52 protein-coding genes and 1 tRNA gene (2 of these 53 cut by a window edge) are annotated in these 55,330 nt (G+C 66.2%); 18 read left to right on the top strand and 35 right to left on the bottom strand.

The features are described from left to right. Both ACRARE_RS11420 and trxB read right to left on the bottom strand, forming a co-directional pair. Positions 1-41, bottom strand: the 5' portion of a protein-coding gene (locus ACRARE_RS11420; RefSeq protein WP_432656566.1) for a ribonuclease E inhibitor RraB. 292 nt of this gene lie to the left of the window's left edge; 41 of the gene's 333 nt are visible here — the first part of the coding sequence; its start codon is at positions 39-41; its stop codon lies off the left edge, out of view. Between the two features lie 5 nt (positions 42-46). Beyond that, complete coding sequence (gene trxB / locus ACRARE_RS11425) at positions 47-988, bottom strand: thioredoxin-disulfide reductase (RefSeq protein ID WP_432656567.1); 942 nt, start codon at positions 986-988, stop codon at positions 47-49. A gap of 200 nt (positions 989-1,188) precedes the next feature. Here trxB and ACRARE_RS11430 point away from each other — a divergent pair, with 200 nt between their 5' ends. Continuing rightward, positions 1,189-1,689, top strand: a complete 501-nt coding sequence (locus tag ACRARE_RS11430; RefSeq protein WP_432656568.1) for an Lrp/AsnC family transcriptional regulator — start codon at positions 1,189-1,191, stop codon at positions 1,687-1,689. Between the two features lie 115 nt (positions 1,690-1,804). Here ACRARE_RS11430 and ACRARE_RS11435 read toward each other — a convergent pair whose 3' ends face one another. The 4 genes from ACRARE_RS11435 to lgt form a co-directional block, all read right to left on the bottom strand. Beyond that, positions 1,805-1,960, bottom strand: coding sequence for a hypothetical protein (locus ACRARE_RS11435; RefSeq protein ID WP_432656569.1), 156 nt, complete (start codon positions 1,958-1,960; stop codon positions 1,805-1,807). A 167-nt stretch (positions 1,961-2,127) separates the two neighbouring features. After that, positions 2,128-2,883 carry a peptidoglycan editing factor PgeF gene (pgeF, locus tag ACRARE_RS11440; RefSeq protein WP_432656570.1) on the bottom strand — a complete coding sequence of 252 codons (756 nt, stop codon included), beginning with the start codon at positions 2,881-2,883 and terminating at the stop codon, positions 2,128-2,130. Positions 2,884-2,946: 63 nt separating this feature from the next. Continuing rightward, positions 2,947-4,029: a class I SAM-dependent methyltransferase gene (locus ACRARE_RS11445; RefSeq protein WP_432656769.1), complete on the bottom strand. Its 1,083-nt coding sequence runs from the start codon at positions 4,027-4,029 to the stop codon at positions 2,947-2,949. Positions 4,030-4,034: 5 nt separating this feature from the next. Further along, on the bottom strand, positions 4,035-4,934 hold the full coding sequence (gene lgt / locus ACRARE_RS11450) for a prolipoprotein diacylglyceryl transferase (RefSeq protein WP_432656571.1): 900 nt from the start codon (positions 4,932-4,934) through the stop codon (positions 4,035-4,037). Between the two features lie 173 nt (positions 4,935-5,107). Here lgt and ACRARE_RS11455 point away from each other — a divergent pair, with 173 nt between their 5' ends. After that, positions 5,108-5,365, top strand: a complete 258-nt coding sequence (locus ACRARE_RS11455) for an accessory factor UbiK family protein (protein WP_432656572.1) — start codon at positions 5,108-5,110, stop codon at positions 5,363-5,365. A 93-nt stretch (positions 5,366-5,458) separates the two neighbouring features. Here ACRARE_RS11455 and ACRARE_RS11460 read toward each other — a convergent pair whose 3' ends face one another. The 8 genes from ACRARE_RS11460 to ACRARE_RS11495 all read right to left on the bottom strand — a co-directional run bounded on the left by ACRARE_RS11460 (position 5,459) and on the right by ACRARE_RS11495 (position 13,985). Continuing rightward, complete coding sequence (locus tag ACRARE_RS11460) at positions 5,459-6,052, bottom strand: DUF4136 domain-containing protein (protein WP_432656573.1); 594 nt, start codon at positions 6,050-6,052, stop codon at positions 5,459-5,461. Positions 6,053-6,190: 138 nt separating this feature from the next. Beyond that, entirely contained in the window at positions 6,191-7,336 is a 1,146-nt protein-coding gene (locus tag ACRARE_RS11465) for an iron-containing alcohol dehydrogenase (protein ID WP_432656574.1), read from the bottom strand. A gap of 11 nt (positions 7,337-7,347) precedes the next feature. Beyond that, positions 7,348-8,721, bottom strand: a complete 1,374-nt coding sequence (locus tag ACRARE_RS11470; RefSeq protein WP_432656575.1) for an aldehyde dehydrogenase family protein — start codon at positions 8,719-8,721, stop codon at positions 7,348-7,350. Positions 8,722-8,723: 2 nt separating this feature from the next. Then, on the bottom strand, positions 8,724-10,085 hold the full coding sequence (locus ACRARE_RS11475; protein WP_432656576.1) for a glutamine synthetase family protein: 1,362 nt from the start codon (positions 10,083-10,085) through the stop codon (positions 8,724-8,726). 71 nt (positions 10,086-10,156) lie between these two features. Next, on the bottom strand, positions 10,157-11,194 hold the full coding sequence (locus ACRARE_RS11480; protein ID WP_432656577.1) for a TRAP transporter substrate-binding protein: 1,038 nt from the start codon (positions 11,192-11,194) through the stop codon (positions 10,157-10,159). Between the two features lie 58 nt (positions 11,195-11,252). Further along, positions 11,253-12,578, bottom strand: coding sequence for a TRAP transporter large permease (locus tag ACRARE_RS11485; RefSeq protein ID WP_432656578.1), 1,326 nt, complete (start codon positions 12,576-12,578; stop codon positions 11,253-11,255). A 1-nt stretch (position 12,579) separates the two neighbouring features. Further along, positions 12,580-13,173: a TRAP transporter small permease subunit gene (locus ACRARE_RS11490; protein ID WP_432656579.1), complete on the bottom strand. Its 594-nt coding sequence runs from the start codon at positions 13,171-13,173 to the stop codon at positions 12,580-12,582. Further along, positions 13,170-13,985 carry an N-formylglutamate amidohydrolase gene (locus ACRARE_RS11495; protein WP_432656580.1) on the bottom strand — a complete coding sequence of 272 codons (816 nt, stop codon included), beginning with the start codon at positions 13,983-13,985 and terminating at the stop codon, positions 13,170-13,172. Before ACRARE_RS11495 ends, ACRARE_RS11490 begins: the two co-directional genes overlap by 4 nt. 105 nt (positions 13,986-14,090) lie before the next feature. Between ACRARE_RS11495 and ACRARE_RS11500 the strand changes: the two genes are divergently transcribed. Then, complete coding sequence (locus ACRARE_RS11500) at positions 14,091-15,020, top strand: MurR/RpiR family transcriptional regulator (RefSeq protein WP_432656581.1); 930 nt, start codon at positions 14,091-14,093, stop codon at positions 15,018-15,020. 85 nt (positions 15,021-15,105) lie between these two features. Here the strand turns inward: ACRARE_RS11500 and aroQ are convergent, their stop codons facing one another. Beyond that, entirely contained in the window at positions 15,106-15,546 is a 441-nt protein-coding gene (gene aroQ, locus ACRARE_RS11505; RefSeq protein ID WP_432656582.1) for a type II 3-dehydroquinate dehydratase, read from the bottom strand. A 287-nt stretch (positions 15,547-15,833) separates the two neighbouring features. On the opposite strand from aroQ, the gene ACRARE_RS11510 reads away from it, so the two are divergent. Next, positions 15,834-16,739, top strand: coding sequence for a Hint domain-containing protein (locus ACRARE_RS11510; protein WP_432656583.1), 906 nt, complete (start codon positions 15,834-15,836; stop codon positions 16,737-16,739). A gap of 39 nt (positions 16,740-16,778) precedes the next feature. Here ACRARE_RS11510 and ACRARE_RS11515 read toward each other — a convergent pair whose 3' ends face one another. The 9 genes from ACRARE_RS11515 to ACRARE_RS11555 all read right to left on the bottom strand — a co-directional run bounded on the left by ACRARE_RS11515 (position 16,779) and on the right by ACRARE_RS11555 (position 26,456). Then, positions 16,779-18,779 (bottom strand): sulfotransferase, encoded by a 2,001-nt coding sequence (locus tag ACRARE_RS11515; protein ID WP_432656584.1) that lies wholly within the window; start codon positions 18,777-18,779, stop codon positions 16,779-16,781. Further along, entirely contained in the window at positions 18,776-19,546 is a 771-nt protein-coding gene (locus tag ACRARE_RS11520; protein WP_432656585.1) for a hypothetical protein, read from the bottom strand. Before ACRARE_RS11520 ends, ACRARE_RS11515 begins: the two co-directional genes overlap by 4 nt. Before the next feature lie 116 nt (positions 19,547-19,662). Next, the gene (locus ACRARE_RS11525; protein ID WP_432656586.1) at positions 19,663-20,595 is read right to left on the bottom strand and encodes an AEC family transporter; all 933 of its coding nucleotides are present in this window, start codon (positions 20,593-20,595) and stop codon (positions 19,663-19,665) included. Between the two features lie 33 nt (positions 20,596-20,628). After that, positions 20,629-21,426: an MBL fold metallo-hydrolase gene (locus ACRARE_RS11530; RefSeq protein WP_432656587.1), complete on the bottom strand. Its 798-nt coding sequence runs from the start codon at positions 21,424-21,426 to the stop codon at positions 20,629-20,631. Next, positions 21,426-22,235 (bottom strand): TatD family hydrolase, encoded by an 810-nt coding sequence (locus ACRARE_RS11535; RefSeq protein WP_432656588.1) that lies wholly within the window; start codon positions 22,233-22,235, stop codon positions 21,426-21,428. The genes ACRARE_RS11530 and ACRARE_RS11535 overlap by 1 nt, the downstream gene beginning before the upstream one ends. A 60-nt stretch (positions 22,236-22,295) precedes the next feature. Then, positions 22,296-23,432, bottom strand: coding sequence for a DNA polymerase III subunit delta' (locus ACRARE_RS11540; protein WP_432656589.1), 1,137 nt, complete (start codon positions 23,430-23,432; stop codon positions 22,296-22,298). Then, on the bottom strand, positions 23,429-24,067 hold the full coding sequence (gene tmk, locus ACRARE_RS11545) for a dTMP kinase (RefSeq protein ID WP_432656590.1): 639 nt from the start codon (positions 24,065-24,067) through the stop codon (positions 23,429-23,431). Before tmk ends, ACRARE_RS11540 begins: the two co-directional genes overlap by 4 nt. Then, positions 24,064-25,293, bottom strand: a complete 1,230-nt coding sequence (locus ACRARE_RS11550) for a D-alanyl-D-alanine carboxypeptidase family protein (RefSeq protein WP_432656591.1) — start codon at positions 25,291-25,293, stop codon at positions 24,064-24,066. Before ACRARE_RS11550 ends, tmk begins: the two co-directional genes overlap by 4 nt. Before the next feature lie 92 nt (positions 25,294-25,385). Further along, on the bottom strand, positions 25,386-26,456 hold the full coding sequence (locus ACRARE_RS11555) for an SPOR domain-containing protein (protein ID WP_432656592.1): 1,071 nt from the start codon (positions 26,454-26,456) through the stop codon (positions 25,386-25,388). A 225-nt stretch (positions 26,457-26,681) separates the two neighbouring features. Between ACRARE_RS11555 and ACRARE_RS11560 the strand changes: the two genes are divergently transcribed. Then, a tRNA-Ser gene (locus ACRARE_RS11560) sits at positions 26,682-26,771 on the top strand. Positions 26,772-26,872: 101 nt separating this feature from the next. Here the strand turns inward: ACRARE_RS11560 and ACRARE_RS11565 are convergent. From ACRARE_RS11565 to ACRARE_RS11585, 5 genes are all read right to left on the bottom strand, one after another. Then, entirely contained in the window at positions 26,873-27,916 is a 1,044-nt protein-coding gene (locus ACRARE_RS11565; RefSeq protein WP_432656593.1) for a tyrosine-type recombinase/integrase, read from the bottom strand. 104 nt (positions 27,917-28,020) lie between these two features. Next, on the bottom strand, positions 28,021-28,434 hold the full coding sequence (locus ACRARE_RS11570; protein WP_432656594.1) for a helix-turn-helix domain-containing protein: 414 nt from the start codon (positions 28,432-28,434) through the stop codon (positions 28,021-28,023). 7 nt (positions 28,435-28,441) lie between these two features. Further along, positions 28,442-28,657, bottom strand: a complete 216-nt coding sequence (locus tag ACRARE_RS11575) for a helix-turn-helix domain-containing protein (protein WP_432656595.1) — start codon at positions 28,655-28,657, stop codon at positions 28,442-28,444. Positions 28,658-28,738: 81 nt separating this feature from the next. Further along, positions 28,739-29,557, bottom strand: coding sequence for a hypothetical protein (locus ACRARE_RS11580; RefSeq protein WP_432656596.1), 819 nt, complete (start codon positions 29,555-29,557; stop codon positions 28,739-28,741). Continuing rightward, positions 29,554-30,774 carry a hypothetical protein gene (locus ACRARE_RS11585; protein WP_432656597.1) on the bottom strand — a complete coding sequence of 407 codons (1,221 nt, stop codon included), beginning with the start codon at positions 30,772-30,774 and terminating at the stop codon, positions 29,554-29,556. Before ACRARE_RS11585 ends, ACRARE_RS11580 begins: the two co-directional genes overlap by 4 nt. 168 nt (positions 30,775-30,942) lie before the next feature. Here ACRARE_RS11585 and ACRARE_RS11590 point away from each other — a divergent pair, with 168 nt between their 5' ends. From ACRARE_RS11590 to ACRARE_RS11605, 4 genes are read left to right on the top strand one after another with little or no spacing between them, the layout of a single operon-like run. Then, entirely contained in the window at positions 30,943-32,505 is a 1,563-nt protein-coding gene (locus ACRARE_RS11590) for a class I SAM-dependent DNA methyltransferase (RefSeq protein ID WP_432656598.1), read from the top strand. Further along, on the top strand, positions 32,498-33,745 hold the full coding sequence (locus ACRARE_RS11595) for a restriction endonuclease subunit S (protein ID WP_432656599.1): 1,248 nt from the start codon (positions 32,498-32,500) through the stop codon (positions 33,743-33,745). Before ACRARE_RS11590 ends, ACRARE_RS11595 begins: the two co-directional genes overlap by 8 nt. Then, positions 33,742-34,731, top strand: coding sequence for a DUF4268 domain-containing protein (locus tag ACRARE_RS11600; RefSeq protein WP_432656600.1), 990 nt, complete (start codon positions 33,742-33,744; stop codon positions 34,729-34,731). The genes ACRARE_RS11595 and ACRARE_RS11600 overlap by 4 nt, the downstream gene beginning before the upstream one ends. After that, positions 34,724-37,864 (top strand): type I restriction endonuclease subunit R, encoded by a 3,141-nt coding sequence (locus ACRARE_RS11605; RefSeq protein WP_432656601.1) that lies wholly within the window; start codon positions 34,724-34,726, stop codon positions 37,862-37,864. Before ACRARE_RS11600 ends, ACRARE_RS11605 begins: the two co-directional genes overlap by 8 nt. On the opposite strand, the gene ACRARE_RS11610 is transcribed toward ACRARE_RS11605, so the two are convergent. After that, positions 37,861-39,063, bottom strand: a complete 1,203-nt coding sequence (locus ACRARE_RS11610; protein WP_432656602.1) for a tyrosine-type recombinase/integrase — start codon at positions 39,061-39,063, stop codon at positions 37,861-37,863. The two genes, ACRARE_RS11605 and ACRARE_RS11610, sit on opposite strands and share 4 nt — an antisense overlap. A gap of 591 nt (positions 39,064-39,654) precedes the next feature. On the opposite strand from ACRARE_RS11610, the gene ACRARE_RS11615 reads away from it, so the two are divergent. The 3 genes from ACRARE_RS11615 (at position 39,655) to ACRARE_RS11625 (ending at position 42,429) form a co-directional block, all read left to right on the top strand. After that, positions 39,655-40,302 carry an SGNH/GDSL hydrolase family protein gene (locus ACRARE_RS11615; protein WP_432656603.1) on the top strand — a complete coding sequence of 216 codons (648 nt, stop codon included), beginning with the start codon at positions 39,655-39,657 and terminating at the stop codon, positions 40,300-40,302. Positions 40,303-40,375: 73 nt separating this feature from the next. Then, positions 40,376-41,107, top strand: coding sequence for a FadR/GntR family transcriptional regulator (locus ACRARE_RS11620; RefSeq protein WP_222478199.1), 732 nt, complete (start codon positions 40,376-40,378; stop codon positions 41,105-41,107). Positions 41,108-41,265: 158 nt separating this feature from the next. Continuing rightward, a complete protein-coding gene (locus tag ACRARE_RS11625) occupies positions 41,266-42,429 on the top strand; it encodes a mandelate racemase/muconate lactonizing enzyme family protein (RefSeq protein WP_432656604.1) in 1,164 nt (387 codons plus the stop codon). On the opposite strand, the gene ACRARE_RS11630 is transcribed toward ACRARE_RS11625, so the two are convergent. Then, positions 42,414-43,184 carry a FadR/GntR family transcriptional regulator gene (locus tag ACRARE_RS11630; RefSeq protein ID WP_432656605.1) on the bottom strand — a complete coding sequence of 257 codons (771 nt, stop codon included), beginning with the start codon at positions 43,182-43,184 and terminating at the stop codon, positions 42,414-42,416. The genes ACRARE_RS11625 and ACRARE_RS11630 overlap by 16 nt on opposite strands. 287 nt (positions 43,185-43,471) lie before the next feature. Between ACRARE_RS11630 and ACRARE_RS11635 the strand changes: the two genes are divergently transcribed. The 6 genes from ACRARE_RS11635 (at position 43,472) to ACRARE_RS11660 (ending at position 50,792) form a co-directional block, all read left to right on the top strand. Beyond that, entirely contained in the window at positions 43,472-44,410 is a 939-nt protein-coding gene (locus ACRARE_RS11635; protein ID WP_432656606.1) for a tripartite tricarboxylate transporter substrate binding protein, read from the top strand. A 63-nt stretch (positions 44,411-44,473) separates the two neighbouring features. After that, the gene (locus ACRARE_RS11640; RefSeq protein WP_432656607.1) at positions 44,474-44,995 is read left to right on the top strand and encodes a tripartite tricarboxylate transporter TctB family protein; all 522 of its coding nucleotides are present in this window, start codon (positions 44,474-44,476) and stop codon (positions 44,993-44,995) included. An 18-nt stretch (positions 44,996-45,013) separates the two neighbouring features. Then, the gene (locus ACRARE_RS11645) at positions 45,014-46,507 is read left to right on the top strand and encodes a tripartite tricarboxylate transporter permease (RefSeq protein ID WP_432656608.1); all 1,494 of its coding nucleotides are present in this window, start codon (positions 45,014-45,016) and stop codon (positions 46,505-46,507) included. A gap of 67 nt (positions 46,508-46,574) precedes the next feature. Continuing rightward, positions 46,575-48,314 (top strand): L-arabinonate dehydratase, encoded by a 1,740-nt coding sequence (araD, locus tag ACRARE_RS11650; protein ID WP_432656609.1) that lies wholly within the window; start codon positions 46,575-46,577, stop codon positions 48,312-48,314. Positions 48,315-48,326: 12 nt separating this feature from the next. Next, on the top strand, positions 48,327-49,226 hold the full coding sequence (locus ACRARE_RS11655; protein WP_432656610.1) for a dihydrodipicolinate synthase family protein: 900 nt from the start codon (positions 48,327-48,329) through the stop codon (positions 49,224-49,226). A gap of 36 nt (positions 49,227-49,262) precedes the next feature. Further along, positions 49,263-50,792, top strand: coding sequence for an aldehyde dehydrogenase (NADP(+)) (locus ACRARE_RS11660; RefSeq protein WP_432656611.1), 1,530 nt, complete (start codon positions 49,263-49,265; stop codon positions 50,790-50,792). 222 nt (positions 50,793-51,014) lie between these two features. On the opposite strand, the gene ACRARE_RS11665 is transcribed toward ACRARE_RS11660, so the two are convergent. The 4 genes in view from ACRARE_RS11665 to ACRARE_RS11680 are tightly spaced (each overlapping or abutting the next) and all read right to left on the bottom strand, a layout consistent with a single transcriptional unit that may run on beyond the window. Then, positions 51,015-51,815, bottom strand: a complete 801-nt coding sequence (locus ACRARE_RS11665) for an alpha/beta fold hydrolase (protein ID WP_432656612.1) — start codon at positions 51,813-51,815, stop codon at positions 51,015-51,017. Continuing rightward, positions 51,808-52,752: a proline iminopeptidase-family hydrolase gene (locus ACRARE_RS11670; protein WP_432656613.1), complete on the bottom strand. Its 945-nt coding sequence runs from the start codon at positions 52,750-52,752 to the stop codon at positions 51,808-51,810. The genes ACRARE_RS11665 and ACRARE_RS11670 overlap by 8 nt, the downstream gene beginning before the upstream one ends. Beyond that, complete coding sequence (locus ACRARE_RS11675; protein WP_432656614.1) at positions 52,749-54,476, bottom strand: dipeptide ABC transporter ATP-binding protein; 1,728 nt, start codon at positions 54,474-54,476, stop codon at positions 52,749-52,751. The genes ACRARE_RS11670 and ACRARE_RS11675 overlap by 4 nt, the downstream gene beginning before the upstream one ends. Then, a protein-coding gene (locus ACRARE_RS11680; RefSeq protein ID WP_432656615.1) for an ABC transporter permease crosses the window boundary here: on the bottom strand, positions 54,476-55,330 show its 3' portion. The gene runs 27 nt beyond the window's last position; the window shows 855 of its 882 coding nt (coding positions 28-882); its start codon lies off the right edge, out of view — the gene reads right to left on this strand; its stop codon occupies positions 54,476-54,478. Before ACRARE_RS11680 ends, ACRARE_RS11675 begins: the two co-directional genes overlap by 1 nt.

Below are 55,330 nucleotides of genomic sequence, written 5' to 3' on the forward strand. Positions count from 1 at the left end.
GTCAGGGTCTCGGCCTTCTGGGCGGCGAAATCATGGGCCATGGGGGTCACTCTTGGGCCGCGAGGAAGTGCTCGGCGTCCAGGGCGGCCATGCAGCCCATGCCGGCCGAGGTCACCGCCTGGCGGTACTTGTGGTCGGTCAGGTCACCGGCGGCGAAGACGCCCGGGATCGAGGTCTCGGTCGAACCCGGCTTGACCTTCACGTAGCCGCCGTTGTGCAGCTCCAGCTGATCCTTGACCAGTTCCGAGGCGGGGGCATGGCCGATGGCCACGAAGACGCCCTTGCAGGGGATCTCGGTCACTTCGCCGGTCTCGACGTGCTTCACCTTCACGGCCTCGACGCCCTTGGGGTTGTCCTCGCCCACGACCTCTTCCAGCGTGTGATGCCACAGCGGTTCGATCTTGGGGTTCTTCATCAGCCGGTCGATCAGGATCTTCTCGGCGCGCAGCTCGTCCCGGCGGTGGATCAGGGTCACCTTGGAGGCGAAGTTGGTGAGGAACAGCGCCTCTTCCACGGCGGTGTTGCCGCCGCCGATCACCACGATTTCCTGTCCGCGATAGAAGAAGCCGTCACAGGTGGCGCAGGCCGAGACGCCGAAGCCCTTGAAGGCCTCTTCGCTGTCCAGTCCCAGCCATTTGGCGCGGGCGCCGGTGGCCAGGATCACCGCCTCGGCCACGTATTCCGTGCCGCTGTCGCCACGGGCCACGAAGGGCCGTTTCGACAGGTCCAGATCGGTGATGATGTCGCCCACGATCTCGGTGCCCATGGCGCGGGCGTGGGCCTCCATGTTGACCATCAGGTCGGGGCCCTGGATCTCGGTATGGCCGGGCCAGTTCTCCACCTCGGTGGTGGTGGTCAGCTGGCCGCCGGGTTCGATCCCCTGCACCAGGATGGGTTCCAGCATGGCGCGGCTGGCATAGACACCGGCGGTGTAACCCGCCGGGCCGGAGCCGATGATCAGAACCTTGGTCTTGCGCGTCTCGGACATCGTCGGGTGTCCCCTTTGAAAGAAAGCTTGTGCCTATCTAAGTCCGCGCCGCGACCCTTGCAAGCAAGGCGCGGCGCGGGACGCCGCCCGGGAAAGCGCCAGGTTCGTCAGTGGTTGCGACCTATTGTTGCGCGGTTGTGAAACTTTATTGCGCGCGCCTCTGGGGGTGTTATAAGAATCGCAAATTTCGGGAGAATATGATGCCTGGAACCAGACTGGATCCGATCGACAGGAAAATCCTGGCCGAATTGCAGGCCGATGGTCGCATGACCAATGTCGAGCTGGCCAAACGGGTGGGCATATCCGCGCCGCCCTGCCTGCGCCGGGTGCGGACGCTGGAAGAGCAGGGCTATATACGCGGCTATCACGCCGAGGTCGACAGCCGCGAGCTGGGCTTCGAGGTGCAGGTCTTTGCCATGGTCGGGCTGCAAAGCCAGGCCGAGACCGATCTGGTCGCCTTCGAAGAGCGCTGCCGCGACTGGCCGCTGGTCCGCGAATGCCACATGCTGAACGGCGAGGTGGATTTCATCCTGAAATGCGTCGCCCCCGATCTGTCGACCTTCCAAAGCTTCCTGACCGGGCAGCTGACGGCGGCCGAGAACGTGGCCAGCGTGAAGACCTCGCTGGTCATCCGCGGCGCCAAAGATGAACCCGGCGTGCCCTTCGAGGTGCTGGAAGAGCGGCTGAGCCGCGACGCCTGAGGGCGACATCTCCCAGAGCTGAGACAGAGATGAAAAAGCCCCGCTGCGGCGGGGCTTCGTCGGTTCCCTGGCGGTCTCCCTCCTCAAAGGGGGCAGGGAACGGCAGGGGAGGCGATCAGGCGGCGCTGCGGGCCTTGGCAGTCTTGGCGGCCTGGGCGCGCTGGTCTTCGGCGCGGGGCGCGCGGGCGTCGCGGGCATAGGGCAGCGAGACCTCGGCCTTGCGGGCGGTCTCGATCACCGATTTCATCCAACGCTTGGGCTGTGCACGCATCGCGGTCCCCTTTCCTGGCAGGTCGCCGCGCCGCCAATGGCACCGGCTGACTTGGGCTTTGGTTAACCATCGCCTGACAATGCGGCCAGCATGGGGTGAATTGTGACCATTTCGTGGAAATTGTCCCGATCGGCGGAAGGCGGCCCAGGGGCGGGCCTGCCCCGCGATCAGAGGCAGATCACCGAGATCAGCCGCCCGTAATCCACCTCGCCCGCATGGGTGGCGCGGCGATAGGAAAAGAAGCGTTCGGGATCGGAATAGGTGCAATGGCGGGTCCATTCCGCCTCGCCCACCCCGGCGCTGCGCAGCCGGTGCAGCCCATAGGCGGGCAGGTCGAACTGCATCCGGTCGCCCGCGCCGCCGGCGAAGAAGCGGCTGTTGTCGGGATCCTCGATCAGGAAATCGTCCAGGAACTCGGGGCCGACCTCATAGGCGCGCTGGCTGATCGTCGGGCCGATGGCGGCGCGGATGCCCTCGCGGGTGGCGCCCAGTTCGACCATGGCCTCGACCGTGGCATCCAGCACGCCATCCAGCGCCCCGCGCCAGCCCGCATGGGCCGCGCCGATCACCCCGGCCTCGGCATCGGCCAGCAGCACCGGCTGGCAATCGGCGGTCAGCACCGCCAGGGCCACGCCCGGCGTGGCGGTGACCAGCGCGTCGGCCTCGGGTTCGGGCTGCGGCGCCTCGGTCACGGTGACCGCGCGGGCCGAATGCACCTGCCGCGCCATGGCCAGCTCGGCCGGGGTCACCTCCATCGCGGCGGCCACCCGGGCGCGGTTGATCGCCACGATCTCGGCCTGGTCAGAGGATCCGGTGCCGCAGTTCAGCCCCGAGAAGATCCCCGAAGAGGCGCCGCCCCGGCGGGTGAAGAACCCGTGCCGGACGGGCCGCAGGATCGGGGAGGTGATGATTTCCAGGGTCATGAGACGGGCTTTTGATCTTGGGGTTGGGGCGGCGTCCGGCGATGGGCCGGGCGCGGTCGGGGATCAGGGGCGCAGGCCGGGTTCCAGCCCCGGCGGCGGGCGCTGGCCCGGGGGCGTCAGCGCCAGAATCTTGAAGAGCGTCCCCATTTCCTCGGGGTGGGTCAAGCGGCGATGTGCGGCCACATGGGCGTCAAGCGCAGCGCCGCTCAGCCCCTTGGCCAGGGCCTGGGCGCGGGCGGTGATGCCCAGCCGTTCCAGAAAGACGCCCTGGGTCTCCAGCCGGGTGGTGGCGGCGGGCAGGGCGGCGCGGGCCAGCTCGCCAAAGTCCACATGGGCCGTCAGGTCGGCCTGGCCCGGCGCGGCGAAGGGATCGGCGAACCCATGGTGTCGCAGCGCCTGGAAGGTATCCCCGAAGGACCGCGCATCGCCGTAATCGAGGATCAGCGCCGCCCCCCCCTGGCGGGTGATCTGCTGGCCAAGCGCCGCCGCCCAGCCCTGCGCCTCGGGGGACAGCTCGACCACGTCGCCCGGCGTGGTATCGCCCAGCCGGTAGTCCAGCGCGGCCAGCGGATGCGGCGCGGCCCAGTCGGGCGCCAGGCCGCCGTCCTCGGTTGCCGTGACCACCCGTTCCTGCCAGGTCTCGCCCTCCGCGCGGCGGAACTGGCGGATCGGCAGGGCGTCGAAGAACTCGTTCGCCACGGCGAACAGGGGCAGGGGGGGCAGGTCCGACAGATCCTCGGCCCAGCGGGGTGCATGGCCCGCCAGCTGGGCGCGCTGCGCCTCGCGCAGGCGGGGCGAGGCCTCGATCAGCAGGATCTGGGCGGCGGCGTGAAAGCCCGGCACGGCGCGGGTGGCACGCAGGATGTCGGCCATCAACGTGCCGCGCCCGGGGCCCAGTTCCGCCAGCAGGAAGGCGGCGGGGCGCCCCTGGTCCAGCCAGCATTGCGCCAGAGCCAGGCCCAGCATCTCGCCGAACATCTGGCTGATTTCGGGGGCCGTGGTGAAATCCCCCGCCGCCCCGATGCTGGTCTGGGTGGTGTAATAGCCATGCGCCGGGTCCAGCAGGCAGGCCTGCATGTAGGCGTCCAGGGGCAGGGGCCCGTCATGGGCGATACGGGCGCGCAGGATCTCGGTCAGCGGCGACAGGGGGGTCATGGGTCCAGCGGCCGCTTGCGGAAGGACAGCGCGATCACCGACAGGCCGATGACCACCATCGGCAGCGACAGCAGCTGGCCCATGGTCAGCCCCAGGGTCTCGGTCAGGCGCAGGACGTGGCCATGGGGGTTGTCCGGCGTGATGAACTGCGCATCGGCCAGGCGGTAGAACTCGACCGTGAAACGCGCCAGGCCATAGCCGGTCAGGAAGACGCCGGTCAGCCGCCAGGGTGCGCGCAGGGTGCGGGTGCCGAAGGCCAGGGCGATCAGCAGCAGGCCCAGCACCAGCCCCTCCAGCCCGGCCTCGTAAAGCTGCGAGGGATGGCGGGCGCAAAGCCCCTCGACGCCTGGGCAGTTCTGCGCCGCCGGGCCGGGGAAGGCCACGCCCCAAGGCGCCTCGGTCGGGCGGCCCCAAAGCTCGGCATTGATGAAATTGGCGATCCGGCCCAGCATCAGCCCCGGGGGTGCGGCCAGGGCCAGCATGTCGGCGGTCGACCCCAGCGGGATGGCATTGCGGCGGCAGAAGATCAGCGTGGCCACACAGACCCCCAGAAAGCCGCCGTGAAAGGCCATGCCGCCCTGCCAGATGCGCAGGATCTCCATCGGGTGGGCCAGGTAGTAGGCGGGCTCGTAGAACAGCACGAAGCCAAGGCGCCCGCCCAGGATGATGCCAAGGATCATCCAGGTCAGCAGGTCGTCCAGCTGCTCCTTGCGCATCGGCGCCTGCATCGCGGGCCACAGCCGGTCGCGGCCCAGGGCGGCGCGGCACAGGGCATAGCCGATGCCGATCCCCACCAGATAGGCCATGGCATACCAGCGCAGGGCAAATTCGGTGCCGAACAGGGTGATAGAGACGATCTCGGGGGACAGGTCGGGGAAGGGGATCATGGCGCGCATTCCCGCTATCTGCCCGGCCCCGGCTTTGACTGTCAAGCAGGCCCCGGCGGGGGTTGCTGAAACTGGCGTGACCGGGCCGGGGCGGGGCCGTTCCTGGGCTGGCATGGGTTGAGACCGGACGCGTTGCGGCCCATATTGCAGGGAAACGTAACACGCAGATGCGAGAGACCCCCATGCAGACCCGCAACAAGTTCTTCGACGATATGTCGCAGCTGATGACCAATGCCATGGGTGTGGCCCAGGGCGCCAAGGAAGAGGCCGAAACCGCCTTCAACTCGATGGTCGACCGCTGGCTGGCCGACCGCGATTTCGTCACCCGTGAGGAGTTCGACGCCGTGCGCACCATGGCCCAGAAGGCGCGCGAAGAGAACGCCGTGCTGAAGGCCCGCCTGGACGCGCTGGAAGCCGCCGGGAAATCCTCGGACGCGTGATCCGGCCCGCAGGGCCTCGCCCCGGGCGGGGCACAGATGCAGAAAGGCCCGCCGGTTTGGCGGGCCTTTTTGGTGTTGGGGCAGGTGGGCGACCTAGCAGGCGGTGTCGTTGCTGACCGTCACGCTGCCTTCGCGGGCGGCGGGAAAGTCCTTGGCCAGGGCCTCGGTCAGCAGGCGGATCACGTTGGCGCTGTTCTTGCAGGCGCTTTCGCTATGGGCCGTGCCTTCATAGACCTTCTGGCCCGTGGCCCGTTCGACCACGTCCAGGCGCACGATGCGCGGGAAGACCACGGTTTCGCTTTCCACCGTGCGATAGCCCGACAGGCGCCGCTCGCTAGAAATCTTGCCGTCGCGGCCTTCGGTGAAATGGCTTTCGAAAACCGGCTCGCGGCGGGTGGTGACGCGCATCACCGGCTCGTGGGTTTCAAAGGAATAGGTGGCGACCAGGGGCGCGCGGCCATCGCCGGGGGTGTAGCCCTTGGCGGCCAGCAGGCCCGCCAGTTCCGAGGCGCGCTGCTGGAAGGCCAGGCTGCGGCCGTCCATCCAGTCGGCGGCGGTGATCTGCACCGGGCGGGGCGGGCTGTCGGCGGTCAGGGTGGAATAGGCTTCGACATTGGGCGAGATCACGGTGCAGGCGCTGGCCAGGGCCAGCAGCGCACCGAGGGCGAGAAGCTTCAGACGTTTCATGGGACTGTTCCGGTAGTGGTGTCCCTTCACAGGTAATCACTTTGCCCGAAATGGCAAACGCCCGCCGAGGGCGGGCGTTCGACCGGCCAAACCTGGCCGATGGGGTCCGGGGCGCGCGCGGGGCGCCCCGGACAGGCCTTAGATGCAGGCCTCGACCACGGGCTTGAGGTTTTCCGCCGTCAGCTGCACCGGGTTGCCGCCGCAGGACGGATCTTCAAGCGCCATGGCGACGATGTCGTCGATCCGCGCCGCGTCCACGCCAAGCGCCGACAGCTTGCGCGGGATGCCAAGTCGGTCGTTCAGCCCCTGCACATAGTCGCAGAAACCGTCGAAACCGCCGTCGATGCCCAGATAGGGCGCCGCCTCGTCAAAGCGGGTGCGGATCTTGTCGGCGTTCAGTTGCAGAACGGCGGGCATACAGACGGCATTGGTGGTGCCGTGGTGGGTGTTGAAGATCGCGCCCACGGGGTGGCTGATCGCGTGGATCGCGCCCAGGCCCTTCTGGAAGGCCGTGGCGCCCATCATGGCGGCCGACATCATCTGCGCGCGCGCCTCGATATCGGTGCCGTCCTCATAGGCGCGGGGCAGATAGTCGACGACCAGCCGCATCCCTTCCAGCGCGATGCCCTGGGACATCGGGTGGTAGTGCGGGCTGCTGAAGGCCTCGACGCAATGGGCGAAGGCGTCCAGGCCGGTGCCTGCCGTGATGAACTTCGGCATCCCGACGGTCAGCTCGGGGTCGCAGATGACGACCGAGGGCAGGACCTTGGGGTGGAAGATGATCTTCTTCACATGGGTTTCGGAGTTGGTGATGACGCTGGCGCGCCCCACTTCCGAGCCGGTGCCCGCGGTGGTGGGCACGGCCACGATGGGCGCGATGCCCGCCGGGTCGGCGCGGGTCCACCAGTCGCCGATATCCTCGAAGTCCCAGACCGGGCGGGTCTGGCCGGCCATGAAGGCCACCATCTTGGCCAGGTCCAGGCCAGAGCCGCCGCCGAAGGCGATCACGCCGTCATGGCCGCCCTCGCGATAAACTTTCAGGCCTTCTTCCAGGTTCTTTTCGGTCGGGTTGGCATCCACGCCAGAGAACATGGCGCGGCCCAGACCGCCCGCGACCATCAGGTCGAGGGTCTTCTGGGTGATCTCCATCTCGGCCAGGCCCCGGTCGGTGACCAGCAGGGGCTTGCGGATATTGGCCGCAGCGCAGGCCTCGGCGATCTCTGCGATACGCCCGGCGCCGAAGCGGATTGCGGTCGGGTAGGACCAGTTTGCGGTGAGGGTCATGGCAGGGTTCCTCAGGCTTTGCGGTAATGGTGCGACTTGGGACGGGTCAGCGCCTGGTAGCCCAGGATCGACAGGCCCGCGCCGTGGCCGGTGTTCTTGCACCCCGTCCAGCACAGCGCCGGGTCGAGGTAATCGCAACGGTTCATGAAGACCGTGCCGGTCTCCAGACGGGGCGCGATGGCGTTCATCGCCTCGACGTCCTTGGTGAAGACCGCCGCCGTCAGCCCGTATTGGCAATCGTTCATCAGGGCGATGGCCTCTTCGTCGTCCTTGACCGGCATGATGCCGACCACGGGGCCGAAGCTTTCCTCGCGCATGACTTCCATGTCGTGGGTCACGCCGGTCAGGATCTGCGGCGTCAGGTAGGCGGCGCCGTCATCGGCGGCCATCGGTTCGATCAGGGCCGTGGCGCCTGCGGCGACGGCATCGGCGATCTGGGCGCGCACGGTGGCGGCGAAACGGGCGTTGGCCATCGGGCCCACGGTCGTTTCCTGCTCCAGCGGGTTGCCCAGGGTCTGGCCCTGGACCCAGGCCACGGCCTTTTCGACAAAGGCGTCATAGAGGCTTTCGTGCACGTAGATCCGTTCGATCCCGCAGCAGCACTGGCCCGAGTTGAACATGGCGCCATCCATCAGGCCGTCGACAGCCGCGTCGAGGTCGGCATCGGCGCGGACATAGCCCGGATCCTTGCCGCCCAGTTCCGTCGCCACCGGCACGAAGGTGCCCGCCGCGTCGCGTTCCACCGCGCGGCCGCCCGCGACCGAACCGGTGAAGTTGATGAAGTCGAAGGCGCGGTCGGCCAGCAGGGCCGAGCTGACGTCATGGCTCAGCACGACGTTCTGGAAGACGTCCTCGGGCACGCCCGCGGCGTGCAGCGCCTCGGCCAGGTGATCGCCCACCTTCAGGGTCTGACCGGCGTGTTTCAGTACCACGGTATTGCCCGCGATCAGGGCGGGGGCCACGGTGTTGATCGCGGTCATGTAGGGATAGTTCCAGGGCGCGATCACATAGACCACGCCGTGGGGTTCGCGGGTGATCTTGCGGGTGAAGGCGTCGCTTTCCTCGATCACCAGCGGCGCCAGGGCGTCCTCGGCGATCTCGGCCATGTAGCTGGCGCGCTCGTTGAAGCCGCCGAACTCGCCGCCGAAACGCACGGGGCGGCCCATCTGATGGGCCAGTTCCTGCGCCATGCGGTCGGTCTGTTCCCCGATGATGGCCACGGCCTTCATCACCAGCTCGATCCGTTCGGCCAGGGGGCGGGCAGCCCAGGCGGGCTGCGCCGCACGGGCCGCCTCGACGGCGGCACGGGCGGCCGCCTCGCTCAGGTACTCGCGCGACAGGTACACCGACCCGTCGACAGGAGAGATCAGATCAACTTTGCTCATCTTTACGCTCTTTCGAATCCGCGTTGAATTTCCCAGTCGGTGACGACCGCGTCGAAGGCTTCCTGCTCCCAGTCGGCGGCATGGACGTAGTGATCGACCACCCCGTCGCCGAAGGCCTCGCGCAGGAGGGCCGAATTTGCCAGGGTCTCGCGCGCCGCGCGCAGGGTCGAGGGGATCTCGACGACCTTGCCCTGTTCATAGACATCGCCCGTGGCGGGCGGGGCCAGTTCCAGCCCCTCTTCGATGCCCTTGATCCCGGCGGCCAGCTGCACCGCCATCGCCAGATAGGGGTTCACGTCCGAGCCGGGAATGCGGCATTCCATCCGCACCGCCTTGGTGCCCGCGCCGCACAGGCGGAAGCCTGCGGTGCGGTTGTCCACCGACCAGACGGCCTTGGTGGGGGCAAAGCTGCCCGCCTGGAAGCGTTTGTAGCTGTTGATGTTCTGGGCCAGGAAGAAGGTATACTCGGGCGCATATTTGATCAGGCCCGCGCAATAGCTTTTCATCAGGTTCGACATGCCCAGGCTGTCGGCGGGATCATAGAAGGCACTGTCGCCGTCTTTCCACAGCGACTGGTGGACGTGGGCGGAACTGCCGACCTTGTCGCGGTGCCACTTGGGGATGAAGCTGGCCGCATGGCCCTTCATCAGGGCGACGTCCTTGACCACATGCTTGCCCAGCACGTGGTAGTCGGCCGCCAGCAGCGCCGCGTCGTACTTGATGTTCAGCTCTTCCTGGCCGGTCTCGGCCTCGCCCTTGGTGCATTCCACCGGGATGCCCATGGCGTAAAGGGCGTTGCGCACCGGGCGCAACACGACCTCGTCGCGCAGCGACAGTTGCAGCGCGTAATCCTCGTTATAGGGGGTCAGGGTGTCCAGATCCTTGAAGCCCGACTTGCGGATCTCGTCAAAGCTCTTCTCGAACAGGAAGAATTCCAGCTCGGTGGCCATCTTGGCGGACAGGCCCATGGCCTCCAGCCGGGCGATCTGCCCTTGCAGCATGGCGCGCGGGCTGTGCGGCACCGGCTTGTGGTGGTGGTGATCCAGCACGTCGCACAGCACGATCGCCGTGCCCTCCAGCCATGGGGCGGGGCGCAGCGTCGACAGGTCCGGCTTCATCACGTAGTCGCCATAGCCGCCGGCCCAGCTGGTCGCGGCGTAGCCCTCGACCGTGTACATCTCCAGGTCGGTGGCCAGCAGGTAGTTGCAGCAATGGCTTTCTTCCCAGGCGCTGTCGACGAAATGCGCCGCGTGAAAGCGTTTGCCCATCAGGCGGCCCTGCATGTCCACGATACAGGCCAGGACCGTGTCGATCTCGCCCGCGGCCACCTGTTCCTTCAGTTTGTCGAACGTCAGTGCTGCCATCTCTCATTCCTCCTAACCTGCGGAGGGCGGCCCAGACAGGGCCGCCCCGTTGTCTCGTTTCGGTGCGGCGATCAGCCGAAGGTGTAGGGCGGGCCCGCTTTCGAGGTCACGTCCTTGTAGTCGCGGAAGATCTGCACCAGCTTGGCGGCCACTTCGCCCTGCTCGGCCATCTCGTCCCAGAAGGTGACGGCGGCGTCTTCCACCACTTTCCACTCTTCCTGCGGGATCGAGCGCAGTTGCAGCTTGTCGCCCTGGGCGCGCAGACGCGCCTCGCCGCCCCAGTACCACTGGTTGCGGTAGGTGTGGCTGGCCTCGATGGCCGAGCTGACGATCTGCTTCAGGTGCTCGGGCAGGTCGGCCCAGCGTTTCTGGTTGACGAAGAACGACCCGATCCAGGCGCCCGAGATGTTGTTGGTCAGGAAGTAGTCGGTCACATCGGCCCAGCCCACGGTGTAGTCTTCCGTGATGCCCGACCAGGCCATGCCGTCCAGCTCGCCGGTCTGCACGGCGACCTGCGCATCCTCGTAGGGGATGTTCATCGGCACGACGCCGAATTGGCTCAGGAACTCACCTGCGGTCGGGAAGGTGTAAAGGCGCAGCCCTTCCAGGTCGGCCAGCGAGGTGACCTCTTTCTTGGTGTTGAAGTTACACGGGTCCTGACCCGCGGCCGACAGCCACTTCACGCCGACCTTGGCGTATTCCTCTTCCCAGATCTGGGCCAGGCCGTACTGCTGGAACAGCACCGGCACGTCCAGCGCGTGCTTGGTGGCCAGCGGGAAATACCCGCCGAACTGACGCAGCGGGGTCGGGGACGCCATGGAGTCGTCGTCCGAATGCACGCCGTCGATGGTGCCGCGTTGCAGCGCCTGGAACAGCTCGCCCGTGGGCACGATCTGGTCGGCGTAATACAGCTCGATCTCAAGCTCGCCCTGGGCGGCGGCGTTGATCGCGTCGATGGCGGGCTTGGTCACTTCCTGACCCAGCGCCGAACCGGCATAGGTCTGGAAGCGCCACTTGATGGCTTCCTGGGCACGCAGGACAGAGGGCGCGGCCAGGGCTGCGGGGGCGGCCATTGCGGCGCCGCGCAGGAAGGAACGTCTGTTGGTCATTTTCGGGTACTCCCTTTGAGGTTGGACGGGTGCCCCGCTTGCCCGCGGGGTCTGGTGGTTATTGGTAGACATAGTTCGGCAGCCAGGTGGCGATCGAGGGGAAGGCCATGACGATGGCCAGGGCGATCACCATCACCGTGACGAAGGGCGCGATAGAGCCATAGATGTCCTTCAGCGTGATCTCGGGCGGAGCCATGGCGCGCATCAGGAACAGGTTATAGCCGAAGGGCGGGGTCATGTAGGCGATCTGGCAGGTGATGGTGTAAAGGACACCGTACCACACCAGGTCAAAGCCCAGCTCGCCGACCAGCGGCACGTAAAGAGGGGCGACGATGACCAGCATCGCCGTGTCATCCAGGAAGCTGCCCATCACCAAGAAGCTCAGCTGCATCAGGATCAAGATCATCCAGGGGCTCAGGCCCAGCTGTTCGGTGAAGAGGAAGCTGATCGCCTTCACCGCGCCCAACCCGTCGAATACCGCACCGAAGGCCAGGGCCGCCAGGATGATCCACATGAACATGCAGGAGATGCCCAGGGTGTTGCGGGTGGCGGTCTCGAAGACCTTCCAGGACATCCGGCCCTTCAGCACGGCGGCCAGGAAGGCCGCGATGGCGCCGATGGCCGAGGCCTCGACCAACGAGGTCCAGCCCTTGACGAAGGGGATCATCATCACCGCGAAGATGCCCACGGGCAGCAGGCCCGCGCGCAGCAGGCGCAGCTTCTCGGCCCAGGTCACCTCGGCCCGTTCTTCCGCCGACAGGGCAGGGCCCAGGTCCGGGTTCGCGCGGCAGCGGATGACGATGTAAAGGATGAACAGCGCGGCCATCATCAGACCCGGCAGGATGCCCGCCAGCCACAGCTGGCCCACGGGCTGCCGCGCGATCATGGCGTAAAGCACCAGCACCACCGAGGGCGGCACCAGGATACCAAGCGAACTGCCCGCCTGGATCACGCCGGTGACCATCTTCTTGTCATAGCCGCGTTTCAGCAGCTCGGGCAGCGCGATGGTCGAGCCGATGGCCATCCCCGCCACGCTCAGGCCGTTCATCGCCGAGACCAGCACCATCAGTCCGATGGTGCCGATGGCCAGCCCGCCCTTCACCCCGCCCATCCAGACGTGGAACATGCGGTACAGGTCGTCGGCGATCTTCGATTCCGACAGCACGTAGCCCATGAAGACGAACATGGGGAGCGTCAGCATGGGATACCATTTCATCAGCTTCATCAGGGCGCCATAGCCCAGATCATAGCCGCCCCGGTCCCCCCAGAGCAGCAGCGCTGCCACCACGGCGACAAAGCCGATGGCGCCGAAGACCCGCTGGCCGGTCAGCAGCATCAGCATCATGGTGCTGAACATCAGCAGGGCGATCAGTTCATAGGACATCTCAGTATTCCTCCCCGCGCAGGCGCAGGATGTCCTTGAAGAACTCCGACAGGACCTGAAGCAGCATCAGGAACAGCCCGATGCAGGTAATCAACTTGATCGGCCACATGACCGGCTTCCACGAGGTGGGCGACTGCTCCAGATAGCCGATATGTTCGGAGGCGCCCGCGATGCCGCCGGTGAAGAAGGCGCCGATCAGCCCGCCGAACCAGGTCAGCGGCGGATCCATGAAATTGCCCAGGGAATAGGCCAGAGAGGCCAGGCCGCCATAGATCATCACGCCCAGGTAGAAGAGCAGGAAGAAGACGGTGAAGGCATCCAGCCAGGCCTTCTTGCGGTCGTTCAGCTCGGCATAGATCAGGTCCATGCGGACGTTCGAGCCAAGCTGGATCGAATAGGGCCCGCCCAGGATGTAATAGGCCACCATGGCGAACTGCGCCATTTCCAGCGTCCACATCGAGGGCAGGAAAAAGGTCTTCGAGATCGAGGACCACAGCAGGATGCCCATCAGGATGAAAAGACCGAACATGGTGACCCGGCCGATCCACCAGTTCATCCCGTCGATCCAGCGGATATAGCCGCGCATCACCCTCATGCGCCCTCCCCCGTGGGCAGGATGGCGGGGCCGCGGTCGCAGATCTCTTCGCCCTCGGTCGCCAGGGCGGCCAACGACAGGCTCAGCGCGCCGCACAGCTGTTCGGCGGCCAGGGCGACCTTTTCGGCATCGGCCAGCAGGTCGTTGCGCACCTCGATCATCACGTTCAGACGGCCGCGCGGCAGGGCGTGTTCGGCCAGGGTGTGGGTGACGCCGTCGGTGGCGGAATAGGGGGCGTTCAGCTCGGCCTTCAGCGGGCCGGACCAGTTGTCCATCATCGCCAGGGCCAGGCGGTTGTCGCTGTCGTGCAGCAGGCCGATCTCGGTCGGGCGCGGCTGGCCGTGCCAAAGGGGCGTGAAGGAATGCACCGTCACCAGGGCGCCGCCGTGGCGGTCCAGCACAGCCGACAGGGCGGCCTGGAAGGGGCGGTAGACCTCGCGCACCCGGGCGGCGCGCTGTTCGTCGTTCAGGCCCTGATTGCCCGGCACCTCGACCACCTCGGACCGTTCCGGCATGGCGCCCGGAGAACTGGGCGGGCGGTTGCAGTCATAGACCAGGCGCGACACGCGGCTGGCCACCAGGGGCGCGCCCATACGTTCGGAAATCGCCTGCGCCAGGGCCAGGGCGCCCGGATCCCAGACCGCATGGCTGAGGCGGTCGGCCTCGGCCAGGCCCAGCCCGTCGAGGGCGGCGGGAATGGCCGCGCTGGCGTGTTCACAGCACAGGACCACCGGTCCGGTGCCGCCGGGATGGATCACCTCGGCGGCGGGTCGCTCGCCGGGTGCCAGAATCTGAGAGTCATTGCCCACCATGGGCGCAGAGAAACCGGCCCCGGGCCCGGGTGTCAATTCATTTCTGTAGACATGACTACAGGGCATCTCTACTTTGTAGATATTGTTACAGCGGAAGGCGCGGCAGTGGCGAAGGCACGGGGCGGTGCAGAGGCAGAGGCAGCGGGGCAGGGCCCGGCGGATGGCCGGCGCGGCGCAGACCCCGCCGGGGCCGTGCGCGCCCGGATCGAGGCCGAAGACACCCGCCTGACCGCCGCCGAGAAACGCGTCGGCGAGGTGATCCTGAAGGACTACCCCATGGCCGGGATGCAATCGGTCACCAAGCTGGCCGATCTGGCCTGTGTCTCGACCCCCACGGTGATCCGCATGGCGCGCAAACTGGGCTTCGAAGGCTTCCCCGAGATGCAGAATGCCCTGCGCGACGAGGTGGCCGACCGGATCAAGGCCCCGGCGCTGAAACGCGATGCGCGCGGCGGCGACGGCCATGTGCTGCACCGCTTCGCCGATGCGGTGATCGGCAACCTGACCCGGTCGCTGGACCGGGTGGATACGGATACCTTCGACGCGGTGGCGGCCCTGCTGGCGGATACGGCGCGCCCGGCCTATTTCCTGGGCGGGCGGATCACTGGCGCCACGGCGGCCTATTTCCACAACCATATGCAGATCATCCGCACCGGCGTCACCCTGCTGGACCAGGCGCCCAACGTCTGGCCGCATTACCTGCTGGACATGGGCCCGGCCTCGGTCCTGGTGCTGTTCGACATCCGCCGCTACGAAAAGGACCTGCTGCGCCTGGCCGAACTGGCCGCCGAACGGGGCGCGACGATCGTGCTCTTCACCGACCAATGGGGCTCGCCCGTGTGCCGCGTGGCGCGCCATGTCTTCCACCTGGAGGTGGAGGCGCCCTCGAACTGGGACAGCACCGTGGCCATCATGACCGTGGTCGAGGCGCTGATCGCCGAGGTGCAGGCCAAACGCTGGGACGAAAGCCGCGAACGGCTGGACGAGCTGGAGGCGATGTTCTCTTCCACCCGGGTGTTCCGCTCGGGGCTGTGAGCCGGGCCATGGCGTGGGGTCTGGGCCCGGGCCCTCCTCCTGCCCTGGCAGGCGGGCGACGGACGGGCCGGGGATCAGCGGTGGATCAGGCGCCCACCAGGGTGGCCATGCGGCGCAGGGCCAGCTGATAGCCTTCGGTGCCGAAACCGGCGATCACCCCGTCGGCGCGCAGCGAGACATAGGAATGATGCCGGAAGCTCTCGCGCTTGTGCACGTTGGAGATATGGCATTCGATGACCACGCCCTCGAAGGCGTTCAGCGCATCCAGGATGGCGACCGAGGTATGGGTATAGGCGCCGGGGTTGATCACGATGCCCGCGCAGGTGCCGCGCGCCGCATGGATGCAGTCGATGATGCCGCCCTCGTGGTTGGACTGGTAGAAGTCCAGCTCCAGCCCCAGATCGGCGGCCAGCGCGGTGCAGTCGGCGGCCACGTCGTCCAGCGTCTCATGCCCGTAGATCTCGGGCTGGCGCTTGCCCAGCAGGTTCAGGTTGGGGCCGTTGATGACCTGGATCTTGGCTGCCATGGCGCGCTCTCCTCTTGCTTGCCTTCCTCCCTAAGGGGCGCCGCGCCGCCGGGCAAGAGCGGGTCGCGCGCGCCATTCGCACGCGCCGATGAATTTTTGACCGTCTGATCCGCATCTGACCGGGTGCTGTGGCGCCGTTGTCGATTTTTCGCCGCAATTGCGACTTTTACTCACCTCGCGCGACTCCCAATTTGGCCATCGACCGATGGTCTTGTTGCGCAACCGGGCCGGCGCAAGCCGGGACCACAACAAAAAGGCAAAATGCCACAAAAGGGTAGAACAGGGTCATGAACTGGAACGAACGCCTCGCACGAGGCCCGCAGCGCTGTCTCGGCTCGGCCCATGAGGGTCAGGCGGGATACGGGGCGGCTCCGGCCTCCTGGGACTATATCAAGAAGCCTCTGCGCTATTACCAGGGCGGGGGCGATGGCGGCGGGCTGGACCGGCGCCTGGCCTTTGGCCCTTCGGGACCGCTCAGCGACAGCGAAGGCCCGTTCAGCGGGCGCCGCATCGGCACCCTGCGCCGCGACGGCAAGCTGCGGATGTTCTCGGTCGATCATGTCACCTCTTTCATCGCAGGCACGCGGCTGCGCACCCCCGGCGGGCTGCGCCGGATCGAGGAACTGCGCCCCGGCGACAAGGTGATGACCCTCGACAACGGCCCCTGCGAGGTGACCTGGACCGGGCGCCGCACCGTCCGCGCGGGCGGCCGGTTCGCGCCGATCCTGATCCGCCCCGGCGCCCTGGGCAATCGCCATCCGGTCCTCGTCTCGCCGTCACAGCACCTGGTGCTGAAGGACAGCGCGGTGCGGATGCTGTTTGGCCGCGACGAGGCGGTGGTGGCGGCACGTCACCTGCTGGATGGTGAACGCATCATCCGCAGCCCGCGCCCGCAGACGGAATACGTGCTGCTGCAGATGGACGGCTATCAGGTGCTGGACGAGGGCGACCTGGGGCTGGAATGTGCCGAGCCGCTGACCATCTGTGCCCTGGACGAGGCCATGCTGGCCCGGCCCCTGGCCCCCGATGCGGCGCGCCGTGCCGAGCTGAGCCTGAAGATGGCGCGGGGCGACCGGGTGGGCCTGTCGGGCTATGAAAGCCGCCTGCTGCGTTCGATGATGGCGGCCACCGCCGATCTGCTGCCCGCCCTGGGGCGCGGCTCGGGCAATGCCTTCGGGCTGGCCCTGTCCTGACGTCGCTGTCCTGACCACGCCGCCCTGATGCCGCGGGGCTCAGGCCGGGGGCGCCGCCTCCTTGCGTTGCAGCGCCGCCCGGGCGCGGCCTTCGTCGAAGGGCAGGCCCGCCGCCGCGCAGACCGGCGCCAGGGGGGCGACATCGCCGCCCATGATCCCCTCGGCCTGCACCACATGCACCGTCACCCCGCTGTCGCGCAGCGCGGCCAGCCGGTCGTCGTAGCAGGCGGCAAAGGGTTTCCAGAACTCCGCCGAGGTCGAATGCTGGCGCATGAAGCTGGCCCGCGCCAGCGAGGCCAGCACCGCCGGGCGGTCGCGCTGGACGACCACCCAGGTGGCGCCGGGGAAAGCACGGGCGAAAAGCGGCCAGAGCAGGGCGAGCTTGGGATCCTTGTAGCCCCAGGGGATCTTGCCGTTGTAGCCTTCGGCGCGGATCGCGCGCAGCAGGCGGCGGGTCAGCCCGGGGCAGGGCGGCAGGGCCTCGGTCCGGGGCAGGGGCGCCACGCCGCGCGGATCGGCGCCAAGGGCGGCCAGCAGCGGCTTCAGGTGCTTTTCGCGGATCCGGCGGTTCTCGCCGTAGCCTTCGGGATTGTCGGCATTGCCTGCGATCGTCTCGCCTAGCCACAGGCCCTGCCCTTGCAGGATGCGGGTCACCAGCGAGGTGCCAGAGCGCGGCAGCCCGGTGATGAAGACCGGGCGCAGCGCCGCGGGCAGACCGGCGGGCGGGGCGCGGTGGATCGCGGGCAGGGCGGCGACAGGGCGCTGGCCCCAGTCCCGGCGCGCGGTTTCGATCCAGGCCGCCAGGGCGCGGGCCGACAGGTCTTCCTTGCGCAGGGTGGTGGCGCTGGCAAAGGCGCTCTGGGCATCGGCGCCCGGGCCCCAGAACCAATGCGCCGAGTGGTTCATGACCGCCAGCAGAGGCACGCCCGAGAACCCCGCCATGTGCCAGTTGGCACTGTCGACCGAGATCACTCCCGCCAGGGGGCGGATCATGTCGATGGTCTCGGCCGGGTTGGTGGTGATGTCGGCCAGCGGCACATGGCAGCGCGGATCGGCGGTGAGGATCGCGCGTTCCTCATCGGTCAGGTCGAATTGCAGCGCCAGAAAGCGCGCGTTCAGCGGCAGCATGTCGAGCAGGAAGCGCAGCGGGATATGCCGTTCCTCGCGCCGGTTCTGCCCCGAGCCACCCCGCCAGCACAGGCCGAAGACCGGCGGGTCGAAGGGGTGGCGCGTGGGCTGGTCCAGGGTGATCCCGGGCGCGATATGGCCCAGGCGGCGATAGCCCCGGCCGACGAAATCGGCGGCCAGATGGGCGCGCGGCTGTCCCAGCTCTTCGGCCACGCGGGCGGCGGGCACGTAGCGGGCCTGGGGGAAATAGCGCCGGATCAGCGGGCCATATTTGGCCAGGCCAATGAAGGTGGCGGCCTCATGGGCGCCCTCGGCCTTGATATGGGCCAGGTGGAACAGCACGTCGCCCAGACCCTGTTCCAGCACGATCATCCCTTCGTCGCGGGCCGGATCCTCGGGCAGGGGGACATGGGTCACCCCCTGGGGCAGGACACGAGGAAAGTTGATCGCCTGCCAGCGCGCCGCATAAAGGGGAAAGCCCAGCCTGTAGCGATGCGCCCAGATCTCGTGCAGCCCGGCAGAGGTGCGGAAATCGGCCAGCTCGCGCGCGCCGTTGGCCGGATCGCGACGCAGCCGCTTGGCCTGACCCGGGTCGCGCAGCCGCAGCGACAGCCGATAGCGCATCGGCGTGAAAAGGCGCGTGGGCAGGGCGCGATTCAACTGTCGCGCGGCCTCCAGATCGCCCACGCCGTAAAGGGCGCAGCCCAGTTGCAGATAGCGCAGGGACTCCAGCCGGGGCGAGGGGATGCGGTTGGCCTCTGCCAGGGGCAGCAGCGGCGCGATCCGGTCCCAACAGCGCGAGATATTGCCCGAGGTGAAATCCCCCTGCGCCTCGCCTAGCAGCTTGGCCAGATCGACCTGGCGCGCCTGGGGGCCGGGGGCGGATCCGGGCGCCGGGGCGGCGCCGCTCATTTTTCCTTTACCTTCAGCAGGCGCTCGGGGCGTACCCGTTCGGCGGCCTCGAACAGCGAGAAGGTCTGGTTGACGTAGTTCACCGCGCCGCCGATGTGATCCATGTAGGTTTGCAGCTCGGGCGTCAGCTCGGCCTCGACCATCTGCACCGTGCGGTCCGGCCCGTCGGCCTCGAACTGCACGTAGAACAGCGGCTCGCCCCGGCGGATGACGATGGGCTGCGTCGTGTCATGCCATTCGAAGGCCCACATCAGCGGTCGTGGCCACAGGTTGATCGGGAAGCGCCCGCCAAAGATCGTCCCCGGCAGGGGCGTCTTGCGGTAGTACATGTAGGCTTCAAGCTGGGTCATGTAGACCGGCTCGTCGGTGATGAAGTAATAGGGCAGCTTCAGCTGGAGGATGGGCCGGTCGGGAAAGCGCCATTCGCCCTCGCTGACCAGCGACAGCCGCTTGCCCAGGGTCGACCCGCGCACCGCCGATTTCTCGCCCGAGAGGTTGCGCAGCGCCGGTTTGCCGTCCTTGTCGCGGGCAAAGCCGATGTTCAGATCGAAGGGGCAGAGCACCTCGAAATAGCGGCTTTCCAGACCCACCACGGCGGGGCAGCGCGAGGCGGATTTGGCGTGGTCGCGCCGGGCGTCGCGGGAATGCACCCGGCGGGGCGGTTCGTAGATCACCGGCGCGTCGGTCTTGCCCAGAAGCCAGCCGATCTTGACCGGGCCTGCGCCGGGGTCGGTGGGGCCGCGCTGGTAGGTCACGGTGATGTCCATGAGGGATCTCCTGCGCGCGGGGGCGGCCAATGCCGAAAGGGGTAGCCTGTCACCCGGCCCCGCGCAAGGATTTCAAGGGCTTCGCCCCGCGTGCGTAGCAGTTGGCAGAGGTCCCGTCAGGGCAGCAGGGACAGCCAGAACCACGAAGTGAACAGGCAGACCCCGGTGGCGATCAGCAGGGCCGAGGCCGCCGAGCGCTTGGCCCGGTCATAGAGGTTGGCGAAGACATAGGTGTTCACGCCCGGCGCCACGCAGGCGGTCAGCACCGCCGAGCGGAAGGCCGCTTCGGGCAGGGCGAAGGCGCGGCCCAGCCCCCAGGTGATCGCCGGATGCACCAGAAGGGCCAGCACGCAGATCATGCCGATCAGCCGCCAGTCGCCCTCGATCTTGTATTGCACCAGCACGCCGCCCACGGCGAACAGCGCCGCCGGCAGGGCCGAGCGGGCGATGATCTGCATCGCATCGGTCAGCGGCCCGGGCACCGTCAGCCCGCTGAGGTTCACCGCGAAGCCGCACATCAGCGCGATCACCAGCGGGTTGGTGAAGATCTGCCGCAGGATTCGCCGCACCAGCGCGCCAAGGGCCAGGCCCTGGCCGCCCGCCCGGGTCAGCTCCATCGCGGCGATGCCCAGGGTGTAGCAGAAGGGGGCGTGGATCGAGATGATGGCAAAGTTCGCATCCAGCGCGTCCAGGCCGAAGGCCCGTTCGGTGATCGGCACGCCCAGCATCATCGAGTTGGAGAAGAGGCAGCAGAACCCGATGACCACCGCATCCTCGGGCGAGCGGCCGATGGCGCGGGCGCCGAAAAGGCCGAGGAAGAAACAGGCGGTGGCCCCGGCGTAGAAGCTGAGCAGCAGCGGCGCGTGGAACTGTTCGCCCAGGTCGAAACTGCTGACCGCCAGGAACAGCAGGCAGGGAAAGGCCGCGTTCTGGGTGTAGGACATCAGCCCCTCGGCCACCGACAGCTTCAGCAGCCCGGTCCGGGTGGTCACATAGCCCGCGCCCAGCACCAGGAAGACCGGCAGGATGATGTTGAGAAGCGCGCTCATGCCAGGGCCCGGGGCGCGGGCGTCATCCGCGCGTCACAGGTCATAGGTGATCTGCATCCCGTCGAAGGCCGGGGTGATGTGATCCGCCGTCTCGGCCTCCAGCGTCTCGTAGTCGAGGTCGATGTGCATATTGGTCAGCACCGCGCGGTCCGGCGCGGCCCGTTCGATCCAGGCCAGGGATTGTTCCAGGTGCGAATGGGTGGGATGCGGATCGCGGCGCAGGGTGTCCAGGATCCAGCATTTCAGCCCGGCGCAGGCCTCCCAGGCCTCGTCGGACATCTGGGCCACATCGGGCAGATAGGCCACGTCGCGCACCCGGAACCCCAGGGCGTCGATCGAGCCGTGATTGACCCGGAAGGGCATCAGCGTCACCGGCCCGCCCGCGCCGTCGATGGTGACGGCGCCCTTGATGGTGTTCAATTCCAGGATCGGCGGATAGGGCGAACCTTCGGGCTGCACGAAGACATAGCCGAAGCGGCTGAGCAGCGCATCCTGGGTGTCGCCATCGGCCCAGACGGGCAGGCGGCGGCGCATGTTGAAGACCACCTGGCGCAGGTCGTCGATGCCATGCACATGGTCCGCATGGGCATGGGTGAAGACCACCGCGTCCAGCTCTCCGATCCCTGCGTCCAGCAGTTGCTGGCGCATGTCGGGCGAGGTGTCGATCAGCACCCGGGTGGTGCCCTCGTCACGGATCTGCTCGACCAGGAGGGAGCAGCGGCGGCGCGCATTCTTGGGGTTCGTGGGGTCGCAATCGCCCCAAAGGCCGCCGAGGCGCGGCACACCGCCGGACGAGCCGCAGCCGAGGATGGTGAAGCGCAGCTGAGCCATCAGGCGGCGTCCTTCTTCCAGGCCGAAACCTTGGTGAAAAGCCGGTCGAAATTCGCCTGGGTCTGGGCGGCGAAGGCGGCATAGTCCATGCCGAAGACCTCGGCGCCGACCTGGGCGGTCAGGGCGGTAAAGGCGGGCTCGTTCCGCTTGCCGCGATGCGGCGGTGGGGCCAGATAGGGGCTGTCGGTCTCCACCAGCACCCGGTCGCGCGGCACCTGGGCGAAGAAATCGCGCAGCTCCTGGCTTTTCTTGAAGGTCGTGACGCCCGACATCGACAGGTAGAACCCCAGATCCAACGCGCGGCGCCCAAGCTCGGGGCCGGACGAGAAGCAATGCATAACGCAGGAATAGGGGGCGTTGCGGTGCTCTTCTTCGAGGATCCGCGCCATGTCCTCATCCGCGTCGCGGGCATGGATGACCAGCGGCAGGCCGGTTGCGGCGGCGGCGGCGCAATGCACCCGCAGGCTGACCTGCTGCGCCTGGGCGCTGTCGGCGGTGTAGTGGTAATCGAGGCCCGTCTCGCCGATGGCGACCAGTTTCGGATGCTTGGCCACCTCGACCAGCTGCTCGAAGGTCACCGGGGCCTCGTCCGCCACCGACATGGGGTGCAGACCATAGGCCCAGAAGACCGACGGATAGGTCTCGGCGATGGCGCGCACCTTGTCGATGCCGCCGGGTTTGGTGCAGATCGACACCATCCGGGTCACGCCCGCCGCATGGGCGCGCTCGATCACCTCATCCAGCGCGCCGTCGAAATCGGGAAAGTCGAGGTGGCAATGGCTGTCGGTGATCTGGGCGGCGTCGGTCATGTCTGTCCTGATGGGTCTTGCGGGCGGGATGGGATGTGCCGGGACGGCGGGCCGGGCGGCCTAGCCCCCGGCGGCGGCTTTCTGAAGCCTGAAGACCGTATCTAGGATGAGCGCCGAAGGGTCAAGGTTGACCGCCGTGCCGTGGCGCAGGCGGGCGCCGATCTCTTGCGCCTCTGACGCCCAAAGGCGCGCCGCATGGGCATCGGGGGCCAGCCGCGCAAAGGCCTGGGCCTCGCCGGGGGCGGCCTCGGGCTGGGGCGGCCTGCCGCGCGCGCCGGTCAGGGCCAGCCGCGCCAGCGCCTGATCCAGCAGGGCCAGCAGCAGGGCGCGGCGTTCCTCTTGGCCGCGGGCGGCGGCGGCATCGGCCAGGGCCTGGGCGCGGGCGCGATCCAGACGCGGCAGGCTGTCGAGGATGGCCACCCATTCGGCATAAAGCTTCAGCCCGTCGAGGTTGGCCAGCTGCACGGCGGCGCCCACCGACCCCTCGGCCAGGGCGGCCAGCCGTTCCGGCGCCTGGGTCTCGATCCCGGCCTGATCCAGCGCGGCCTGCATGGCGGCCTCGTCCAGGGGCCGCAGGCGCAGCACCCGGCAGCGCGAGCGGATGGTGGGCAGCAGGCCCGAAGGCTGATGCGTGACCAGCAAAAGCGTGGTGCGCGCGGGCGGCTCTTCCAGCAACTTGAGGATGGCGTTGGCGGCCGAGGTGTTCAGCTCGTCCGTGGCATCGACGATGACCACCCGGCGGCCACCATCGGCAGAGGAGAGCGAGAAGAAGTTCTTCAACCGTCGCGCCTCGTCGACGGTGATCTGGGCCTTCAGCCGCCCGGTCTTTTCGTTCACGCCCCGGCGCAGCACGAAAAGCCCGGGTTCCGCCCCGGCGGCCATGCGGCGCGCCACCGGGTGGTCGGGCGGGATCGCCAGGCTGTCGGCGGGGGCGGGCGCCAGGGCCTCGCCGAACATGCCGCCGTCCTCTGCCGCAGGGTCCGGCGTGGCCAGCAGAAAGCGCGCGATGGCCCAGGCCAGGGTCGCCTTGCCCGACCCGCGCGGGCCGGTGATCATCCAGCCGTGGTGCAAGCGGCCCGAATGGAAGGCGTCGAGGAACTCGGCCTCTGCGGCCCCCTGGCCGAAAAGGCGCGGCGTGTCGCGCGGATGCGGTGCGCCTTCGACGCGGTCCGGCTCGGGGGCGCCCTCGTCGCTCATGCCGGGGCCTCGAAGAGCTCGGGCAGGGCGGCGCGCAGCCGGGCAAAGACGCTGTCCACGTCGCCTGCGCCATCGACGATGCGGAACCGCTCGGCATAGGTGGCGGCCAGATCGAGGTAGCCCTGGCGCATGGCCTTTTGCAGTTCCAGGCCGAAGGTCTCGAACCGTTCCTCGGCCCCGGGGCGCGACAGGGCGCGGGACAGGCCCGCCTCGGGGTCCATGTCGATCAAGAGGGTGATGTCCGGTTCGCGCCCGATCATCAGCGCGTGCAGCTGGTCGACCGTGTCGCGCAGGTCGCCGCGCGACAGGCCCTGATACATCCGGGTGCTGTCGGCGAAGCGGTCGCAGATCACCACGGCGCCGCGGGCCAGGGCGGGCAGGATGGTACGTTCCAGGTGGTCGCGGCGGGCGGCGGTGAACAGCAGGATCTCGGTCTCGGCGGACCAGCGGTCGGGGTCGCCGTTCAGCACCAGGGCGCGGATCTCTTCCGCCCCGGGCGAGCCGCCGGGTTCGCGGGTCAGAACGACTTCACGGCCCTGCTGTTGCAGAGCCGTGGCAAGGGCGCGGGCCTGGGTGGATTTGCCCGACCCGTCGATCCCTTCGAAAGAGAGGAAAAGCCCCCCGTTCTCGGTCAAGAGCTGGCCTCCGGCGTGGCGGCAGCCGGGGCGGCGGCGGTCTCGGCGGGGCCTTCGTTCAGCCGCCGCAGCAGATAGCGCGCGGCGCTTTGCAGTTTCGAGGTAAAGCCGCCATGGGGCACCGCCTCGGCGGCGATCAGGGGGATGCGCTTCTCGGGCAGGCCCTCGGGGCGGATGATGATCTCGCCCAGCTCCTGGCCTGCGGCGACCGGCGCCATAACCGGCCCGCGCGCCACGATTTCCGAGGCCACGCCATCGCCGGTCAGCACGGGCACCAGGGTGCGCACGTCCTCGGCCACGGTCAGGCCCACGTCGGGGGCTGCGCCCTCATGCACCGGCAGGCGCACCGGCAGGATCTCTCCGGCGTCCAGCAGGGTGCTTTCGGTGAACTGGCGGAAGGCCCAGTTGACGATCGACCGACCCTCCTCCGAGCGTGCCTGGGTGCTGTCGAGCCCGGCATAGACGAAGACCACGCGGCGGCCCGACACGGCATCCTTGGCCGAGCCGACCAGGCCATAGCCCGCTTCCTCGGTATGGCCGGTCTTCAGACCGTCGGCGCCGATGCCCATCGACAGCAGCGGGTTGCGGTTGTGGATGTTCTGCGGGGCGCGGCCGTCGAAGGTGAACTCGCGCTCGCTGAAGTATTCGTAGAACTCGGGGAAGTCCTCGATGATGTGGCGCGCCAGCAGGGCCAGGTCGCGCATCGACATGCGCTGCATCGGATCGGGCCAGCCGTTCGAGTTGGCGAAGGTCGAATTGGTCATGCCCAGCTGATGCGCCCGCTGGGTCATGTAGCTGGCAAAGCCCGCTTCGGTGCCATCGGGCGACAGGGCTTCGGCGATCACGGCACAGGCGTCATTGCCCGACAGCACGATGATCCCCTGGATCAGGTCCGAGACCTTCACCCGGTCGGTGGTGTCCAGGAACATGGTCGAGCCGCCGTAGTTCATCGCGTGTTGCGAGACGGGCAGTTCCTCGTCCAGGCGCAGGCGGCCGTCGCGGATCGCCTCGAAGGCCACGTAAAGCGTCATCAGCTTCGACATCGAGGCGGGCGGCAGCGGCGTGTCGGCCTCCTTGGCCAGCAGCACCGTGTCGGTGGTGATGTCCACGACAAAGGCCGCGCGGGCGCGGGTGTCGAAGGCCTGGGCCGGCAGGGCGGCCAGGCCGAGCAGGGCGGCGCTAAGGACCGTGGCGAGGGCGCGCAACGGACGGCGGCGGTGGGACATGGGCGGTTCCTTCTGCTTCGCGGATGGTCAGAGCCGGGCCCGGGGAACGCTGGGCGGCGCCCCGGGGCGCGCCCGTTCTACCACGGGGCGGATCAGTTGGTAACCGGATAGGCGTCGGTAAAGCCAGCCCCCTTGACGATCTGAAGCATGGTTGCGCGTTCCTCGGCCGACATGGCGGGACCGGCGATCACACGGTAGAACGTCTTGCCCGCGCTTTGCTGGGTCAGAACGCTGACATCCAGGGCGCGCTGGCGCATGGCGGTGGCGGTGTCCTCGGCGTTCTTCTGAACGCTGAAGATCCCGAGCTGGATATAGGGTTTGTCGAGGGTCGAGACCGCGGCGGCGGCGACGGGCGCGGGGGCCGGTGCGGCAGGCGCGGGGCCGTCCAGCGGCGTGGCGGTGACCTCGGCCGGGGCGGCGCTGCCCAGCGGGCCGGCGGTGCTGGCCCCTGCGCTTGCATCGGCGCTGCGGCTGCCGCGATCCTTGCGGAACAGGCCGAAAAGCCCACCCCGCTCACGCGGTTGGGTCTGGGTTTCGGCGGCGGGGGCGGCGTCCGCACCTGCGGTCGCCTCCAGCGAGGCGGCGGTGTCGGTGGCCAACGAGGCCTCAAGTGGTGTGGCCTCGACCGGGGCGGCAGCGGGCACGGCGGCGGCGGTCGCGGGCAGCGGCTCGGGCGCCGCGGGGGCGGGGTCGACGGTTTCGCGACGCAGGGCGGTGACGTTCAGCTGTTCGGGCGCGCCTGCCAGCATGTCCAGCGCGGCGGCGGCATCAGACGAGACCTGAAGCCGCGGCCCCGGGCCCATCGTCTCGCGCCTAAACAGCGCGCCGATGACGAAATTGTCATTGCTGGTATTGCGGATCAGCACCCGTTCGGGCTCGGCCACGTCGGGATGGGCCACCCAGACCCCACCCAGCGAGGGGCGCCCGTCCCACAGGCCCGCCTCGGTCACCTGGAAGACATCCGGCGCCTCGATGTCGCGTTCGATCAGCTTGGTCGAGCGGCCGCCCCCCGCGCTGGCCTCGGCCGTGTCCTGCGAGGCCTGGAACAGCTGCAGCTGGCCGCCTTCCTGGCAGGCGCCAAGCGCCAGCAGCGCCAGGGCCGCGACGGCGGATTTCATCGGAAACGGGCGGGGCCGTGCCATCCGGGGGGGCTGAACCATCATGTCTGCTCTCTGCCTCGGCGGCGGGGCCGCCCTGCCGCGTCGGGCGGCAATGCTCTTCAACTGCGCTCTGCCGGGGGATCGGGCCGCCGGTCTGTTTTGCGGGAAAGTAACCCGAAGCCCCGCACAAGGAAAGCCCGACCAGGGTCTGGCCCGCCATTTCAGCCGTTGAACGGCGGGAATGCGCGCTTCCAGAATCATTCGCGGGCAGCTAACCCGCTGCGGACCGGAGGAGTGGCAGAGTGGTCGAATGCACCGGTCTTGAAAACCGGCGTGCGTGAAAGCGTACCGTGGGTTCGAATCCCACCTCCTCCGCCACTAATCTTGTTTAACCAATTGATTTTAGGGTGAATTTCGGGCTAATGCGGGGATGGTTCCCACGTTCATTCCCACACCTTGCGGCGCTTTGCAGCCTCGCTTCAGTCGTCCAGAACCCTGTCATCCTCTGACTCGCCGGTGATCAATGTGCGCAGCCGGGCGCGGTCGATCTGACCATAGCTGCGCAACGTGGTCAGCACATCGTCGTGACCGAGGTTCTGGGACGTGGCGACAAGTTCGGCGACGGTGGCATTTCTTGACGAAACCCGACGCGCCAGCATGTGTCGAAAGGCATGTGGCCCGAAAGGCTGGAGCTTCGCGGCGACAAAGGCCGTGTTGACGATCTTGCGGACCGGCTCGGTGCTGCTCCAGTGGCGCCGTGTGAAACCCTCGGCGGCGAAGCCCATGTTGGCGTTGGGCGTGATAGCCGTTGCAGGAAAGAGCGGATCGTCGGGGCCGTAGAGCGCCTCGTTCTCCAGATAGGTGATCCAGGCGCGCAGGGCAGCTTCGGCCTCGGGGAAGCCTTTGGCGAAGAAGGTGTCGAAGTTCTTGCCGAATTTGGTTGCCACCTCGCGCGGGTTCTGCGCGACGGATTTGTCATCCAGATCGACATGCTTCAGGCGCAAGGTGATCAGCGCGCCGACACGGACCCCGGTCAGGCAGAGTAAGCCGAAAATCGCCTTGTCCCTCATTTCGCGAGGGGTGCCAGAGGGCATCAGTTCAAGGGCTTTCTGCGCCTGTTTCTCGCTGGGCGCGGGGCGTGCGGGGGCGGCGCGGGCCTCGGCTTCGTCTCGACGGGACAGGCTGAAATACTCTGAATCGGAGGCCCGGACACGACTGCGGAAGCCATCCTGCTGGGACAGCCAAAGCGTGAACTCGCGCATGGTCGCCATGATCGCTCGGGCGGTGGACTTGCCTAGCGGCTTGCCCTTCGCCGTCTTTGTGCGCTCTAGGTGGTCGCGGAATCCCATCGCCCAGTCGATGTGAAACTTGGCAAAATGCGTCCGTCCGTTCCAGACATCGAAACGCTCAAGGGCGGCCAATTCCTTGTCGAGGGACTTCTCCGAAAGCTGGCGCGCATACTTCCGGTATTCTAGGAATTTGCGCTTGAGGCGTTCGTTTGCTTCATTTGGTTGCTTGCTCATCTAGGCCTCCTTTCAGGCATTCATGAGGGGGGAATTCGGCGGATGTTTGGGGTGGGCGCGAAGTGGAAAATCACGGGGGCCTCTGCCCACCACCTTAATGTTCGCTAGTGCCGCATGATTTTGAGGTCGAGGATGCGGGAAAGCTCCGAAACACGGGATGCGGAGATAGGCTTGGACATGATCGTTCCGCAGGCCCCGCAAAGAGCCGTCAGCCTCGCCCGTTCCCCGGTCATGTCACAGTCGGCGAGCCCCTCTGCTGCGTGCCGCTCTGCTTTGCAACGAAAGCAATAGAAGGTGTCGATCTGTGTTTTCACCGACCGCTTTCTGCGTTGCGCTTTGATGTACCGGCGCAAGTCGTCGCCTCGGATAAGCTTGGGCCGCGTGTCGTCCATGATGCGTAGCCCGGCCGATGCCCAGTTGCGGATCGTTCGGTCGCTGACGCCTGTCACCTCTGCCGCTTCCTCGAATGTGTAGCAGCGGAACGACTTGATCCCGCTCAGGCGCGCTTGCTTCGGCATCTGCGTCTCACTCGCTGCCCTGGGTTTCGTTTCGCTTCAGCCAGGCGCGCAAAGCATCGAGCGTGATCAGGCGGCGTGTCCCGATCTTGACGCTTTTCAAGTCGCCCGAAGACAGCGCGGCGTAGAGCGTCGTACGCCCGATGCTGCACAGGCGCGCCGCTTCGTTTGGCGACACAGCGAGAACTTGGGGGATTTGGTTCAGAATATCGGTGGCGTCCGTCATGGCCCATACTCCTTTGCTTGGGTACAGGCGGACGATGCGGGACGCGGAGGGGTTCAAAATAGGTGCGCGGTTTTGAACCCCTTATGAACCCTTGCGGGCGGCTCTAACGTATCGCTGCAAGGTGGAATCGGAGGGAAGGGGCTTGCCCGGATAGGCGGCTTCGAAAATGGCTTTAACCGCGCGTGCTTCGGCCTTGATCGCTGTGGCGGCTGCGCCTGTCGAAATGCGATCCTCGATCAGGGGCTTGATCAGATGACCATGCTGATCTGGTCGCCCGACAGTGCTTGCTCTGGGCGCTCCAGCCAGAGTTCCGGGGTCTTCTAGAAGGCGCAGCGCGCCGGTCGTTGGGTCCAGATCGACGACTTGATCGAGGTGGGCCGTCACGATGTCTGCCATTGGCCAAGCGCCCTGACAGGTCAGGATCAACCGCCAACGTGACCGGGCATGGCGGCTTAGTGTATCTTGCAGCTGGCGTGCATCTTCCTCGGTCTGCAAGCGCGGATGGAAGTAAAGCATGATCTTATCGTGCGCTGCCGTGAAGGCCCCGATACGCCAGGTCTGGTCTTGAAGTGGGGTTGCCTTACGCTGCTCACAGTCGAGAAGATCGGCCAACTTGCCGATCAGAAACGGAAGGTCGGGGCGGTATGCAATCACCTGCTCGGGGGCGAGCTTTACCAGCCCCAGTTCGGGGCAATAATACCCATGGTCGAGCTGCTCATAAACGACAGGGGCAGAGTGCGCCTCGCTGCATTCGTCGCACACCACCGCGTCAAGCACGCCCGCTTTTCGCAAGAAGCCATGTTGCACAAGCGCGGCGAAGCTTCGGTCGCCGTCATAGAAGCCAGAGGATACTTTGCCGCCTTGTGCGATGATCTCGCAAAGCCGGGACGCGGCGTTCACTCGACCACCTCGAACAAGTCATCGTCGTTGGGCGGGGGTGCAAGCAGTTGCCAGCGTTCCAGAAGCCCATGCACAAACTGTCGTTCGGCCTCGGTCTTGTTCGGAACGCTTGTTGTATTGGGGGCGCTTAGCGTGACGGTCAATATGCGCCCTCTCTTGCCGTCCTTCGGCGCAAGATGGATGCGCAGCGTTGCGGACAGGATCGACCAGCCGCTGGCGCGCAGCGGAGAGGCGGGGCCGAAACGGCGGTCTAGGAAGGCATAGAGGGTTTCGTTCTCACCCCGCTTTTCGACCCTGGCGAAACCACCGTCGGATGACCGGAAGGACAGCGAGGAAACCTCGACCCGTTGGATCCCGTCTGCGGGGGCAGTTTCAAATGTCGGGTTATCGCGCAGCACGTCGAGCTGAACATCGCGGCGGGGCACCTGAACTGGGGTCTCGGAATGCTGGGCGAAATGCTCTGCGAATGACTGAATATACCTTTGGCGGGCTTTGCGGCCCCCCTTCGCGTAGATTTCGACGCTCTTCTGACTGGGGTCACAGGCGATGCCGATCTCAAGAACCTTTTGCACGGTTTGCCGTTCGAGGGTGTCATCTTTGAAGGCAAGTTCGCTTCGGGCGCGCTCTTCGATGTAGATCGTGGCCTGGGTCAGTTGGCTTTCCTGGCCGCTCAGCGGATCCATACGGACCGAGTGATACCAATCAGCTTCTCGTTTGCGATGCGCTGGCAGGTTGAGGATCTCGACCGCGTCTTCGAGGAAGCTTGCGCGCGCGCCTGCGTCGTCGAGAGCCCATGGCTTGCCGTCTTTCGGGAACTGATAGCGCGCCCATTGTCTGCCGCCGGTCCGTTGCAGCAGGGACATCTGCACCTGCACCTTGTTGATCATGTCGGGGTGCTGGGTGGCCAGCATCAGCAGGACGTCTTCGATGCCGTCGAACCCCTCAAGCGAAATCCCCGACCCGGCGCACACCTGCTCTGCGCCGGTCATCCCGGTGTCGTCGGCCAATTCGCTCAGAAGCTCCAATTCCGATGTCAGCGCGTCTTGCTGCGCGTCCGGCAGCTCCGAGAGCAACGCCTCGACGGATCGTGCCAAAGCCGTCCCGCGCCCCTCGCTGGTCCAATCGAAATCTGCGGGGGCATCAACACCCTGCGCGGCGAAATAGGCCCTCAGCCGTGGGGGCGGGGATCTGCGAATGAAGCCTTTGAATGATGCCATATGTTGCGCCTCTGGATTCGGGGTGCACAAATTATGGGGTTCGCGGGCGTATGGTGCAAGCTATTTGCGTTCGCAGGATGCCGCGACCATCGAATGGCGCCCATTGTGAAGCGCGGAATGGCTCTGCTACTGGTTAACGGAATACAGGTTTTTGAAAGTTCCGATTGAATGGCCCAAGACACCCGAAAAGCAGATCTCGACTTTGCCGCCGATCTTTTCAAAGCCGCCGACAAGATGCGCGGAGGGTTGGAGCCCTCGGAATACAAGCACGTCGCGCTGGGGTTGATCTTTCTGAAATACATCTCCGAGGCGTTTCAGGCCAAACATGAGGAACTGTCGCAAGACGACCTGGCCGACCCCGAGGACCCCGAGGAATACCTGGCCGAGAACGTCTTCTGGGTGCCCGAGACCGCCCGCTGGTCCTTTGTCCAGCAAAACGCCCGGTCCGAGAATATCGGCAAGATCATCGACGATGCGATGGAAGCCATCGAGGCGCAGCCGACGAACGAAAGCCTGAAGGGCGTCCTGCCCAAGACCTACGCGCGGCCCACCCTGGACAAGACCATGCTGGGCGAGCTGGTCGACCTCTTCTCGAACATCAAGCTGCATGACAGCGCCGACCGGGCGCGCGATCTGCTGGGCCGGGTCTATGAATACTTCATCTCGGGCTTTGCCAGCGCCGAGGGCAAACGCGGCGGCGAGTTCTTCACCCCCCGGTCTGTCGTGCGGACCCTGGTCGAGATGCTGGAGCCCTACCAGGGCCGGGTCTATGACCCCTGCTGCGGCTCGGGCGGCATGTTCATTCAATCCGAGAAGTTCATCGCTGAACACGGCGGCAACCCGTTGAACCTGGCGGTCTACGGGCAAGAGATCAACCATACCACCTGGCGCCTGGCAAAGATGAACCTGGCGGTCCATGGCATCGACGCCGATATCGCCTGGGACAGCGCGGGCAGTTTCCACAAGGACGCGCACCCGGGGCTGAAGGCCGATTACATCCTGGCCAACCCGCCCTTCAACATCTCGGACTGGGGCGGCGACCGCCTGACCGAGGATGAGCGCTGGCAATATGGCATTCCGCCCAAGGGCAACGCCAACTTCGCCTGGATCCAGCATATCATCCACCACCTGGCGCCGCGCGGCCATGCGGGGGTTGTGCTGGCCAATGGCTCGATGTCGTCGCAGACCAGCGGCGAGGGCGAGATCCGCAAGCGCCTGATCGAGGAAGACCGCGTCGATTGCATGGTCGCCCTGCCGGGGCAGCTGTTCTACTCGACCCAGATCCCCGTCTGCCTGTGGATCCTCAGCCGCGACAAATCCGCCAACGGGCTGCGCGACCGGCGCGGCGAGGTGCTGTTCCTGGATGCCCGCAACCTGGGCCACATGGTGGACCGGGTGCGGCGCGAGTTTTCCGCCGAGGATATCGAGAAGATCGCGGGCACCTACCGCCGCTGGCGCGCCCGGCCCGAGACGCTGGAGGCGCAGGGCTGGGACGCCTACGCCGATGTGCCGGGGTTCTGCAAATCCGAGGGGCTGGAGACCATCCGCAAGTTCGACCACGTGCTGACCCCGGGGCGCTATGTGGGCGCCGCCGAGGAGGAGGGCGACGGGGTGCCGTTTGAGGAGAGGTTCGCGGCGCTGCAAGCTAAGCTATTCGATCAGATGTCGGCTTCTGAAAAGCTTGGCCAGACGATCCGGCAAAGCTTGGCTCAGGTGAGTAGCGATGCCTGAGGTTTGGAGCGAAAAGCGTCTCGGTGACGTCATAGAATTGAAGCGGGGATATGATTTGCCCACTTCAAAACGGGTCGCTGGGGCAACGCCGATTATCTCGTCATCTGGGCCGACTGGACGGCACAATCAGCCTAAAGTAGCCGCACCCGGTGTTGTGACGGGGCGCTACGGAACAATTGGGCAGGTCTTCTACGTGTCTGAAGATTTTTGGCCCTTGAATACCACGCTCTATGTTCGCGATTTTAAGGGGAATGATCCCAGGTTCATTTCCTATTTTCTTCGTGGTGTCGATTTCATGGCCTATTCGGATAAGGCTGCGGTGCCCGGAGTTAATCGTAATCATTTGCACGAAGCGCAGGTGCGCATACCCAACGTCGATACGCAAAAGAGCGTTGCCCGGGTGCTCGGCGCCCTCGACGACAAAATCGAGCTGAACCGGCGGATGAATGAGACCCTGGAAGAGATGGCGCGGGCGCTGTTTCGGGATTGGTTCGTCGATTTCGGCCCGACCCGCCGCCAGATGGCGGGCGCAACCGACCCCGCCGCGATCCTGGGCCAGGCCTTCCCCGCCGACAAAGCCGCCCCCCTCGCCCCGCTGTTCCCCGCGACACTGGGGGAGGACGGCTTGCCCGAGGGGTGGAGTAAGCGGCCAGTCGGGGATCTGGCAGAGATAGTTGGAGGTGGGACGCCGAGTACCAAGACAGAGGCGTTTTGGGCTGGTGGGACTCATCTTTGGGCGACCCCACGTGATTTGTCTAAGCTTGCGGGGGTTTTCCTCAGGGAAACAGAACGAAAGCTCTCAGACGCGGGGCTGGCAAAGGTTAGTAGCGGATTGTCGCCAGCGGGAAGCGTGTTGATGTCGTCCCGAGCACCTATCGGCTATCTCGCCATCGCCTCGGCACCCGTTGCGGTGAACCAAGGCTTTATTGTCTTGAGGCCAACTGAAAGGTTCCCGACGCACTTTGCCAAACTATGGTGCGAGGCGAACATGGAGACGATCGAGTCCAACGCCAATGGCTCGACCTTCCAAGAGATTAGCAAGAAGAATTTCAAGCCTATCCTGGCTACGGTCGCTCCACGGGACACCATGGCCGCATTTGCAGAGCTCACAGAGCTTTTCTACGGCAGGATCAAATCCAGCGAGGAAGAGAACCAAACCCTCGCCGCCCTTCGCGACCTGCTTTTGCCCAAACTCATGTCCGGCGAAATCCGCCTGAAAGATGCGGAGGCCCTGTCATGACCCTTGGCCGTCTAGAGAAAATCGACCTGCGGGACATCTGGAAGACCGAAGATCAAGACTTCACGCCCTGGCTTGCGCGAGAGGAAAACATTTCGCTGCTTGCCGACACCCTGGGATTGGAGTTGGAGGTCGAGGCGCAGGAAAAGGAGGTCGGGCCGTTCCGCGCCGACATCCTGTGCAAGGATATCCGGAACGACAGCTGGGTTCTGATCGAGAACCAGCTAGAGCGCACGGATCATCGGCACCTGGGGCAGCTTATCACCTATGCGGCGGGGCTGAAGGCGGTGACCATCGTCTGGGTGGCGGCAACCTTCACCGAGGAACACCGCGCCGCGCTGGACTGGCTTAACGCGGTGACCGGCGACGATTTCCGTTTCTTCGCGCTGGAGGTGGAGTTGTGGCGGATCGGCCAAAGCCCGGCGGCGCCGAAGTTCAACATTATCTCCAAGCCCAACGAATGGTCAAAGACCGTAGGGGCGGCCACGCGAAGGATCGAGGCCGAGGCTTTGACCGACACAAAGCAGATGCAACTGGCCTTCTGGGAAAAGCTGCACGCCGACCTTCAGTCGAACCCACGCATCAGAACGCAAAAGCCCCGGCCTCAGCACTGGACGAACCTGCCCATTGGACGCTCGGGGATGCGCCTTGGGGCGATCCTGAACACGCGCGAGAACAGTCTCGCCGTTGAACTGTACCTAGGTGACGAAAATGCCGCCGCCTTTTTCCGAGAGCTTGAGCAGTCGAGGGAAGACATCGAAGCGGAATTGGGGTTCTCGGTGGTTTGGAAGCCTTTGCCCGAGAAGCGCGCCTGCCGGATCATCTATTACAAGACGGAATGCCCCTTGGATGATGCGGCCCGTTGGGCAGAGTATCGCGCGTGGATGATTGAAAGCCTGGAGGCATTTGATCGCGTTTTCCGCCCAAGAGTCAAAGAACTCGACCCGTCTCGCTTTCTTGGTCCGGCTGAAGAGGTAGGGGATGTTTAACGAAGACCTCGTCGAACAGGCCGCGCTGCATATCCTGCAAGAGCTGGGCTGGCGCTATGAAGAGCCGCTGGCGATTGCGCCGGACGGGCCGGACAGGCGGCGCGTGTCAAACGGCGATGTGGTGCTGGCGGGGCTGCTGCACGATGCGGCGCGGCGGCTGAACCCCGAGATCCCCGAAGAGGCGCTGGAACAGGCGCTGCGGCAGGTCCAGATCTCGGAAACCCCCTCGTTGATCGAGGAAAACCGGCGCCTGCACCGGCTGTTGGTCGATGGGATCGACGTGGAATTCCGCCGCGCCGACGGGTCGATCAAGGGCGACAAGGTGCGCCTGATCGACTTTGCCACCCCGGCCAACAACGACTTCATGGTGACGAACCAGTTCACCGTGGTCGAAAGCGGCCATAACCGCCGTCCCGATGTGGTCGCCTTCGTCAACGGTCTGCCCCTGGTGGTGATCGAGCTGAAGAACGCCGCCAGCGAGACGGCGACGATTGCCGACGCCTTCCACCAGCTTCAGACCTACAAGGCGCAGATCCCCTCGCTGTTTCGCACCAATGCGGCGCTGATCACCTCGGACGGGCTGTTGGCGCGCGTGGGCTCGCTGAGCGCGGGGGAGGATCGGTTCATGCCCTGGCGCACGGTGACCGGGGCCAAGGACGACTTTACCCCCGAGGGGCCAAAGGAGATGGACACCCTGCTGCGCGGCGTGATGCAGCCCGAGCGGCTGTTGCAGCTGCTGCGCGATTTTACGGTGTTCGGCGACCGGGGCGATGGCGTCTTCAAGGTGATCGCGGGCTATCACCAGTTCCACGGCGCGCGAAAGGCGCTGGACAGCGCCATTCAGGCGGTCAGCGCCGAGGGGGACCGCAAGGTCGGGGTGATCTGGCACACCCAGGGGTCGGGCAAAAGTTTCCTGATGGCCTTCTTTGCCGGTCTTCTGGTGCGCGCGCCCGCGCTGCAAAACCCCACGGTGCTGGTGGTGACGGACCGCAACGACCTGGACGATCAGCTATACGGCACCTTCTCGCTGTGCCGCGACCTGATCCGCCAGACGCCCGAGCAGATCGAGGACCGCGAGGATCTGCGGGCAAAGCTGGACCGGCAATCCGGCGGGGTGATCTTCTCGACCCTGCAAAAGTTCTCTCCGCTGGCCGGGGAAGAGGCCTTCCCGATGCTGTCGGACCGGCGCAACATCATTGTCATCGCCGATGAGGCGCACCGCAGCCAGTATGGGTTCGACGCCAAGCTGGACGGCACAACCGGCCTGCGGCGCTATGGCTATGCGCATTTCCTGCGCCAGGCCCTGCCGAATGCGTCCTTCGCGGGCTTCACCGGCACGCCGATTGAGGCAACGGATGTGAACACGCCCGCAGTCTTCGGGGATTATGTCGATATCTACGACATCAGCCGCGCGGTCGAGGACAAGGCCACCGTGCCGATCTACTATGAAAGCCGTCTGGCGCGGGTCGAACTGGAAGAGGACAAGCTGCCGGAAATAGACGCGGCGGTCGATGCGCTGTTCGACGATGAAACCCTGGCGGAACAGGAAAAGGCCAAATCGAGCTGGGCGAGTGTCGAGCGCCTGGTGGGTGCGCCCCCGAGGCTGGACAAGGTCGCCCAGGACATCGTCACCCATTTCGAGGACCGGGTCGAGGCGATGGCGGGAAAGGGCATGGTCGTCTGCATGAGCCGGGCCATCTGCGTTGATCTCTATCAGCGGATCGTGGCGCTGCGCCCGGCCTGGCATTCCGACGATGACAAAGAGGGGGCGGTCAAGGTCGTGATGACCGGCTCGGCCTCTGACCCGCTGGATTGGCAGCCCCATATCGGCAGCAAGGCGCGCCGGGATCTTCTGGCGAAACGGGCGCGGGATCCAGACGACCCACTGAAGCTGGTGATCGTGCGGGATATGTGGCTGACCGGCTTCGATGCGCCCAGTATGCACACGATGTATATCGACAAGCCGATGCGCGGCCATGGCCTGATGCAGGCGATTGCCCGGGTGAACCGCGTGTTCAAGGACAAGCCGGGCGGTCTGGTGGTCGATTATATCGGGATCGGCCAGAACCTGCGGAAGGCGTTGCAAAACTACACCGCGACGGATCGCGATCAGACCGGCATCGACGAAGAGGAAGCGGTTGCAACGCTTCAAGAACTGGTCGAACGCTGCCAGGCCTTCTTTGCGGGTTTCGACTATCAGGGCGGGATCATAGGTGCGCCGCAAGACAGGTTGCAGGCACTGGCCGGGGCGATTGAATGGGCCTTGGCCCGGCAGAAGGCCCGAGCGGATGCGGAGACCGAAGAAAAGGCCAAGAAGGCAGCGCTGAACTATTACGCCGATCTGGTCGCCAACCTGTCCAAGGCCTTTGCCCTGGCCGCCGCTAGCGATTACGCGCAGTCGGTGAAAGAGGAGGTGGGCTTTTTTCAGGCCGTGCGGGCGGCCATGTCCAAATCCTCGCCCAAGTCCGGGCTAAGCCAGCGTGAGAAAGAGTTCGCGGTAGGTCAGCTGATCTCGGAGGCTATTTCCGACGCCAGCATCATTGACGTCTTGGCGGCGGCAGGGCTGAAAAGCCCGGAGATCTCGGTTCTCTCCGAAGAGTTCCTGGCCGAGATCCAGACCATGGAACAGAAGAACCTGGCGCTGGAGGCCCTGAAGAAGCTTTTGGCGGGTGAGATCAAGGCGCGCCAGCAGCAGAACGTGGTCGAGGCCAAGGCCTTTTCCGAACGGTTGCAGGCCGCTGTTGCCCGCTATCATGCCAACGCCATCACCAGCCTGGAGATGATCCAAGAGCTGATCGACATGGCCCAGGACATGAAGGCGGCGGCGCAGCGGGGCGAGGATCTGGGGCTAAGCCAAGAAGAGCTGGCCTTCTATGATGCCCTGGCAGAGAACCAAAGCGCGATGGATGTGCTGGGCAATGAAGAGTTGCGCAAGATCGCCCATGTCCTGGTCGAGCAGCTTCAGCAGAACGTCACCGTGGACTGGCAGCGCAAGGAAAGCGCCCGCGCCAAGCTGCGGGTGCTGGTCCGACGCATTCTGAAGAAATACGGCTACCCACCGGACCTGGCCCCCGCCGCCATCAACCTGGTCCTGAGCCAGGCCGAAACGCTGCTGCGTTGGAAGGCGCCCTAGGTTGCGGTCGTGTCTTTCGCGAAGATGACCACTTTGCTGTCGTCCTTTAGCGTTGATGCCCGCATGGCCCAGGCTTCCATCAGCTTGCGCCGCTTGTCGAAGAGGTCAGATCGGGCATAGGCGGCCTCTGCCTTGTCCTTGATGCCATGCGCCAGCGCCGCTTCGATTACCTCGCGCGGAAACCCGGTGGTCTCGCCTGCCCAATCCCGGAAGGTGGACCGGAAGCCGTGAACCGTGATCCCTTCGCGGCCCATCCGGCGCAGGACGGCGGCCATGCTCATGTCGGAGATCGGCTTTCCGGGTTTGGTGTCGCTGCCAAAGATCAGTGCCTCGCCGGGCAGGTCTTCGCCGTGCCGCCCAAGCAGGGCCAGGGCTGCATCGCTCAGCGGAACGCGGTGTTCTTTCGCCGCCTTCATGCGTTCTGCCGGAATGGTCCAGACCTGCGCGCCTAAATCCACCTCGGCCCAGGTCATGCCGCGCGTTTCACCAGAGCGGGCCGCCGTAAGGATGGTAAAGGCAAGCGCCCGTGCCGCAACCCCTTCCCGTTTGGCAAGGTCGGTCATGAAATCGGCGATCTGCGCATGGGGGAGGGCCGGGTGGTGTTTGACCGCGCGCACCTTCTTTGGTTTCGGCAAGAGGTGGTCGAGGTGTCCCCGCCACCGCGCCGGGTTGTCGCCGCTGCGGATGCCCAGGGCAGAGGCATAGTCGAGCACGGCTTCGATTCTCTGGCGCACACGGTTGGCGGTCTCGGGCTTCTCGGACCAGATCGGTGTCAGGGTCGAAATCACGTCAGAGGTTTCGATCTTGGCGACCTGCACCGCGCCGATCTTGGGGAAGACGTAGGTTTCAAGGGTCGAGGTCCATTGTGCCGCGTGCTTGGCATTCTTCCAGCCGGGGCGCTTGCTTTCGATCAGCTCCAGGGCGGTGTCCCTAAAGGTCTTGGGTTTGGCCTGTCTCTTCTTGGCGATAGGATCCTCGCCCTCGGCGATCTGCCTCCGCGCTTCGGCGGCACGGTCACGGGCCATGGCAAGGCTGACGTCAGGATAGGCGCCAAGCCCAAGGTCACGTCGCCGTCCATGCACTTGGTAGCGCAGCACCCAAGAGCGCGCGCCCGAGGGCTTCACATAGAGATAAAGACCCCGCCCGTCGCCGTGTCGGCCAGGCGCCGCTGTTTCAACCTTGCGCGCTGTAAGAGCCATATCATTCCCACATTCATTCCCACACTTGAACCTGATTTGGGGCGGACGCTAACGAACTGCAAGGGGCGGGTGCGAATTTAGTTGTATGAAAAATATGAGGAAAAATGAACATCGACGAACTTTGCGGGATCTCGAAGAATGGCGGTTATACGGACACCTCCTCCGCCACCGTCATTTGCGGTGTTTGATCGGGTCGCCCTGGGCGGCCCTTTTCTTTGCTCATCAGGGTGTTGGTGGTGGATCCTTCCGGCGTCCGGCGCTGGATCGTCAGGATCACGGTAAAGGGGCCGCGGAACCGCAAGGACGCGTCGCTCGGGACCGGCTTTGGTCTTGGGGTGCCGGTCAGGCCGCCCGCTGGGCGCTGACATATCTCGGGGTGGACGGCAGGCCCGCCACTCTCGACTTCAAGTCCAGAAACCCGGCGTGAGTTTGGAATATGCCATGGCCTGCTTTTGAAGCAGGGCGCCGCCAGCTCTGGGCGCCTGGTCATGCCCGTAGTGGCGTCGTTTCACGGGGGCGATGTTTGGCGACTGGTAATGGGTCACCAGTCGAGCTAGTAAAGACGAAGTTGTAAATTTGGTGAATAAATTGATGACCCGGAATATCCTTGCCTTCGGAGACAGCCTGACCTGGGGCACCAACCCTGTTGAGGGCGGGCGGCACCTCTACGAGGATCGCTGGCCGACCGTTCTGGGGGCAGGTCTCGGCGCCGCTTACCATATCATTCCCGAAGGGCTTGGGGGGCGCACCACGGCCCATGATGACCTGACGGCGGCATTCGATCGCAACGGTGCGCGGGCTTTGCCGATGATGCTGGCCAGCCATTCGCCTTTGGACCTGGTCATCATCATGCTGGGGGCCAACGACCTGAAGGCGCAGATCTGTCCCACGGTGCACGCCGCTGCGGCCGGCATGGGGCGGCTGGTCGAGATAGTGCGCAGCTTTCCCTACGCCTGGGGTATGCAGGCGCCCAAGGTGCTGATCGTGTCGCCGCCGCATTTCGTTCTGAAGGCCGACGGCAGCGGCCCGCAATCTGGCCGCCGTGTGGAGGAAAGCCACAAGCTGTCCGAGGTCTATGCCGACCTGGCGAAGGCTCAGGGGTGCGGCTTCTTCGACGTGGCGCCATATGTGCAAGCCAGCCCGGTCGATGGGGTGCATCTGGATGCGGCCAATACGCGGGCTTTGGGGCAGGCGTTGATCGCCCCGGTGCGCGATCTTCTGCAACGATCACAGACCTAAAGGCCAGGTTGCGGTGTCGCCGGACGCCAGTTATGTTTTTGGACAAATTTACAAATTCCGGTGGTAGTGCCTCGTGTCTCAAATCCCCAGTGCCGATGCCCATCCCGTCGTCGCCCCGCTGCGCAAGCGGCGCCTGGCGGATGAGGTCTATGCCCAGATCCTGTTGCAGCTTTCGACCGGTCGCTACGCGGTGGGAGAGCGGCTGCCGACGGAAAAGGAGCTGGCGGCCATGTACGATGTCTCGCGTCCCGTGGTGCGCGAGGCGCTGCAACACTTGCAGACCGACGGTCTGATCGACGCCCGGCGCGGCTCTGGCACCTTCGTGCTGCGCCTGCCGCCGCATGAGATGGCGCATTACACTGACGACGCCCGCATCGCCCAGTACATGCGCGCCTACGAAGTGCGTCAGTGCCTGGAGTCCGAGGCCGCCCGCCTGGCGGCGCTGCGCATCAACCAGGCCCGGCTGCGGCGCCTTCAGCAGGCGTTGCAGAAAATGGAAGAGACGATGGAGCGCGGCGAGGATTCGCTGGAGGCCGACTTCGACTTCCACCTCGAGATCGCCCGCGCCTCGGACAACGACCTGTTCGAAAAGCAGCTGATGCTGCTGAAGCCCGACATGGTGGGCACGATGCGCATCGCCTCCTCGATCACGGTGGTCCGCCCCGAGGCGCGCAAGCGTCGGGTCTTGCAGGAGCATCGCGACATCTTCGATGCGATCAGCGTCGGCGATGCCGAGCTGGCCCGGCTCTACATGCGCTATCATCTGGTCAGCGTGCGGCACCGGATCATCGACCAGGACAGCTGAGCCCCGCCGGGCGCGATCTGTCAAATTTGACAAATATAAGATAATTAAATTGACATATCTTGCAGCGCCCGACAGGTTGCGCCGCAAGGTCGGGCGAGCTGTGCCCGGCGGCGGTCACCGGCAGAGGAGCGGGTGACCCGAGACCCCCGGAGGACCCCATGAAGATCACGTCAATTTCCCTCGTGCCGATCCAGACCCATCGGCGCACCGGTTCGATCAGCTCTCACCTGATCTTGCAGATGCATACGGACGAGGGGGTGACGGGGCTGGGCGAGATATCGGACCTGGATTGCTACCGCATGTACATGCCCGACGTCGACGCGGTGCGGGTCGGGATCGAGAAGATTGTCCTGGGGCGCGACCCTTTCGCGGTGCAGGCGATGCACAACGAGATGGCCAAGTTCCTGCATAACTACTTCCTCTCGGCGCCCAGCTATCCGCCCTTCACCCCGGCGTCCCAGATCGCCGCGGGCATCGACATGGCGTGCTTCGACATCATGGGCAAGGCGCTGGATACCCCCGTCCACACCTTCCTCGGCGGCCAGGTGCGGGACCGGATCGACATCTGCTATCCGCTGTTCCAGGTGAAGTCGGAGGCGGATTACGAGCGGAACCTCGGGTATATTCAAGAGCTTCTGGATCAGGGCATTTCCCGCTTCCGTTATTACGTCGGGGTGGACTTCAAGAAGGATGAGGCCTTCCTGGCGGCGCTGCGCGACCGGTTCGGCGACCGGGTGATGCTGAAGGCGCTGGATTTCCAGGCCCGGCACTACTGGAAGGACACGCTGCGCGCCTATGACCGGTTGAAGCAGTTCGGCTTCGAGGTGATCGAAAGCCCCAGCTGGCGCGAGGATTTCGCCGGTATGGCCGAGCTGCGCCGCCGGGTGGAGGCGGATATCTCCGAGCATTGCTCCTCGGCCTCGCAGGCCATGGCGATGATCCGCGCCGATGCGGTGGACATCTTCAACGTGACGGTCAACTCGGGCGGCCTGTTGCAGGTCAAGAAACTGGTTGCCCTGGCCGAGCTGGCGGGGCTGCGCACCCTGATCGGCACCACCCAGGAGCTGAGCATCGGCACCGCCGCCCATGCCCACCTTGGCGCCTCGATGGCCGAGATCGCCACCGCCTCCGATCCGGTGGGGCCGCTGCTCTATGCCGAGGATGTGGTGAAGGAAAAGGTCCAGATTAAGGACAACCAGATCGCCGTGCCCACCGGTCCGGGGCTGGGGGTCGAGCTGGATGAAGACGCGTTGGAGCGCCTGCGCGCGCCGCTGGTCGAGTGGGACCGCGCGGCCCATGGGGCAGGCTACGTTTCGGACTGATCCGTGGCGGGCAGGGCGCCACGGCTGTGCTTCTCCCCCAGGAAGACGCGCCGCCGGGCGTCCTCGATATGGCGGCGCATAAGGTCGCGGGCGGTGTCGGCGTCGCCTGCGGCAATTGCCGCCAGGATGGCGCGGTGTTCGGCGGCCATGGTGCGCAGCCGCTCGTCCCGGCTGCGGTGAGGTAGGGTGATGGCAATGGTCACGCCGCTGCGGATCGCCGGCAGGACGGCCGAAATCGCTTGCAGATAGAAGGGGTTGTCGGTGGCCCGGGCGAGGGCCAGGTGAAAGGCCGCATCCTCCTCCCGGCCCACGACCGAGGGGTCGGTCAATCCGCTCTCGGCTGCTGCGCAGGCGGCCTCCATCGCCGCAAGGTCGGCGGGGGTGGCCCGTGTGGCGGCCAGGGCCGCGGCTTCGCCCTCCAGCCCGGCGCGGTATTCGTAACAGGCAAGTGTTTCGGCGATGGCGCTGGCCTCCACATGATCGAGCACTGTTGGGCTGGGAGGGTTGATGACCCGCGTGCCGGCGCCCTGGCGGGATTCCACGATCCCGTCCAGGCGCAGGCGCAGGAGTGCCTGACGCAGAGCGGAGCGGGGAACCTCCAGGATCTGTGCCAGCTCCGCTTCCGGCGGCAGGCGTGCGCCAACCGGCCAGTCCCCGGTGGTGATCCGCTGGTAAAGCCGCTGGTAGGCCGTATCGCGCGGCGTCCGTCCCGTGGCGGGGGCAGGGGAGAGTGGCGGGTCCTTGGGGGCAGTCATCGTTGCTCCGCGAATCGTGGGGTTGCAGCGATTGTATAGTTAACTTCCCTTTTTGCGGATCTCGCTTTTGCGGCGCTTCTGTTGGTGTCGGCGCGTGGTTCGCCGTAGCGTCCTGAAAAGATGTAAAAGTTTGCAAATCTTGGATGTGACCGGCCTTTGTTGTTGACCTTCTTGCAGGAATATAAGTAATCAATATTTACAACATTTGTCATCGTCCAGGGGGAGGCCCGGCGGTGCAAAGCGGCCGCCGACGGCGGCGCGATCCCGGTTTATTGGAGGAGAAAACCGTGTCTAAGCTTCTGACAAAACTGATGCTCGCCAGCGCCCTGCTGGCCCCCACTGCGGCCCTGGCCGAGGTGGACTACCCCGTGGATACCGTGCGTGTCTTCGTGCCCGCCAAGCCCGGTGGCGGCACCGACGCCGGGGCCCGCCTGTTCGCCGAGTTCTTCGAGAAACATTCCGATGCGACCGTGGCCATCGTGAACCAGCCCGGCGGCGGCGGCGTGATCGCGGCCCAATCCGTGGTGCGCGGCGCCGATGACGGTTCCGTCCTGCTGTTCTTCCACGCCGCGCTGCATACGGCCAACCTCTTCGGCCAGTCGCCCTTCGCCTGGGACAGCTTCACGCCGCTGGCCACCACCTCGGCGGTGAACGAGGTTTACGCGGTGCGCGCCGATGCGCCCTATTCCAACATGGAAGAGTTCGTCGCCTACGCCAAGGAGCACCCCGGAGAGCTGAACGTCGGCTCGCAGCTGGGCGGCACCACCCAGGTCAAGGGGCAGGCGATCAACGCCGCCACCGGGGGCAACCTGCGCATCGTCGATGCCGGGACCGAGGCCGACCGCACCACCGCCCTGCTGGGTGGCCAGGTCGACGTGATCTCGATGAGCGTGGCCAACGCGATCCAGTATTCCGCCGACGGGCAAATGACCGTGCTGGCCGTGATGAGCTCTGAGCCTGATCCCGCAGCCCCCGAATTCCCGACCACCGCCGATGTCGGCATGGACTTCTCGCTGCCGCTGACCATGACGGTCTATGGCCCGGAAACGGTGGATGACTCGGTCAGCGAAGCCTTCGAGGCCGTTGTGGCCGAGATCGCTGCCGACCCCGACTATGCGGCCCGTCTGGCGACCCAGGCCCAGGTGCCGGCGCTGCGCGGCCCGGCCGCTGCGGCCGAGTTCCTGGCCAGCGAAAACGCGACCATCGCAGACCTTCTGGCCGAGTAAGGCCAGGCGTGCCGCGCGGGGCCTTCGGGCCTCGCGCGGCGGACCTGTCTCCATGGGGGTGACATGACCACGGACCGTATCATCGGCGCCATCTGCGTGGCGCTCGGGCTGGCGATGCTGGCTGGCGCTTTGCAGATCCAACAGAATTTTCCCGGCTCCGGCGATCCCGGGCCGCAACTCGTGCCGCTGATCCTCGGCGGTTTGCTGGCGCTCCTGGGGCTGTCGCTGGCCCTGCGCCGCCCCGCCGCCCCGATGCTCAGCGAGACGGCGCGCGCCACGGCCGATGCCACCGAAGCCGCCCCGGAGGACGCGCCCGCGCCGCAGCTTGGCACCCTGGATCCGCCCAGCCTGCCGCGCCGTATCGGCATCGCCCTGGCCTTCATGGGCTTCCTCGCGCTTTTCACGCCGCTGGGCTTCTCGCTGTCCGCCACGCTGTTCCTGGCCATCACCATGAGCCTGATGGACACGCTGACCCTGCCGCGCATCCTGGCGCGCAGCGCCGTGGCGCTGGTGGTGGTGATCCTGCTGGGGCTGATCATGACCCACCTTCTGGACCTGGCGGTCCCGGGCGTCTGGTTCGCCTGAGACCATAGGAGTTTCCCAATGTTCGATCTGGTTCTCGCGAGCCTAGTTCACCTGTTCGAGCCGAAGATCCTGGCCCTGATGCTGATGGGGGTCACGGTCGGCCTGATCTTTGGCGCGCTGCCGGGGCTCAGCGCCACCATGGCCATTGCGCTGCTTTTGCCGGTGACCTTCGCCATGCAGCCCGACACCGGCATCGCCATGCTGATCGCCACCTATATCGGCGGCGTCTCGGGCGGGCTGGTGGCGGCGACGCTGCTGCGCATTCCCGGCACCCCCAGCTCTATCGCCACGACCTTTGACGGTTACCCGCTGGCCCGCAAGGGGCAGGCGATCAAGGCCCTGGCCACCGGCATGGTGGCAAGCGCCGTGGGCAGCCTTCTGGGCATGGCGGTGCTGGTGGCCTTCGCCCCCGTCATCTCGCGCTTTGCCATCAACTTTGGCGCAGCTGAATATACCGCACTGACCGTCGCCGCCCTGGTGCTGGTCGTGGTCCTGTCCGAGGCGGACCTGACCAAGGGGCTGATTGCCGCCGTGCTGGGGCTGTCGCTTTCCACCATCGGCTTTGCGCCCATCGGGTCGGCGCAGCGGTTTACCTTCGGCAATATCGACCTGCTGTCGGGGATCGGCATCGTGCCCTTCATGGTCGGCCTCTTTGCCGTCGCCCAGCTGATCCGCGAGATCACCGAGCCGACCTTCCAGATCAAGGAAAAGCTGGACCTGCGCGGCAAGGGCGTGCGGCTGGCCGAATTCATCGGCAATGGCGTCAACATGATCCGCTCTTCCGCCATTGGCGTCGGCATCGGCGTGTTGCCGGGCATCGGCGGCTCGGCGGCCAACCTGGTAGCCTATGGCGCCGCCCGGTCCTCCTCGCGCAAGCCGGAAGAGTTCGGCAAGGGCAGCGTCGAGGGGATCTATGCGGCGGAGTCGGCCAACAACGCCTCGGTCGGCGGGGCGCTGCTGCCGCTGCTGACCCTGGGCATCCCGGGTGACGGGGTGACGGCGATCCTGATCGGCGGTTTCACCATCCACGGCATCCAGCCCGGTCCGCTGCTTTACAAGTCCGAGCCGGGGCTGATCGCCACCATCTACGCCGCCTTCCTGCTGGCCACCTTCACGCTGCTGCTGGTGCAGCTGCTGACCATCCGCATGTTCCCCCGCGTCCTGCTGATCCCGCGCCACTACCTGGTGCCCGGCCTGGCGCTGCTGATGGTGGTGGGCGTCTACGTCGGCGAATACCGCACCTTCGATCTGTGGATCATGCTGGGCTTCGGGGTCTTCGGCTACCTGCTGGAACGCTTCGGCTTTCCCCTGGGCCCGCTGGTGCTGGGCTTCGTCCTGGGCACCATCTTCGAGACCAACTTCCGCCGCGCGCTGATGTACTCGAACGGCGACTGGACCACCTTCGTCACCCGGCCGATCTCGGGCGCGCTGCTGGGGGTGGCGGCCCTGCTGCTGGCCTTCTCGCTTTGGCGGATCATCGCGAAACGCCGCCGCCTCCGTGCCACGGCCTGACCCCGACCTGCCTGCCGGGCGTCCGCGCCCGGCCCCTCTCCCGACCTCAAGACAGCCGAGATACAAGATGACCGACGACCGTCTGAAACCTTCTGAACTGCGCTCGGCCCGCTGGTTTGCGCCCGATGACCTGCGCAGCTTCGGCCACCGTTCGCGGATGATGCAGCTGGGCTATTCCGAAGAGGAATACCGCGACAAGCCGATCATCGGCATCCTCAACACCTGGTCGGGTCTGAACACCTGCCACAGCCACTTCCCCGAGCGCGTCCAGGACGTGAAGCGCGGCGTGGCCCAGGCCGGTGGCCTGCCGGTGGAACTGCCCGCGATTTCCGTCGACGAAAGCTTCAACAAGCCGACCTCGATGCTCTACCGCAACCTGCTGGCGATGGAGACCGAAGAGAACATCCGCGCCCACCCCCTGGACGGCGTCGTCCTGATGGGCGGCTGCGACAAGTCCACGCCGGGGCTGGTGATGGGGGCGATCTCGGCGGGCGTGCCGATGATCTACCTGCCCGCAGGCCCGATGCTGCGCGGGCACTACGCCGGGCGGATCCTGGGGTCAGGCTCGGATGCCTGGAAATACTGGGATGAACGGCGCGCCGGGAATATCTCGGACGAGGAATGGCTGGGCGTGCAGGGCGGCATCGCGCGCTCTGCCGGGGTCTGCATGACCATGGGCACGGCCTCGACCATGACGGCGATTGCCGATGCCATGGGGCTGACCCTGCCGGGCGCCTCCTCGATCCCGGCGGTGGATTCCGGCCACATGCGGATGTCGAACGCCTGCGGGCGGCGCATCGTCGACATGGTCTGGGAAAAGCTGACGCCCGATCGGGTCGTAACCGAGGCTTCGGTGCGCAACGCCGCCATCGTCGCCATGGCCACCGGCTGTTCCACCAATGCCGTCGTCCACCTGATCGCCATGGCGCGGCGGGCGGGCGTGAACCTGACGCTGGACGACCTGGATGCGCTTGGCCGCGACACCCCGCTGCTGGCCAATGTCCGCCCCTCGGGCAAGGACTACCTGATGGAAGACTTCTTCTACGCCGGCGGGTTGCGGGCGCTGATGAAGCAGATCGAGGACCGGCTGGATACCACCTGCCTGACCGTCACCGGCCAGAGCATGGGCGAGAACCTGGAGGGCGCACAGGTCTACAACGACGACGTGATCCGCCCGCTGTCGAACCCGGTCTACCGCGAGGGGTCGCTGGCGGTGCTGCGCGGCAACCTCTGCCCCGATGGCGCGGTGATCAAGCCCGCCGCCTGCGATCCCAAGTACCACTTCCACGAGGGTCCGGCGCTGGTCTTCGACAGCTACCCCGAGATGAAGAAGGCCGTTGACGACGAGACGCTGGAGGTCACGCCCGACCACGTCATGGTCCTGCGCAATGCCGGGCCCCAGGGCGGGCCGGGCTTCCCCGAATGGGGGATGCTGCCGATCCCCAAGGCGCTGGTGAAACAGGGCCACCGCGACATGCTGCGGATCTCTGACGCGCGGATGTCGGGCACCTCCTACGGGGCCTGCGTGCTGCACGTTGCACCCGAAAGCTATGTCGGGGGGCCGCTGGCGCTGTTGCAGACCGGGGACATCGTGCGCATGGACCTGGAAAACCGCCGCCTCGACATGCTGGTCGATGACGATGAGCTGGCCCGCCGCCGCGCCGCCTGGACCCCGCCCGCCCCCCGCTATGAACGCGGCTACGGCTACATGTTCTCCCGCCATGTCAGCCAGGCCGACAAGGGCTGCGACTTCGACTACCTGCAGGCCGATTTCGGCCGCTCCGCAGGTGAACCCGACATTTTCTGAAGGACGGACATCATGACCCATGATCTGAACACCGCGCTGACCGGCATTTCCGGCATCCTCGTCACCCCCTATGACGAGGTGGGCGAGATCGCGCCGCAGAAGCTGGCGCCGATCATCGACCGTGCCCTGACTGCTGGGCTGCACATGCCCGTGGTCAACGGCAACACCGGCGAATTCTATGCCCTGACCACCGAAGAGGCCTGCACCATGGCGCGCGAGGTCGTGTCGATGGTCGCCGGGCGGGCGCCCGTGCTGGCGGGTGTCGGCCGCGGCATCCGCGATGCCTGCCGCCTGGCCGAGGCCTCGGCCGATGCCGGCGCAACGGCGCTGATGATCCACCAGCCGCCGGATCCCTTCGTCAGCCCGCGCGGCACGGTCGACTACCTGCAACAGGTCTCGCGCGCCTCGGGCGGGCTGCCGATGATGGTCTATCTGCGCAACGATGCCATCGGCACCGACAACATCCGCGCCCTGTGCGAGGTCGAGGGCGTGCGCGGGGTGAAATGGGCCACCCCCAACCCGCTGAAGCTGGCCGAGGCCAAGGCGGCCTGTGATCCGTCCATCGTCTGGGTCGGCGGCCTGGCCGAGGTCTGGGCACCGGTCTTCTACGCCGTCGGCGCGCGCGGCTTCACCTCCGGTCTGATCAACATCTGGCCCGAACGGTCGCTGGCGATCCATGCCGCGCTGGAGGCGGGCGACTATGCCACCGCCAATGCGCTGATCGCCGAGATGAAGTCTTTCGAGGACATCCGCGCGGAAGAGCTGAACGGCACCAACGTGACCGGCGTGAAGGCGGCATTGCAGGCCACCGGCTTTGACTGCGGCGGCACGCGCGCGCCCTCGGCCTGGCCGCTGACCTCGGCGCAGCAGGGCAAGATGGCCCGCTTCCTGGAAACCAACGGCCTGGCCTGAGGCGATAGCGCCCGGCCCGGACAGAGGAACTGAACCATGACCGATACCCCCTTTACCCCCCACGGCGGCCACCTGATCGCCGGCCAGTGGATCCAGACCGAGGCCCGTTTCCCGAACGAGCCGGCCCATGGGCCCGTACACCAGTTCTCCGTCGGCACGGTCGAGCTGGTGGATCAGGCCTGCCGCGCCGCCGAGGAGGCATTTGCCGACTACGGCGCCACGACGCGCGAGGCGCGCGCCGACTTCCTCGACGCCATTGCCGAGGAGATCGAGGCCCGGGCCGAGGCGATCACCGCCATCGGCACCGCCGAAACCGGCCTGCCAGCGGCGCGCTTGCAGGGTGAGCGCGGGCGCACCACCGGCCAGCTGCGGCTCTTTGCCGATCACATTCGTGACGGCCGCTACCTTGATGTGCGCCATGATCCGGCGCTGCCCGACCGGCAGCCCCTGCCGCGCCCCGACCTGCGGATGATGCAGCGGCCCATCGGGCCGGTGGCGGTCTTCGGTGCCTCGAACTTCCCGCTGGCCTTTTCGACCGCCGGCGGCGACACCGCCGCCGCGCTGGCCGCCGGTTGCCCGGTGGTGGTGAAAGGCCATTCTGCCCACCCGGGCACCGGCGAGATCGTGGCCGAGGCCATTCATGCCGCCATCGCCCGCACCGGGATGCCCGCCGGGGTCTTTTCGCTGATCCAGGGCGGGCGGCGCGACGTGGGCCAGGCGCTGGTGCAGCATCCGCTGATCCGCGCCGTGGGCTTCACCGGCTCTCTGGGCGGTGGCCGTGCGCTCTTCGATCTCTGCGCTGCGCGGCCAGAGCCGATCCCCTTCTTCGGCGAACTGGGGTCGGTGAACCCGATGTTCGTCCTGCCCGGCGCCGCAGCGACGCGTGCAGAGGCTCTGGGGCAGGGCTGGGCCGGATCGCTGTCGATGGGGGCAGGGCAGTTCTGCACCAACCCCGGTATCGCCGTGATCGAAGAGGGAGAGGCGGCAGAGATCTTCGCCCAGGCCACCGCCACCGCCCTTTCGGCCAGTGGCGCGCAGGTTATGCTAACCGAGGGCATCGGCCGCGCCTATGCCGACGGGGCGGCCCATGTGGGCGCGGCTTCGGGGGTCGAGGCCCTGGTCTCTGCCACCTGTGGCCCGCGTGAGGCGCGGCCCTTCCTTTTCCGCGTCAGCGCCGCCGACTGGCTGGCCAGCGAGGTGCTGCGCGAAGAGGTTTTCGGGCCGTTGGGCGTGATCGTGACGGTCGCGGACGAGGCGCAGATGCTTGAGGTGGCCCGCGCCTTCTCTGGACAGTTGACCGCAACCCTACAGATGGACGGCAGCGACGCGACCTTGGGGCGTCGTCTCTTGCCGGTGCTGGAACGCATGGCGGGCCGGGTGCTGGCCAACGGCTTCCCCACCGGGGTCGAGGTCTGCGATTCCATGGTTCATGGCGGGCCTTACCCGGCCTCCACGAACTTTGGCGCCACCTCGGTCGGCACCCTGTCGATCCGTCGCTTCCTGCGTCCGGTCTGCTACCAGGATATCCCGGCCTCGATCCTGCCCGAAGACCTTTCGGACCTTTGACCCCCTCCAGGGTTGCCAGCCCCTCCCGGTCTCGGGAGGGGCTTTTTTCGCAGTCCAACCCTCCCGTCGCAGCCTTTTGCCAGCTGTCGCATATGCTTCCAGTCTGAACCCGGTGTGCATTGTAGCGTCGACTTTTGGTCACGGCCCCGATGGTTGAGCGCCCTGGTGCATCGCCGGGGCGTTCGAAGCCGAAAGCTGCGGGACCCTGTGAGAGTTCGGCGATCACATCTCGATCGACCAGGAGCGGAAAACCTTCGCCGCGCTGGAGATGCAGGCGTGCAAGTCGTGGCCCGTGCCCGGAATCGTCGCGAACTGGCTGTTTAGGCCTGCCTGAAGGTAGGCTTTGTGCAGACATCTTGCCCGCGCGAGGCGCGTAGGCCCGGCCAGGGCACTGGCGCGGTGCCCGTAGGGGTCTTGTTCCGGGCGATCCACAAGGCCTTTGGCCAGATCCTTTGCGCCAACCAGCACGGCAATCGGTACGTTTTGCAGGGCCTTGAGATCCGGTGCCTCACCGATCGTTTCGACCGCCTTGTCGAGGCCAGCCCACCAGGTTTCCTGTCGGTTCGGCAAAGTGACATTGCCTGGGGCCGCAACGATCAGGCCGGCAAGCGTCCGCGCCCTGAAATAGGCATAGCGGTGTGCGAACTGGGCCCCGCCGGAAAAACCGAAGAGCAGGGTCCGGTCTCTGGCCGAGTCGGTCATCTGGCAAAAGGCGAGAAGGGCCGCGTCCATGTTGGCCAGCTGATCATGACCGCCGCCAACCAGGAACTTGTAGCTGTCCGTCGCCACCCTGTCGCCTGGCACATCCGGGAAGAGAGGGGCCAAGAGGTTGAGATCGAGCTGATCCGCGAGCGGGGCAAACCCGTCGATGCAGCCCTGCACATCCCGGTCGCTGCCGTGGATGGTCAGCAGCACCGGGCGCTGCGCCTTGCCGCTTGGCGCCCGGCGCCACTGGCAGTCAAGCCAGTGTGCCGTGTCTCCGAAGCGCTGCCTCCCCTCGCGAGGGACTGTGGCCTCACCCATTCGACGTCTCTTTCCGCACCTTCGCGGGCGTTCCCTCGGCGCTGCGCAGGAAGGCATCGACGGCGCTCATGTAGGCGTCTTCCTCCTCCACATGGGGCATGTGACTGGACTGGCCGAAGACCCGCCAGTGAACATCGGGAATGAGGGTCGAGAACAGCTCTGCCGCATGTGGCGTCGCCTCGTCATAGGCCCCCGAGATCACCAGCGTGGGCACGTCGATCTGTGCAAGCCTGTCCTCGACGGTCCAGTCCCGCAGGCTGCCGGTGCCCCAGAATTCCGTCGGCCCCCACATCGTGTGATAGACGGTCGGGTCACGGTCGACCCAGTCGAAGGTGCGGCGCACGAAGTCGGGCCAGGGATCACAACGGCAGACATGGCGATGATAATAGACGTCGCTGGCCGCCTTGTAGTCGGGGTGATCGTAGGCCTCGTTGGCTTCGTGACGCCGCAATGCTGCCTGGGTCGCCTGTGGAAGCGCCGTGCGCAACCGGTCGGCCTCTGACGACCAGCGCGCCATCGAGGTGGGAGAGTTGGCGATCACCAGACGGTTGAGCCCGTCGGGGCGATGCACCGCATGTTCCGCACCAAGCATCCCGCCCCAACTCTGTCCCAGCAGGTCGTAGCGGGCGGCGATGCCGAGATGGGACAGGAGGTTTTCCAGTTCCCGCAGGAAAAAATCCACGGTCCAGAAATCCGCGCCCCGGTCGGGCAGGTGGGTCGACTTCCCGTTGCCGATCTGATCGTAGTGAACGACCGCGCGCCCGCCCGTCGCCAGGGCGGTGAGGTTGTCGAGGTAGTCGTGCGTGCAGCCGGGGCCGCCGTGGACGACCACGAGAGGCGCCTGCTCTCCGTCAAGATCACCGGCGATCCTGTACCAGGTGCGGTGCTCTCCGAACGGGGCGAAGCCTTCGGTGATTTTCAGGTCGGCAGGTGTCATGAATGGAAAGCCTTCTCTTTGGATTGTGCTGCCGGCGCAGTGGCGGCCTGTCGGACGAAATGGCCCGAGGCCACCTCGACCAGCAGGCTGTCGGCGATGTCGTCGGGGGCGTCATTCACGCCGTCAAAACTGCGATGGACGACCGTCAGCTGACCCGCCTTGCGTTCCAGCATCGGAACGGCGCTCAGCAGTCTTTGGGTGTAGGGGTGCCGGGGATGCGCCAGCAGGGCGTCCCCTGGCGCCTGCTCGACGATCTCGCCATGGCGCATGACGACGATGCGGTCGGCAATCTCCTCGATCACCGCCATGTCGTGCGAAATGAACAGCGCGGCAAAGCCCATCTCGGCCTGTAGGTTGCGGAACAGCTCCAGCACGTCGGCCTGCACCGTCAGGTCCAGCGCCGAGACGGATTCATCGGCCACGACGAACTTCGGGCGACTGACCAATGCGCGCGCGATGCTGATACGCTGGCGCTGCCCGCCCGACATCTGGTGCGGAAGGCGCGTCATGTAGGTCTGGTGCGGCAGCTGCACCCGATCAAGGATATCGGCGATCCTGCCCTGACGCTCGGCTTCGCTGATATCAAGATGGCGCAGGCCCTCTCGCACGATCTGCCCGACGGTGCGGCGCGGATTGAGAGAGGAGAACGGATCCTGGAAGATGATCTGCATCTGCCGCCGGAAATCCCGAGCCAGGGGTTGCCCGGACAGGGTGACCCTGCCGCTGTCGCTGGGCACCAGCTTCAGCAGGGCGCGCCCCAGGGTACTCTTGCCAGAGCCGCTTTCCCCAACCAGGCCAAGGATCTCGCCCTCATGGACGGTCAGGTCGACATTCTTTACCGCCTGAACCCTGCGGGCCGGTGTCCAGGGCAGCGAGGCTCGGCTTTTGACCTTGAACGCCACCGACAGGCCACGGGCCTCCACCAGCGGTGGTGTGCCACTCACATGGGTGGTCTTGGGGACGGGCAGCGCATTCAGCAGCCTCTCCGTGTAAGGTTGCGAGGGGCGGGACATGACCGCGCCGACCTCGCCTTCCTCGATCAGCTTGCCCGATCTCATGATGGCGACGCGGTCCACGTAGCTGGCAACCAGGGGCAGGTCATGGCTGACAAGCATCAGCGTAGTTCCGGTTTCCTTCACCATCTCCATGGTCAGGTCCAGGATTTCCCGCTGGATGATGGCATCCAGTGCGGTGGTGGGCTCGTCCGCGATCAGCAGTTTTGGCTTCAGAAGCAGTACGGAGGCCAGCATGATGCGTTGCCTCATACCCCCCGAGAACTCGTGAGGGTGCTGCCGCAGGACCGCGCCCGGATCGCGGAACCGCACCTTCCCGAGAATGTCGACGGCGGCGGCCTCGGCCTTCTTGCGGGACATGTCGCGGTGAAGTCGCAAGCCTTCGGTCATCTGGAGGCCGACAGTCAGGGCCGGGTTCAGCGAGACCATGGGTTCCTGGAAGATCATGCCGATCTCGGCGCCGCGCAGCCGTCGCAGTGCGCTGTTCGACATCCCCGGCACGCTGTCGCCGTTGTACAGGATGTCGCCGCTGCTGACGCGGCCGCCACCGGGCAACAGGCCGAGGGCGGCCCGGCCGATCATGGTCTTGCCGGATCCGCTTTCCCCGATGATGCCAAGCGTCTCGCCCGCCTTGACGGAAAGGCTGACGTTCTCGACGGCCTTGACGCTTCGGAACGAGATCGAGAGTCCTTTGATATCGAGCAGGCTCATCATGCGTCTCCAGTCTCTCGCATTCTGGGGTCGAAGATGTCGCGCAACGCGTCTCCGAACAGGTTAATCCCGAGCAGAGTCACCGAGATGAAAAGGCCTGGGAAAATCGCCAGCCAAGGCGCCATCGCGAACTGTCCGCGGGACTCGCTGAGCATGTTGCCCCAGGTGGGTTCCGGCGGGGGCACGCCCAGACCCAGGAAGGAAAGCGCGCTTTCGGCCAGCAGGGCATAACCGAACAGGGCCGTCGCCATGATGATCAGCGGGGCCATGCAGTTTGGCATGACATGCACCAGCAGGGTGTAAAGGCGGCTGTCCCCGACTGCGTGCGAGGCCTCGACAAACTCGCGCTCTCGCACCGAAAGCACCGAGCCGCGCATCAGGCGGATGACTGTCGGCACATAGGCGAGGCCCAGGGCGAAGATCACGCCCCATTTCGAGGGGCCGAGGATCGCCATGAAGGCAAGAGCCATCAAGAGGCCGGGGAAGGCCAGCAGCGCGTCTGTCAGCATCATGATGCCGCGGTCTGTCCAGCCGCCGAAAAAGCCGGACGCGGCACCGATCAGGGCACCGAAGAACAGGGCGAAACTGACCGAGCACAGAGAGATGAAGACCGACGTGCGCGCGCCGGCAAGGATACGTGACAAGACATCGCGCCCCCATTCATCGGTGCCCAGCCAATGGGTCCCGTCCGGTGGCTGGAGGCGGGCCAGGAAGTCGGGCTCGATCGGGTCGAAGGGGGTCCAGACCACCCCTGTCAGCGTGAACACCAGGATCGAGATCAGGATGGCGCTTCCGATAAGGCCGTTGGCGCGGCGCAGCAGCCGGGGAAAGGCGAAGGTCCGGCGCATGTCGGC

The sequence above is a fragment of the Pseudooceanicola aquaeponti genome, assembly GCF_050897975.1.
Classification (GTDB): domain Bacteria; phylum Pseudomonadota; class Alphaproteobacteria; order Rhodobacterales; family Rhodobacteraceae; genus Pseudooceanicola.

What these genes read in the sequence shown, in the direction of transcription:
- trxB (WP_432656567.1), bottom strand. Translation starts at nt 988, where the DNA reads ATGTCCGAGACGCGCAAGACCAAGGTTCTGATCATCGGCTCCGGCCCG.
- ACRARE_RS11430 (WP_432656568.1), top strand. Translation starts at nt 1,189, where the DNA reads ATGCCTGGAACCAGACTGGATCCGATCGACAGGAAAATCCTGGCCGAA.
- ACRARE_RS11435 (WP_432656569.1), bottom strand. Translation starts at nt 1,960, where the DNA reads ATGCGTGCACAGCCCAAGCGTTGGATGAAATCGGTGATCGAGACCGCC.
- pgeF (WP_432656570.1), bottom strand. Translation starts at nt 2,883, where the DNA reads ATGACCCTGGAAATCATCACCTCCCCGATCCTGCGGCCCGTCCGGCAC.
- lgt (WP_432656571.1), bottom strand. Translation starts at nt 4,934, where the DNA reads ATGCGCGCCATGATCCCCTTCCCCGACCTGTCCCCCGAGATCGTCTCT.
- ACRARE_RS11455 (WP_432656572.1), top strand. Translation starts at nt 5,108, where the DNA reads ATGCAGACCCGCAACAAGTTCTTCGACGATATGTCGCAGCTGATGACC.
- ACRARE_RS11460 (WP_432656573.1), bottom strand. Translation starts at nt 6,052, where the DNA reads ATGAAACGTCTGAAGCTTCTCGCCCTCGGTGCGCTGCTGGCCCTGGCC.
- ACRARE_RS11465 (WP_432656574.1), bottom strand. Translation starts at nt 7,336, where the DNA reads ATGACCCTCACCGCAAACTGGTCCTACCCGACCGCAATCCGCTTCGGC.
- ACRARE_RS11470 (WP_432656575.1), bottom strand. Translation starts at nt 8,721, where the DNA reads ATGAGCAAAGTTGATCTGATCTCTCCTGTCGACGGGTCGGTGTACCTG.
- ACRARE_RS11475 (WP_432656576.1), bottom strand. Translation starts at nt 10,085, where the DNA reads ATGGCAGCACTGACGTTCGACAAACTGAAGGAACAGGTGGCCGCGGGC.
- ACRARE_RS11480 (WP_432656577.1), bottom strand. Translation starts at nt 11,194, where the DNA reads ATGACCAACAGACGTTCCTTCCTGCGCGGCGCCGCAATGGCCGCCCCC.
- ACRARE_RS11485 (WP_432656578.1), bottom strand. Translation starts at nt 12,578, where the DNA reads ATGTCCTATGAACTGATCGCCCTGCTGATGTTCAGCACCATGATGCTG.
- ACRARE_RS11490 (WP_432656579.1), bottom strand. Translation starts at nt 13,173, where the DNA reads ATGAGGGTGATGCGCGGCTATATCCGCTGGATCGACGGGATGAACTGG.
- ACRARE_RS11495 (WP_432656580.1), bottom strand. Translation starts at nt 13,985, where the DNA reads ATGGTGGGCAATGACTCTCAGATTCTGGCACCCGGCGAGCGACCCGCC.
- aroQ (WP_432656582.1), bottom strand. Translation starts at nt 15,546, where the DNA reads ATGGCAGCCAAGATCCAGGTCATCAACGGCCCCAACCTGAACCTGCTG.
- ACRARE_RS11510 (WP_432656583.1), top strand. Translation starts at nt 15,834, where the DNA reads ATGAACTGGAACGAACGCCTCGCACGAGGCCCGCAGCGCTGTCTCGGC.
- ACRARE_RS11515 (WP_432656584.1), bottom strand. Translation starts at nt 18,779, where the DNA reads ATGAGCGGCGCCGCCCCGGCGCCCGGATCCGCCCCCGGCCCCCAGGCG.
- ACRARE_RS11520 (WP_432656585.1), bottom strand. Translation starts at nt 19,546, where the DNA reads ATGGACATCACCGTGACCTACCAGCGCGGCCCCACCGACCCCGGCGCA.
- ACRARE_RS11525 (WP_432656586.1), bottom strand. Translation starts at nt 20,595, where the DNA reads ATGAGCGCGCTTCTCAACATCATCCTGCCGGTCTTCCTGGTGCTGGGC.
- ACRARE_RS11530 (WP_432656587.1), bottom strand. Translation starts at nt 21,426, where the DNA reads ATGGCTCAGCTGCGCTTCACCATCCTCGGCTGCGGCTCGTCCGGCGGT.
- ACRARE_RS11535 (WP_432656588.1), bottom strand. Translation starts at nt 22,235, where the DNA reads ATGACCGACGCCGCCCAGATCACCGACAGCCATTGCCACCTCGACTTT.
- ACRARE_RS11540 (WP_432656589.1), bottom strand. Translation starts at nt 23,432, where the DNA reads ATGAGCGACGAGGGCGCCCCCGAGCCGGACCGCGTCGAAGGCGCACCG.
- ACRARE_RS11550 (WP_432656591.1), bottom strand. Translation starts at nt 25,293, where the DNA reads ATGTCCCACCGCCGCCGTCCGTTGCGCGCCCTCGCCACGGTCCTTAGC.
- ACRARE_RS11555 (WP_432656592.1), bottom strand. Translation starts at nt 26,456, where the DNA reads ATGATGGTTCAGCCCCCCCGGATGGCACGGCCCCGCCCGTTTCCGATG.
- ACRARE_RS11565 (WP_432656593.1), bottom strand. Translation starts at nt 27,916, where the DNA reads ATGAGCAAGCAACCAAATGAAGCAAACGAACGCCTCAAGCGCAAATTC.
- ACRARE_RS11570 (WP_432656594.1), bottom strand. Translation starts at nt 28,434, where the DNA reads ATGCCGAAGCAAGCGCGCCTGAGCGGGATCAAGTCGTTCCGCTGCTAC.
- ACRARE_RS11575 (WP_432656595.1), bottom strand. Translation starts at nt 28,657, where the DNA reads ATGACGGACGCCACCGATATTCTGAACCAAATCCCCCAAGTTCTCGCT.
- ACRARE_RS11585 (WP_432656597.1), bottom strand. Translation starts at nt 30,774, where the DNA reads ATGGCATCATTCAAAGGCTTCATTCGCAGATCCCCGCCCCCACGGCTG.
- ACRARE_RS11590 (WP_432656598.1), top strand. Translation starts at nt 30,943, where the DNA reads ATGGCCCAAGACACCCGAAAAGCAGATCTCGACTTTGCCGCCGATCTT.
- ACRARE_RS11595 (WP_432656599.1), top strand. Translation starts at nt 32,498, where the DNA reads ATGCCTGAGGTTTGGAGCGAAAAGCGTCTCGGTGACGTCATAGAATTG.
- ACRARE_RS11600 (WP_432656600.1), top strand. Translation starts at nt 33,742, where the DNA reads ATGACCCTTGGCCGTCTAGAGAAAATCGACCTGCGGGACATCTGGAAG.
- ACRARE_RS11605 (WP_432656601.1), top strand. Translation starts at nt 34,724, where the DNA reads ATGTTTAACGAAGACCTCGTCGAACAGGCCGCGCTGCATATCCTGCAA.
- ACRARE_RS11610 (WP_432656602.1), bottom strand. Translation starts at nt 39,063, where the DNA reads ATGGCTCTTACAGCGCGCAAGGTTGAAACAGCGGCGCCTGGCCGACAC.
- ACRARE_RS11615 (WP_432656603.1), top strand. Translation starts at nt 39,655, where the DNA reads ATGACCCGGAATATCCTTGCCTTCGGAGACAGCCTGACCTGGGGCACC.
- ACRARE_RS11625 (WP_432656604.1), top strand. Translation starts at nt 41,266, where the DNA reads ATGAAGATCACGTCAATTTCCCTCGTGCCGATCCAGACCCATCGGCGC.
- ACRARE_RS11630 (WP_432656605.1), bottom strand. Translation starts at nt 43,184, where the DNA reads ATGACTGCCCCCAAGGACCCGCCACTCTCCCCTGCCCCCGCCACGGGA.
- ACRARE_RS11640 (WP_432656607.1), top strand. Translation starts at nt 44,474, where the DNA reads ATGACCACGGACCGTATCATCGGCGCCATCTGCGTGGCGCTCGGGCTG.
- ACRARE_RS11645 (WP_432656608.1), top strand. Translation starts at nt 45,014, where the DNA reads ATGTTCGATCTGGTTCTCGCGAGCCTAGTTCACCTGTTCGAGCCGAAG.
- araD (WP_432656609.1), top strand. Translation starts at nt 46,575, where the DNA reads ATGACCGACGACCGTCTGAAACCTTCTGAACTGCGCTCGGCCCGCTGG.
- ACRARE_RS11655 (WP_432656610.1), top strand. Translation starts at nt 48,327, where the DNA reads ATGACCCATGATCTGAACACCGCGCTGACCGGCATTTCCGGCATCCTC.
- ACRARE_RS11660 (WP_432656611.1), top strand. Translation starts at nt 49,263, where the DNA reads ATGACCGATACCCCCTTTACCCCCCACGGCGGCCACCTGATCGCCGGC.
- ACRARE_RS11665 (WP_432656612.1), bottom strand. Translation starts at nt 51,815, where the DNA reads ATGGGTGAGGCCACAGTCCCTCGCGAGGGGAGGCAGCGCTTCGGAGAC.
- ACRARE_RS11670 (WP_432656613.1), bottom strand. Translation starts at nt 52,752, where the DNA reads ATGACACCTGCCGACCTGAAAATCACCGAAGGCTTCGCCCCGTTCGGA.
- ACRARE_RS11675 (WP_432656614.1), bottom strand. Translation starts at nt 54,476, where the DNA reads ATGAGCCTGCTCGATATCAAAGGACTCTCGATCTCGTTCCGAAGCGTC.